Raw genomic sequence first — 46782 nt, 5'->3', positions numbered from 1 at the left:
AGCCTCACAGGGCCCTGAGCCGTCCGGTCCCTACGGATCTCGAAGTCCATTGCATCCCCTGAACTGGGGTGTTGCAACGACCACTAGAACCCAAGGTCGTGTGATCGGGCCCGGCCCTTCGGCATGCGCCGTATGACCGTAACCTCTCCGCGACCGAAACCTCTCCGCGACCGTAACCCCTCCGCGACCGTAACCTCTCCGCGGAGTGTCGCGTTGTGCCCGTTTACACCCGATACATCAAGATATGCGCGAAATCATCATTTCGCGTCCGTCCGTGTCGGTTCGGCGGAGAGGGGTTCCAGGATGAGCAGCGCAGCGGGGTCGCCACATGGATTCGTGGCCGTACGGGGGCGCGGCTACCGTCCCGAACAGGTCGACGCGTACGCCCGCGCCCTCTCCCGCGACCGCGACGCAGCCTGGGAGCGCGCCGCCCGTCTCACCGTGCTCGCCAAGGAGATGGAGGCGGAGGCGGTGGCGCTGCGGGAGACCGTGGCGCAGCTCGCTCCGCAGACGTACGAGGCGCTCGGCGAGCGTGCGCGGCGGCTCTTCCAGTTCGGGGAGGAAGAGGCCGCGGCCGTGCGGGAGGGGGCGCGGCAGGAGGTGCAACGCCTTGTGGAGGAGGCACGGGCGCGCGCGGACAGCGTGCGCGGGGCCGCACAGGCGCACGCCGACACCGTGCGCGCCGAGGCGGACGAATGTGCCCGGCAGCTCCTGCTCGCGGCCCGCGCCGAGGCCGACGAGATCCGGATCGGCGCCCGGCGCGAGGTGAAGGAGCGCCGCGGTGAGGCGCTGGCCGGGCTGCGCGAGATGCGGCAGCGCACCACCGGGATGCTCGCCGAGCAGGCCAAGGAGCACGCCGAGCGGTGGGCCGAGGCCGAGCGGGAGGCGCAGGAGCGGGTGGCCGCGCTGGACGCCCGTCATGCCGAGCGGGTGACGCGGGCCGAGTCCGCCTTGTCCGAGGCGAAGCAGGCGTTCGCCGAGGCGGAGGAGTCGGCTCGGCGGCGGCAGGAGGAGGCGCGGGCGCGGGCCGCGGAGGTGGTGGAGGAGGCGCGGGCGCGGGAGGAGCGGATCGCTCGGGAGACGGAGCGGGTGTTGCGGGAGCACGGCGAGCGGTGGGACGACGTACGGGCGCACATGGATCACGTGCGGAACAGTCTGGCGACACTTACGGGACGGGCCGCGCTGGAGTGAGGGTGCTTGTCCGTCCGACTGGGGACGGACAAGCGGGGCCGGGCGTCCGCCCGAGGTATGGCTCCTGTGGTCCCACGAGCGGACGTCAAGTACTGGGCCCGCGCCCTAACGTCCTCTGCATGAACAGACCACGCCACTTATCCACAGCCACTGCCACTGCCACTGCCACAGCCACGGCCGCCGTGCTCGCGCTCACCTTGACCCTGACCCTGCCGATCGTCGGCGCGGGCACCGCAGCCGCAGTGCCCGCAGCCGCAACCGCCTCCGTCGCCGTTGACGCCCCGGTCCAACTGCCCCGCCCCACCGGCCCGTACGCGGTCGGCCGCGGCACGCTCCATCTCGTCGACGCCGACCGCGAGGACCCCTGGGTGCCGTCCGCCGGCCCGCGGCAGCTGATGGTGTCGATGTACTACCCGGCTCGGTCCGCAACGAGCGGGCCCACAGCCCCGTACATGACCGACGAGGAGGCGCGCCTGCTGCTGCGCCTGAGAGCACCGGACGCCACCGTCGCGCCCGAGGTGATCAGCGGCGTCCGTACCTGGGCCCACACCGACGCGCGTCCGGCGCGCGGCGCGTTCCCGCTTGTGGTGCTCTCGCCCGGCTTCACCTTCCCGCGCGCCACCCTCACCGGCCTCGCCGAGGACCTGACCAGTCGTGGGTACGTCGTCGCGCTGGTCGACCATCCGTATGAGAACGCCGGTACGACCCTGCCCGACGGGCAGACCCTGCCCTGCGCCATCTGCGACGAGCCTCCCGCGGGCGGCATCGCGGAGGTCGCCCGGAGCCGGGCCGTGGACGTCTCCTTCGTGCTCGACCGGCTGACCGGCCGTCACCCCGCCTGGCGGTACGCCCGCATGATCGATCCGAAGCGGATCGGCATGGCCGGGCACTCGATCGGCGGCAACGCCGCCGCCGCGACGATGGGCGCCGACGCGCGCGTGCGGGCCGGCGCGAACATGGACGGTACGTTCTTCGTCCCCCTCCCCGACCTCGACGGCCGTCCCTTCCTGATGTTCGGGGCCCAGGCCAGGACCCTCGACACGACCTGGGATGAGGCCTGGGCCCACCTGGACGGCTGGAAGCGCTGGCTGACGGTCGCCGGAGCCGACCACGGCTCCTTCACCGACGTGCCGCTCCTCGCGGAGCTGGCCGGCATCCCCGATTCCAGCCAGCTCCCCTTCGAGCGCGAGCAAGCCCTCACGCGCGCGTACATCGCGGCTTTCTTCGACCGGCACCTGAAGGGGATCGCACAGCCACTGCTCGACGGGCCGTCAGCGGCGAACCCCGAGGTCTCCGTCCGACTGCCCTGACACCTCCCTGCCCTGACACCTCCCTGCCCTGACTCCTCCCAGGTATTGACCGGTCTTGACCCGTAGGTCACTCCTTGAGGACCGGGAACCTGCGCGGCGCCAGGAACAGCAGCACCAGGAACGCCACCGCCGCCGCGCACCCCGCCCCCAGGTACACCGTGTGCACCGCGTCCGCGATCGCCCGACGGGTCGCCTCGGGCGCGGTGCCCGCGTCCAGGGCGCGTGTCATCGAGTCGAGGTCGCTCGCGCCGCCGAGCCGTGCGGCCAGGACGCCGTTCGCGACCGCGCCGAAGAGCGCCGCGCCGATCGTCTGGCCGGTCTGCCGGCAGAACAGGACGGACGCGGTGGTCGTGCCGCGTTCCGCCCAGCCGACCGTCGACTGGACGCCGACGAGCAGCGGGAGTTGGAACAACCCCAGCGCACAGCCCAGCAACAGCATCAGCAACGTCGGCTGCCAGGCCTGGCCCGGATACGGCAGCAACGGGAACGCCAACAGGATCAGGGTCGCCGTTCCGATGCCCAGCATCGCCGTGTTGCGGAAGCCGATGCGCCGGTACACGTGCTGGCTGAGCGCCGCCGACACGGGCCAGCTCAGCGTCCATACGGAGAGCACGAATCCGGCGGCGACCGGCGCCAGGCCGAGCACCGACTGGGCGTACGTCGGCAGGAACACCGTCGGCGCCACCATCAGCAGCCCCAGCGCGCCGAGGGCGAGGTTGACCGCGGCGATCGTACGGCGGCGCCACACCCACCCGGGGATGATCGGCTCGGCGGCCCTCCGCTCCACCAGCACCACGACTGCCACCAGCCCAAGTCCCGTACCGAACAAGGCGATCGACGGGCCCGACAGCCACGGCCACGCGACCCCGCCCTGTACCAGGGCCGTGAGCAGGACGCCGCCGCACGCGAACACCGCCAGCGCGCCCGCCCAGTCGACACGCGTACGCGTGCCGGTCGTTCTCTCGTCCTTGGGTACGACATCCTGCCCCGGCTCATGCAGGTGCCGGACGATCAGCCACAGCGCGACAGCGCCGATCGGCAGGTTGACCAGGAAGATCCAGCGCCAGTCCGCGTACGCCGCCAGCACCCCGCCCACGCCCGGTCCCGCGACCGCCGACACCGCCCACACCGTGGACAGCTTGGCCTGGATCTTCGGGCGTTCCTTGAGGGGGTAGAGGTCGGCGGCGAGGGTCTGCACCGTGCCCTGCAACGCCCCGCCGCCCAGGCCCTGCACGATCCGGAAGGCGATCAGCGCGCCCATGTTCCACGCCAGGGCGCACAGCAGGGAGCCGAGGAGGAAGAGGACCGCGCCCGCGATCAGCACGGGCTTGCGGCCGAAGGTGTCGGAGAGCTTGCCGTAGACGGGGAGGGTGACGGTCACGGCGAGCAGATAGCCGGAGAACAGCCACGAGAAGACGGAGAAGCCGCCGAGGTCGCCGACGATCTGCGGCACGGCCGTGGAGACGATGGTGGAATCGAGCGCCGCCAGCGCCATCGCGAGCATCAGTGCGGCGACGACGGCGCCGCGCCGGTCCGGTCCGGTTCGCTGTGCGGCCTCCTGTATCGCGGGTCTCGTGTCTCCCACCCAGATTCCTTCCCATTGCACCTATCTGCCGACCGACAGCTTCGCATCCGCCATGTACCTGGCGGGAGTACGCGGGACTGCTTGACCCTCACGCTGCGGGAGGGTGGAGCCTGAGTGGGCCGGAGGGTGGAGCGGACCCCGAGAACGGCTCCACCCGCCGGTGGACTGCCCCTAGGGGTACCTCCGTACTACGGCTCGGGGAGGGTTCGTACCGCCGGAGGACGAGACGGGCCGACGTGGTCCTTAATCTGGCTTTATGCCGCTGGGAGGCGGTCGGGGGCGGTTCACCGCACCCACGGGGGTGGGGTTTTCCTCAGTAGAAGACTGCGCTGAGCACCAGCGCGCCGGGCCCCCTCCTTCGGCCAGACTCATCGACGTAGCACTCCACACGACTTCGCAATTCAACGCGACTTACCTGCTGACCGACATAGGAGACATACCGTGACATCGGCTGTGACCATTCCCAGGCACGGGGGCACTGGAGGGCGTACGGCCGTTGCCGCGCGGGCGCGGCAGGTCGTGAAGGCGTACGGGTCCGGGGAGACCCGTGTCGTCGCCCTCGACCACGTCGACGTGGACATCGCCCGCGGTCAGTTCACCGCGATCATGGGCCCTTCGGGGTCCGGCAAGTCCACGCTGATGCACTGCCTCGCCGGTCTCGACGTCGTGTCGTCCGGGCAGATCTTTCTGGACGACACCGAGATCACCGGCCTCAAGGACAAGAAGCTCACGCAGCTGCGCCGGGACCGGATCGGGTTCATCTTCCAGGCGTACAACCTGCTGCCGACGCTGAACGCGATAGAGAACATCACACTTCCCATGGACATCGCCGGCCGCAAGCCCGACAAGGCGTGGCTGGACATGGTCGTCGAGACCGTCGGGCTCGCCGACCGGCTCAAGCACCGGCCGACGCAGCTCTCCGGCGGCCAGCAGCAGCGAGTCGCCGTGGCGCGGGCCCTGGCCGCCCGCCCCGAGATCATCTTCGGCGACGAGCCGACCGGAAACCTCGACTCGCGCGCGGGCGCCGAAGTCCTGGGCTTCCTGCGCCGCTCGGTCGACGACCTGGGCCAGACCATCGTGATCGTCACGCACGACCCGGTGGCCGCGTCGTACGCGGACCGTGTGCTGTACCTCGCCGACGGCCGGATCGTCGACGAGATGTACAAGCCGACCGCCGAGGCCGTCCTGGACCGCATGAAGGACTTCGACGCCCGGGGGCGCACGTCATGACCGTCGTGAAGACCTCGATGCGCAACTTCTTCGCGCACAAGGGACGCATGGCCCTGTCCGCGGTCGCGGTGCTGCTGTCGGTGGCGTTCGTGTGCGGCACGCTCGTGTTCACCGACACGATGAACACGACGTTCGACAAGCTCTTCGCGACGACCGCGTCCGACGTGACGGTCGCCCCGAAGGAGGCCAAGAGCGAGGACACCCCGCAGAACGGCAAGCCCGAGTCGCTGCCCGCGTCCACGGTGGCCCAGGTGGAGAAGGCGCAGGGCGTCAAGTCCGCCGAGGGCGCGGTCGGTTCGTCGGCCGTCACCGTCGTCAACAGTGACAACGACAACATGGGCTCCAGCAACGGCGCCCCGACGATCGCGGGCAACTGGACGAAGAACGACGAGCGTTCGATGGAGATCACCTCCGGTCACGCCCCGCGCGGACCCACCGAGGTGATGGTCGACGCCGACACCGCCGACAAGCACCACCTCAAGATGGGCGACGAACTGCGCACGATCTCCGTCGCCGGTGACTTCAAGGCGCGGATCGTCGGCATCGCCACCTTCAAGGTGACCAACCCCGGTGCCGCGATCGTCTTCTTCGACACCCCGACCGCGCAGCGCGAACTCCTCGGCGCCACCGGCCGGTTCACCCAGATCTACGTCAACGCCGAGGCGGGCCTGTCCGACACCCAGCTCAAGCAGAACGTCGCCCAGGCCCTGGACGGCACGTACAAGCTCCAGACGGCCAAGGAGAACGCCGACGAGAACCGCCAGGACGTCGGCGAGTTCATGAACGTCATCAAGTACGCCATGCTCGGCTTCGCCGGGATCGCGTTCCTGGTGGGCATCTTCCTGATCATCAACACCTTCTCGATGCTGGTCGCCCAGCGCACCCGGGAGATCGGCCTGATGCGGGCCATCGGCTCGTCCCGCAAGCAGGTCAACCGCTCGGTGCTGGTCGAGGCGCTGCTGCTCGGCTTCGTCGGCTCCGTCCTGGGCGTGGGCGCGGGCGTCGGCATCGCGATCGGCCTGATGAAGCTCATGTCGGCCGCCGGGATGAACCTCTCGACGGACGACCTGACCGTGAAGGCGGCCACCCCGATAGCCGGGCTCGTCCTGGGCGTCGTGGTCACCGTCCTCGCCGCCTATCTCCCGGCCCGCCGGGCCGGCAAGGTCTCCCCGATGGCCGCACTGCGCGACGCCGGTATGCCGGCCGATGTCAGGGCGGGCCGGGTGCGCGGCCTGATCGGCCTGGTCCTTACCGGCGCCGGTGTCTTCGCCCTGTTCACGGCGGCCTCCGCCGACAAGGCGAGCGACGGCTCGCTGATACTCGGCGCCGGCGTGGTGCTGTCGCTGATCGGGTTCGTCGTCATCGGTCCGGTGCTGGCCGGCGGGGTCGTCCGGGTGATCAGTTCCGTCCTGCTGCGGCCCTTCGGCTCGGTGGGCCGCCTGGCCGAGCGCAACGCCCTGCGCAACCCGCGCCGCACCGGTGCCACCGGCGCGGCCCTGATGATCGGCCTGGCCCTGGTGGCCTGCCTCTCGGTGGTCGGCTCCTCGATGGTCGCCTCGGCCACCAGCGAGCTGGACAAGTCGGTCGGCGCGGACTTCATCGTCCAGGGCAACCAGCGGATCGTGCCGCAGGCCGAGAAGGCGATGGAGCAGTCCCCCGGCCTGGCCCACGTCACCAGCTACAAGGAACTCGAGGCCACACTGACCTCGCCCGACGGCAAGACCGACGACTCCGGCGTCACCGCCGCGGACCCGTCGTACGCCGAGGACCTGCGCCGCGCGACCACGGCGGGCACCCTGACGGCCGCCTACGGCAAGGACGCCATGTCGGTCGGCTCGGACTACGCCAAGGCGCACGGCGTACGGATCGGCGACACCATCAGCGTCGCCTTCAAGGGCGGCGAGACGGCGAAGCTGAAGGTCGCGGCCATCACGAGCGACGACAGCGCCCTCGACCAGGGCGCCCGCTACATCAGCACCGAGACGATGCGGAAGTACGTCCCGGCCGACCAGATCCCGCCGAACACGATCATGTTCGCCAAGGCGAAGGAAGGCCAGACGGAGCAGGCGTACGCGGCGCTGAAGAAGTCGCTGGACAACTACCCGCAGTACCAGGTCCGCGACCAGACCGACTACAAGCAGGAACTGAAGGACCAGATAGGCCAGCTCCTGAACATGGTCTACGGCCTGCTCGCCCTGGCGATCATCGTGGCGGTCCTGGGTGTGGTGAACACCCTGGCCCTGTCGGTGGTCGAGCGGACGCGGGAGATCGGCCTGATGCGGGCCATCGGCCTCTCGCGGCGCCAGCTGCGGCGGATGATCCGCATGGAGTCGATAGTGATCGCCCTCTTCGGCGCCCTGCTCGGCCTCGGCCTGGGCATGGGCTGGGGCGCGACGGCCCAGAAGCTGCTCGCCCTGGAGGGTCTGAACGTCCTCGACATCCCCTGGCCGACGATCATCGGCGTGTTCATCGGCTCGGCGTTCGTGGGCCTGTTCGCCGCCCTGATCCCGGCGTTCCGGGCGGGCCGGATGAACGTCCTGAACGCGATCGCGACCGAATAGCCACCACCGAGAGCGGGGGAGGGCCCGGCGCCGAGAAGTCAGGGGGGACTTCTCGGCGCCGGGTGCGTTGGTGTCTTTTCGAGCCCAGCTTCTTGGCCGACCGAGTCGGGCGGTGGGTGGGCATAGGCCCGGGGGTCCAGGGGGCGGAGCCCCCTGGTACGCCCACACGAACCCCGAGCACCAGACAACGGGAGGGTTATCCACAGCCCCGCCGCCCAACCCGACGGCGTCGTACCCTGGAGACCCCCCGGCCCGTAACACGAGTCGGGCGATTCGCGTTGCCCGCCCCCTGAAGAACCCTGACGAACTCTGACGAAAGCCGCCCCCGAATGAGCCTGCACGGTCTGCTCGACGCCGTAGTCAAGGACCCCGCCCTCGCGGAAGCGATCACCGCGGCCGTCGACGGCAACCGCATGCACGTCGACCTGGTCGGCCCGCCCGCGGCCCGCCCCTTCGCGGTCGCCGCCCTGGCCCGCGAGGCCGGCCGCCCCGTGCTGGCGGTGACGGCGACGGGACGGGAGGCGGAGGACCTGGCCGCGGCCCTGCGCTCGCTGCTCCCGCCGGAGGGCGTCGTGGAGTACCCGTCCTGGGAGACCCTCCCGCACGAGCGCCTCAGCCCCCGCAGCGACACCGTCGGCCGCCGTCTCGCCGTACTGCGCCGCCTCGCCCACCCCAGCGCCGACGACCCCGAGACCGGCCCGGTCTCCGTCGTCGTCTCCCCCGTCAGGTCCGTCCTCCAGCCGCAGGTCAAGGGCCTCGGCGACCTGGAGCCGGTGGCCCTGAAGTCGGGCGGGACCGCCGACCTGAACGCCGTGGTCGACGCCCTCGCCGCCGCCGCGTACGCGCGCGTGGAGCTCGTCGAGAAGCGAGGCGAGTTCGCCGTACGCGGCGGCATCCTCGACGTCTTCCCGCCCACCGAGGAACACCCCCTGCGCGTCGAGTTCTGGGGCGACGACGTGGAGGAGATCCGCTACTTCAAGGTCGCCGACCAGCGCTCCCTGGAGGTCGCCGAGCACGGCCTGTGGGCCCCGCCCTGCCGCGAACTGCTGCTGACCGACGACGTGCGGGCACGCGCGCGTGCCCTCGCCGAGCAGCACCCCGAACTCGGCGAGCTGCTCGGAAAGATCGCCGAGGGCATCGCCGTGGAGGGCATGGAGTCGCTCGCGCCGGTCCTGGTCGACGAGATGGAGCTGCTCCTCGACGTGCTGCCCAAGGGCTCCATGGCCGTCGTATGCGATCCGGAGCGGGTACGCACGCGTGCGGCGGATCTCGTGGCCACCAGCCAGGAGTTCCTCCAGGCCTCCTGGGCGGCCACCGCCGGGGGCGGCGAGGCGCCGATCGACGTCGGCGCGGCCTCCCTGTGGGCCATCGCGGACGTCCGGGACCGGGCGCGCGAGCTGGACATGATGTGGTGGTCGGTGTCGCCGTTCGCGGCAGACCTCGAACTGGACGCACTGGACGCGGACACGCTCAAGCTGGGCATGCACGCCCCGGAGACCTACCGGGGCGACACGGCCAAGGCCTTGGCCGACACCAAGGGCTGGCTCGCCGACGGCTGGCGCACGGTGTTCGTGACCGAGGCCCACGGCCCGGCGGCCCGTACGGTCGAGGTGCTGGGTACGGAGGGCGTCGCGGCCCGCCTGGAGACGGACCTCGGGAAGATCTCCCCGTCGGTCGTGCACGTGGCGTGCGGGTCCATCGACTACGGCTTCGTCGATCCGGTACTGAGGCTCGCCGTCCTGACGGAGACCGACCTCACCGGCCAGAAGGCGGCCGGCAAGGACGGCGCCCGGATGCCGGCCCGCCGCCGCAAGACCATCGACCCGCTGACCCTGGAGGCGGGCGACTACATCGTCCACGAGCACCACGGCGTGGGCCGCTACATCGAGATGGTGCAGCGGACCGTGCAGAGCGCGACCCGCGAGTACCTGGTGGTGGAGTACGCCCCCGCCAAGCGCGGCCAGCCCGGCGACCGCCTGTACATCCCCACCGACCAGCTGGAGCTGATCACCAAGTACGTCGGCGGTGAGGCCCCCACCCTGCACCGCCTGGGCGGCGCCGACTGGACGAAGACCAAGGCGCGCGCGAAGAAGGCCGTCAAGGAGATCGCGGCGGACCTGATCAAGCTGTACAGCGCGCGCATGGCGGCGCCCGGGTACACCTTCGGCGCCGACACGCCCTGGCAGCGCGAGCTGGAGGACGCCTTCCCGTACGTGGAGACGCCCGACCAGCTCACCACCATCGCCGAGGTCAAGGAGGACATGGAGAAGTCGGTCCCGATGGACCGCCTGATCTGCGGCGACGTCGGCTACGGCAAAACGGAGATCGCGGTCCGGGCCGCCTTCAAGGCCGTACAGGACGGCAAGCAGGTGGCGGTGCTCGTGCCCACCACGCTGCTGGTGCAGCAGCACTTCGGGACGTTCTCCGAGCGCTACTCGCAGTTCCCGGTCAACGTACGGGCGCTGTCCCGCTTCCAGACCGACACGGAGGCGAAGGCGGTGCTGGAGGGCCTGCGCGACGCCTCGGTCGACGTCGTCATCGGCACCCACCGGCTGTTCTCCTCGGAGACCAAGTTCAAGGACCTGGGCCTGGTCATCGTCGACGAGGAGCAGCGCTTCGGCGTCGAACACAAGGAGCAGCTGAAGAAGCTCCGCGCGAACGTCGACGTCCTGACGATGTCCGCCACCCCGATCCCGCGCACCCTGGAGATGGCGGTCACCGGCATCCGCGAGATGTCGACGATCACCACGCCCCCGGAGGAGCGCCACCCGGTACTCACCTTCGTCGGCCCGTACGAGGAGAAGCAGATCGGCGCGGCCGTCCGCCGCGAACTGCTGCGCGAGGGCCAGGTCTTCTACATCCACAACCGGGTGGAGTCGATCGACCGGGCGGCCTCGCGCCTGCGCGAGATCGTTCCCGAGGCGCGGATCGCCATCGCCCACGGCCAGATGTCGGAGCAGGCCCTGGAGCAGGTGGTCGTCGACTTCTGGGAGAAGAAGTTCGACGTCCTCGTCTCCACGACGATCGTCGAGTCCGGCATCGACATCTCCAACGCGAACACGCTGATCGTGGAGCGCGGCGACAACTTCGGCCTCTCCCAGCTGCACCAGCTGCGCGGCCGGGTCGGCCGAGGCCGCGAGCGCGGCTACGCCTACTTCCTCTACCCGCCGGAGAAGCCCCTCACGGAAACCGCCCACGAGCGCCTGGCGACCATCGCCCAGCACACGGAGATGGGCGCGGGCATGTACGTCGCGATGAAGGACCTGGAGATCCGCGGAGCCGGAAATCTCCTGGGCGGCGAGCAGTCCGGCCACATCGCGGGCGTCGGCTTCGACCTGTACGTCCGTATGGTCGGCGAGGCGGTCGCGGACTATCGGGCCTCCCTGGAGGGCGGCGTGGAGGAGGAGCCGCCGCTGGAGGTCAAGATCGAGCTCCCGGTCGACGCGCACGTCCCGCACGACTACGCCCCCGGCGAGCGGTTGCGCCTCCAGGCCTACCGGTCGATCGCCTCGGTGAACTCCGAGGCGGACGTCAAGGCCGTACGCGAGGAACTCGTCGACCGCTACGGCAAGTTGCCCGAACCGGTGGAGAACCTGCTGCTGGTGGCGGGCCTGCGGATGCTGGCACGCGCGTGTGGCGTCGGCGAGATCGTCCTCCAGGGCAACAACATCCGCTTCGCGCCGGTGGAGTTGCGCGAGTCCCAGGAGCTGCGGCTCAAGCGGCTGTACCCGGGGAGCGTCATCAAGCCGGCGGCCCACCAGGTGCTGGTACCGCGCCCGAAGACCGCGAAGGTGGGCGGGAAGCCGTTGGTCGGGCGGGAACTGCTCGGGTGGGTCGGGGAGTTCCTGGCGTCGATCTTGGGGTCGTGACGGTCGTGACGCCTCGACAGCTGTGAAGCCGCCCGCAGGAGGTGGATCTCCGCGGACGGCCTCCGCTTCAAGGGAGTTCAGCGAGGCGGCTGTTCGGGCCTGTCGCGATCCATGCCGATCTGGCCTTCGATCCGCTGCTGCGCCTCGTCGACCTGGCTCTCGTACTTGTTGCCCGTCTTCTCGTTGACTTTTCGTTCCGCGGTGTCGGACATGTCCTTGCCCTTGTTGCCCTTCACCTGGTTCTTGAACTTGTCGAGGATGCCCATCCAGAGCTCCTTCCGGAGGCGACTCAAAATCGACGATACGCCCGACTAGCGGCCTATGCCCATTTAGTGCCGGTATGGTCTGGACCTCTCGGCCGCTACCTTGGGACCAGGGAAAACCGCCCGCACCGAGGCGGAACCGGGCAGGCAAGGGGAGGGACGCATCATGATGCGTCTGAGGGGCGGGGCGACGCCCGCCGTCATGACCGGGCTGGCAGCGTGTGCCGCCATGGCGCTCGTCGCCGGGTGCAAGGGCATCGAAGCCGGTGGCTCCGCACCGGAAAGCGGCGCGGCGGCACCGGCAGCGGACGGCCATGCCGTCAGCCCGCTGAAGAACCCGGACGGCACGAAGCCGGGCCTCGCCCCCGTGACGAGCGAGACCGACGAGGCCGCGGCCCGCAAACTCATCGAGACGGTGCGGACGAAGGGACGCGGCCCCAAGACGGGCTACGACCGGGACGAGTTCGGCTACGCGTGGATGGACACGGCCGACGGGGTCCCGCTGGCACGCAACGGCTGCGACACCCGCAACGACCTCCTCAAGCGCGACGGCCGGAGCCTGCGCTTCCGCTCCGGTTCCGACTGCGTGGTCATCGCCATGACCCTGCACGACCCGTACACCGGCACGACCATCGAGTGGCGCAAGCAGAAGGCCACCGAGGTGCAGATCGACCACATGGTGCCGCTCTCCTACAGCTGGCAGATGGGCTCCTCACGCTGGTCGGAGGACAAACGCGAGCAACTGGCCAACGACCCGCTCAACCTGATCCCGGCCGAGGGCCGCGCCAACTCGTCCAAGGGCGACTCCGGCCCCGCGTCCTGGCTCCCCCCGAGCAAGCAGATCCGGTGCGCCTACGCGGTCCGCTTCGCCCAGGTCGCCCTCAAGTACGCACTGCCGGTGACCGCACCCGACCGGCAGATGATGCTGAAGCAGTGCGGGGGGTGAGACAGGGGAAAGGGCCTGCTCACCTCAGGCCGGGAAGACGTCTCAACTCGCTGACCCGCAGGAGGCGGGCGAGGAGGAGATACGCCGGCAGCATCGTGGCCGTTCCCGCCGTGAGAGCGAGCGCGGTGGACCAGGCGCCGGTGTCCGTCGAGGCGGCACAGGCGCGGGCGGCGGCCCAGCCCAGTGCCGCGGCGAGACCGGCGGCGCACACCAGTTTCACGTAGGTGCGGCGCAGCCCGCCGTCGTCGAGGCTGCCACCGACTTTTCCGCGCAGCAGCCGTGCCGTCAGGGCGAGTCCGGCGACGTAGGACAGCGCGTAGCCGCCGGCCATGCCGGTCACGGCCCAGCGGGCGGGCAGCAGGACATGGCAGACCGTGGCCAGGGCGATGTTCACCGCGCCGATCCAGCAGGCCATGAAGAACGGCGTACGGGTGTCCTCGAAGGTGTAGAACCCGCGCAGCAGCAGATACTGCGCGGAAAACGGGATGAGGCCGAGCCCGAACGCCTGCAGCATCTGCCCGAGCGGCTCGGCGGAGTCGGCGTCGGCGGCTCCGTGCGCGAACATCAGCTCGGCGATCTGCGGACCGAGCGCGACGAAGAGAAAAGCGGTGGGCACGACGACGACACCGCTGATCCGCAGGGCCCGCGCGAGGTCCGCCCGCAGATCCGCGACACGGCCCTCCGCCACCGCCCTGCTCATGCGGGGCAGCAGCGCGGTCACCAGCGAGACGGTGACGATGGACTGCGGCAGCATCCAGATGGTCTGGGCGTAGGTGTAGGCGGTGTAGCCGGCGCCCGCCTTCGGCAGCTCCTGGTCGGCGGCGTTGGCGTAGTTGGTGACGACCGTCAGGGCGACCTGGTTGGCCAGTACGAACAACAGCGTCCACTTGGCCGCGTGGACGCCCGAGCCCAGGCCGGTGCCGCGCCAGTCGAACCGCGGCCGGAGCCGGAACCCGGCGGCCCGGGCGAACGGGATCAGGGTCAGTGCCTGTAGGGCGATTCCGGCGGTGGTCCCGATGCCGAGCAGCCGCACCTGCTGCGAGGTGATGTCCCCGATCTCCTCCGGCACGGTCATCAGCCCCAGATAGGCGGCGAACATGCCGATCAATACGACGTTGTTGAGGACCGGCGTCCACATCATCGCCCCGAACTTCTCCCGGGCGTTGAGGACTTGGCCGAGGATTCCGAACAGGCCGTAGAAGAAGATCTGCGGCAGCAGGAACCGTGCGAACACCACGGTCAGTTCGAACGCCTCGTGGTTGCCTGGGGTGTCGCGCATGTACAGGCCCACGATCTGCGGTGCCGCCCACACTGCCAGCGCGGTCCCGGCGCCGAGCACGGTGAGGACGAGGGTCACCAGCCGCTGCTCGTAGGCCCGTCCACCGTCGGAGTGCGTGGCGCGAGCCCGTACCAGCTGCGGTACCAGGACGGCGTTGAGCGCTCCGCCGATCAGCAGGGTGTACAGGCTGGTCGGCACGGTGTTCGCCGTGTTGTACGTGCTGGCCAGCAGGCCCGTGCCGAGCGCCGCGGCTTGCAACACCTGACGGATCAGCCCTGTCGCCCGCGACACCACTGTGCCCATGGCCATCAGCAGGGACGACCGGGCCAGGCCTTGCCGGCCGGCCTTCTCCCGCCGGGCAGCGTGCCGTCCCCCGGCCCGCGGACCCTGTGTGCTCGAGGGCGCGGCCTCGGCCGTGCCCTTCGTCCCCTCCACCATGCCGTCAACTTACGCTGCCGAGATCGCGAGCCCCAACTGGCCTTTGCTGTCGGGCCGTTGGCGACAGAAGGGAGCGAGAAAGGGGTTTCCCGCTCCCGACCCCACCCCTACCGTGACCACATGGAGCTGAAGATCTCGACCCTCGCCGAGCGTCCCGACATGTACGAGCGGGTCGTCGGGATGGCCGCCAGCTGGCCGGAGTTCGTGATCCAGGATCCCGTTGGCGACTCCCACTACGGGCGGATCGCCGCCGAACTGCCGCAGTACGTGCTGTTCGCCGAGGACGAGCGGGGAGAGGTGGTCGCGCAGGCGCACGGTGTGCCCTTCGCGCTCCATGCCGAAGGGCGGGGTGAACCGCCCGCGCGCGGCTGGGACGAGGTACTCGTATGGGCCTTCGCCGATCTGGAGCGGGGTGTTCGGGCCGATACCGTCAGCGCGATCGCCATCGCCGTCGCTCCCCATGTCCAGGGCCACGGCCTGTCCGCCCGGATGCTGTCGGCGATGCGCGACAACGCCCGGGCCCAGGGCTTCACCGAGGTCGTCGCTCCGGTTCGGCCCAGCGCCAAGCACCTGGAACCGCGCACGCCCATCGAGGAGTACGCCCACCGCGTACGCCCCGACGGCCTGCCCCACGACCCCTGGCTGCGGGTCCACGCCCGGGCCGGCGCCGCCATCGACTCCGTGGCACCGGCCTCCATGACCGTGTCCGGCTCGCTGGAGCAGTGGCGCCGCTGGACCGGGCTGCCCTTCGACACGGCGGGCGACATCGAGGTGCCCGGCGCGCTGGTGCCGGTGCGCTGCGAACCGGAGCGCGGGTACGCGGTGTATGTCGAGCCCAATGTGTGGATGCGGCATCCCCTGTAGGCGAAGCGATCAGCATGACAACGGTTCGGTACAACCGAGGACCGCTTGTCGGTGTCGGCCTATACGCTCGGACCGACCATCGCGCGACCAGGGATCAGGAGCAGCCATGCAAGGCCACGGCTACACGCAGCCGGTGAAGCAGGCCCCTCCGACCGGGGTGCTGGTCTTCCTGCGCGTGTTCTTCGTGGTGCTCTCGGTGCTCAGCTTCGGCCTGCTGACGTGGACGATGCTGCTGCGCCTGGCCATCGTGACCCGTAGGACGCTCGACTGGACACTGTTCGTCGCGGTGCTGGTGGCGGAGATCCTCGGCCTCTACCTGATCGGCACCGAGTCCGGCGAGGAGATCCACACCACGGGCGGCTGGATGGGCCTCACCCTGCTCCTGGGCAGCCTCGTGGGCGCGATCTCGTACTACCTCGCCGCGGACATACGCCACTTCCACCAGCTCCGCTTCGCCGCTGCCTACGGCCCGCAGCAACACCCGGCACCGGCACCGGCCTCGGCACCGGCGGCGTACGGCTACCCGCAGCCGCAGGGGCAGCCGCGGCCGCAGCCCCACCCGCATCCCAGCCCCCAATCGCCGTACTCCGCCGCCACAACCGTGCCGCAGCCCCCGCCCCCGATGCCCGGTAACCCGGTGCCGCCAGTGCCCCCGGTGGCCCACACTCCCGTACCGCAGCCGCCGCCCGTGCCCACCTCGCCGCCCCGGCGCCCCGCGCCCGCCCGCATCGACCAGGTGCGTGCCGAGCTCGACGAGCTCAGTGACTACCTGCGCAAGCACGACGGCCACCACGAGGGCGGAAGGTGACCGTGGCGGCAGGACGTGTCGTCGCCGGCCGCTATGAACTGTCCACGCTCATCGGACAGGGCGGCATGGGCCAGGTCTGGACGGCTTACGACCAGCGGCTCGACCGGCGTGTGGCGGTGAAACTGCTGCGCCCCGACAAGGTGGCGGGCCAGGAGGCGGACGAGCTGCGCCGCCGCTTCGTGCGCGAGTGCCGGGTCACCGCGCAGGTCGACCACCCCGGCCTGGTCACGGTGCACGACGCGGGCAGTGCGGGCGAGGAGCTGTTCCTCGTCATGCAGTACATCGACGGCGCCGACCTCGCGGGCCACCTTGCCGAACACGACCCGTACCCGTGGCAGTGGGCGGTCGCGGTCGCCGCGCAACTGTGCGCCGTGCTGAGCGCCGTGCACGCCGTGCCGATCGTCCACCGCGACCTCAAGCCGCGCAACGTGATGGTGAAGCAGGACGGTACGGTCACCGTCCTCGACCTCGGCGTCGCGTCCGTGATGGACGCGGACACCACCCGCCTCACCCACACCGGCACCCCCATCGGCTCCCCCGCCTACATGGCCCCGGAGCAGGCGATGGGCGGCGCGGTCGGCCCGTACACCGACCTGTACGCACTCGGCGTAGTACTGCACGAACTCCTCAGCGGCGACGTGCCGTTCGCGGGCTCGACGGCCCTCGGTGTGCTGCACCGGCACCTGTACGAGGCACCGGTGCCCGTGCGCCACATCCGCCCCGAGGTACCCGAGCCCCTCGAAGCGCTCGTCCTGCGCCTGCTCGCCAAGGACCCGCAGCACCGCCCGGCCTCCGCACAGGACGTGTACGAAGACCTGGCGCTGCTCCTGCCCGCGCGCGGGATACCCACCGGGGCGCCCCTCGACCCCACGCGCCCCTTCCTGCGCCCGCACGCACCCTGGCCGGACCGCGCCCGCACGCCCGCGCCCCAGCCCGCCCCCGCCACGCCGGTCACCGAAAAACCCGATGTCGCCGGCGCCGTCGACGAGGTCAAGCGCCTGCTCGGCGAGGGCCGCATCACCCAGGCCGTCGACATCCTCGGCGCGATCCTGCCCGCCGCCGCCGAACAGCACGGCGAGCACTCCCCGGTCGTACGCACCCTGCGCAAGCAGTACGCGGCCACGCTCATGGACGACGGCCAGTACCGGCGCGCGCTGCCCGAACTGCGCCGCCTCGCCGACGAACGCGCCGCCGAGGCCGGCCAGTCCGACCCCACGTCGCTCCGCTTCCGCTACGAGAGCGCCCAGTGTCTCGAGCAGCTCGGCGAACCGGCGGCGGCACTCGCCGAGTACCGCGCGCTGCTGCCGTACTACGAGAACCAGTACGTGGCCGGCGACCCCGAGCTCGCCCACGACGTCCGCCGTCGCATCGGCCACCTGCTCCTCGCCCTCGGCGACCGCGCCGCCGCCCACGACACACTGGCCCGGCTGCTGCACGACGCGGAACGGCTGCACGGTCCCGGACACCCGTTCGCGGCGGAGATCCGCCGGACGTTGCAGTGGCTGGGGCAGGTGCGCGGCTAGAAGCGCGGCTGGCCGATCTCCCCGGCAACATGTGGTACGCCCCGCGGCAGGCGCGGCGGTGCCGGAAGTCCTGGTGAATCGTTGGTCCAATGGGTTGGCCAGAGCTGTCCCACTGCCTACCATCGATCATCGCAAGAACTTTGTGCACCGTCGCACAATCTCCTCGGGAGGTTTCCTTGCACCGCCGCCGTCGCACCGCGCTCCTCCTCTCCGCCGTGATCGCCGCGGCCCCCCTTCTCTCCGCCTGCGGAAACGATGCGCATCCCGGCGCGGCGGCCGTCGTCGACGGCCGGCGGATCACCGTCGCCCAGCTGGAAACGCGGGTGAAAGAGGTGCGCGAGGCGCAGCGGGCGGCGGTGCCGGACGAGTCGCAGTACGCGCAGGCCATCGCCCAGACCGGCACGCTCACCCGGGACACCCTGCACAGCATGGTCCTCGACCAGGTGCTGCACCGTGCCGCCCAGGACGCGGGCGTGACCGTCAGCCGCAAGGAGACCCAGACGATGCGCGCCGGCCTGGAACAGCAGACCGGCGGCGCCAAGGCACTGGAGACGGCCTGGCTCCAGGAGTACGGCATCGCACCGGAGCGCCTCGATGACAACCTCCGCCTCCAGCTGGAGGCCCAGAAGCTCGCCGCCAAGATCGGCACCGAGACGGGCGATCCCGCTTTCTGGAGCGTCCTGTCCAAGGCGTCCAAGGAATTGAACGTCGACCTCAACCCGCGCTACGGCTCCTGGGACGTCCAGAAGAGCAGCCGCGTCGACGCGAAGACGCCGTGGCTGCGAGAAGTCACGGCGACGGCGACGCCACAGACGGCGTAAGGCGGCATGAGGGGGCGTACGTCGACGTAGGCGTAGGTCGGCGTAGGTCGGCCAACGGTACGGTCGGCGCAGTCGATCACCCTGTGGATAACTCGCGGCGCTGTCGGTGCCGTGCGTTAGCTTCGAATCGTGAACGCAACCAGCCCCGAAGCCGCCACCGGCCGCATCGTCCTGCTCACCACCAGCCACCGCGTCGCCCCCGGCCTGCTGTCCTGGCCCGCCTGGCAGGCGCTGCACGCCGCCGACCGTGTGCTGTGCGCGGACGGAGCGCACCCGCAGTTGCCGTATCTGCGTGAGGCCGGAATAGCGGTCGACGAGGCGTCCCCGACCGCCGAGGAACTGGTCGACGCGTGCGCCGGCGGCAGGACGGTCGTGGTGGTGGCGACCGGTGAGGGGGAGCCCGCCCTCACCGACGGCCTGGCCCGCCTCGCGGGCTCCGGCCGCATCTCGATGCCCGACCTGGAGCTGCTCCCCGCCTCCTACGACCTCCCGGGCGCCCGCCTCCTCGACCTCGTCCAGGTCATGGACCGCATCCGCGCCGAGTGCCCGTGGTCGTCCCAGCAGACCCACAGGGGCCTGGCGAAGTACGGCATCGAGGAGGCGTACGAACTGGTCGAGGCCATCGAGGACGGCGACCGCGAAGAACTGCGCGAGGAGCTCGGAGATGTCCTCCTCCAGGTGGTCTTCCACGCGCGTATAGCGGAGGAGGACCCGGACACCCCCTTCTCCATCGACGACGTGGCCGCCGGCATCGTCACCAAGCTCATCCACCGCCACCCGCACGTCTTCGGCGACGAGACGGCCACGACCCCCGAAGACGTCAAGGAGCACTGGCTGCGCACGAAGGCGGTGGAGAAGCAGCGGGAATCGCTGACGGACGGCATACCGCTGGGCCAGCCGGGCCTCGCACTGGCGGCGAAGCTGGCGTCACGGGTCCGCACGGCCGGGCTCGACGTGCCGCTGCCGACCGGGGAGGGCGTCGGGTACGAGCTGCTGGCCCAGGCGGTCCGGGCGGAGGCGGCCGGGGTGGACCCGGAGGCGGCACTGCGCGTCGCCGCGCGGGCATACCGTGACGCCGTACGGGCCGCTGAGGGCTTGAAGGCTTAGTACGGTTGCTCTCGGCGGCTTGGGGCGAGGCAGGGGGCTGGCGTGGGGCAGGAATGGGAGTGGCTGGTACGGGAGTTACTGGCGCTGCCGGACGCGGAGCGGCGCTCCTTGGTCCCGGGGTACTCGCGGAACGCTGATTCGCTGAGCGCCCACGTGCGCGCCGTCCACACGACGTCGCCCGGCGCTTACGAGATGCTCGTCTCCAGGCTGGCGAGGTTGCGCGGTGCTCGGCTCGATGTCGCCTCCACTATTCCGGGCGGCTCGACCGGTGACCAGGTCGCCCACGACCACGTCGACTTCCGGGATTCCACCTTCCACGACCAGGTCGTCGGGGTTCAGCACAACGTGCAGCACAACGTGCAGAACAACCACTACGGCACCGTCCCCGCCCCGGCGGACTGGCGGCCGGTCCTTCACGTGGGGCCCTTGGAGTTCGGCGTGCGTCCCACCCGGCACGTGCCCGGGCTGCCCGACGTGCCGCCGTATGTGCCGCGCGACTGCGACGACGACCTGCGGGCCCGGCTCGCCCACAACGGCCTGGTGCTGATCCTGGGGGAGCCGTACGCCGGCAAGTCGTACACCGCGTGGCAGGGCGTGCGGTCGCTGGAGGGCCACCGGCTGTACGCGCCGGATGCCGGTGAGGACCTGCGTGCCCTGCTCGCCGCGCTGCGCGGGAAGCCCGGCCGGTACGTCGTCTGGCTGGACGAGCTGACCGATCATCTCGGCGCGGGCGGTCTGGACCCGCGGCTGCTGGGACGGCTCACCAGCCTCGGCGTCGTCGTGCTCGGCACGATGAGCCCCGAGGAGTACTACCGGCGGCGTGCCGGGACGGCCCCCGGCGACCGGGTCGTCGCCGCGGCCCGCACGGTGGAGGTGGCGCGCGAGTGGAGCGAGGCCGAGCTGAATCGGCTGGCGGGGCACGACGACCCGCGCGCCTACCCGGCGTACATGTGGAGTGGCAGAGAGGGCGCGGCCTCGTACTTCGCGATCGGGCACCTTTTGTTCGACGAGTGGCGGCGCGTGGGGACCCAACTGGACCATCCACGCGGCCAGTCGCTGGTGCGTGCCGCGGTCGACCTCGCCCGGTGCGGGATCACGGCAGCGGTACCGGTCGAGCTGCTCAGGACGGTCCAGGAGCAGTACGGGGCGCAGGAGAGGGAGTCGTTCGAGGACGCGCTCGCCTGGGCGACGGCGCCGCTGTTCGGAGTCTCGGGACTGCTGGTGCAGGGCGAGGAGGAGGGCACCTGGCGTGCGTACGGGGCTCTGGTCGCGGAGGCGTTGAGATCGGGCGGCGATCTGGAGCCGGTGCCGGACGAGGTGTGGTGGACGCTGCTGGACGCGGCCCGGGAGGACGGCTCCCCGCTCGGCTTCACCGCCGTACTCGATGCCGCCCGCACGGCGTTGCAGACCCGGATCGAGGCGGGGGATCCGGCGGTGGCGCTCGGATTCGCCGTGCGCACCGAGGGCGAGGAACGCGAGGGGTGGCTGCGGCGGGCCGCCGACGGGGGCCACCCGTGGGCGGCCGTGGAACTGGCGCTGGTCCTGCTGGACCGTACGGACGAGGAGGGTGCGCTGCCGTATCTGGAGGCGGCGGCGGCGAGCGGGAGCAGGACGGCCGCGCGCCATCTCGGCCGGCTCCACCGCCAAGCCGCCGAGCGATGGCTGACCCGCGCGGCCGAGGCCGGCGACGAGCGGGCCGCAGGGACCCTCGGCGAACTCTTCGCGGGCGTTCCCGGCCGTGAGAACGACGCCATGCGATGGCATCTGAAGGCGTATCGGCGCGGAGAGGCGTCTTCCGCGGTCGCCATCGGAAGGCTGCTGCAACTCGACGGCAGTAAGAACGAGGCCGAGAGGTTTTACAGGCGTGCCGCCGACGCCGGTGACGCACAGGGCGCGTACCGCCTGGGGATCCTGCTCTCCCAGAAGGGGCCCGAGCATCATGCGGAGGCGGAGGCACTGCTCCGGACCGCTGCCGACGCCGGGCAGGTCCACGCGCTGATCGCGCTCGGCATGCTCAAGGAACTGCAACGCGACCTCGTCGCGGCGCTGGCGCTGTTCCGTGAGGGGGAGAAGCGAGGCGACCCGGGCGCGGAGTTCTACGCCGCCGTGGTCAGCAGTTCGCCGGTGTCCGAGGAGATGTTGCGCATCGCGGAGGAACGCGGCCTCTACTGGGCGTTCAAGCGGCGAGAGACCGCCGATCGGGACACCCCCGACTCCGCCGTATAACGTCAGGGCGTGACCGACCAGCCCACCCCCACGAACCCCGCACCGGAGCTCTTCACCTGGGAGTTCGCCACCAACCCCTACCCCGCCTACGCCTGGCTGCGCGAAAACGCCCCCGTCCACCGCGCCAAACTCCCCAGCGGCGTGGAGGCCTGGCTGGTCACCCGCTACGCGGACGCCAAACAAGCCCTCGCCGACCCGCGGCTGTCCAAGAACCCCGCCCATCACGACGAGCCCGCGCACGCCAAGGGCAAGACCGGCATCCCCGGCGAGCGCAAGGCCGAGTTGATGACCCATCTGCTCAACATCGATCCGCCGGACCACACGAGACTGCGGCGGCTCGTCTCCAAGGCGTTCACCCCGAGGCGGGTCGCCGAGTTCGCACCGCGCGTCCAGGAGCTCACCGACCACCTCATCGACCAGTTCGCCGAGACGGGAAGCGCCGATCTCATCCATGAGTTCGCCTTCCCTCTCCCCATCTACGCGATCTGCGACCTGCTCGGCGTCCCCCGCGAGGACCAGGACGACTTCCGGGACTGGGCGGGGATGATGATCCGTCACGGGGGAGGTCCGCGGGGCGGTGTCGCGCGGTCGGTGAAGAAGATGCGCGGCTATCTCGCCGAGCTCATCCACCGCAAGCGCGAGGCGCTGCCGCAGACCGCCGCGCCCGGCGAGGACCTCATCTCCGGGCTCATCCGCGCCTCCGACCACGGTGAGCACCTCACCGAGAACGAGGCCGCCGCCATGGCCTTCATCCTGCTGTTCGCCGGTTTTGAGACGACCGTAAATCTCATCGGCAACGGCACCTACGCCCTGCTCACCCACCCCGGGCAACGGGCCCGCCTCCAGGACTCCCTGGCCGCCGGGGACACCGGCCTCCTCGCCACCGGCGTCGAGGAACTCCTCCGCTACGACGGCCCCGTCGAGCTCGCCACCTGGCGCTTCGCCACCCGGCCGGTCACCCTCGGCGGGCAGGACATCGCACCCGGCGACCCCGTCCTCGTCGTCCTCGCCGCCGCGGACCGGGATCCGGAGCGGTTCGCCGATCCGGATGTGCTCGATCTCTCCCGCGGCGACAACCAGCACCTCGGGTACGGGCACGGCATCCACTACTGCCTCGGCGCCCCGCTCGCCCGTCTGGAGGCGCAGACCGCCCTCGCCACGCTGCTCACGCGCCTTCCCGACCTGCAACTCGGAGGGGATTCAGCCGATTTGCGCTGGCGCGGAGGGCTCATCATGCGCGGACTGCGTACGCTGCCCGTCGCGTTCACGCCCCGTGGTCGACTGCTCCCACCTGCGTAAAGGTGACATGCCTTCACGTCTGTGATCTTCACGTGATCTGTGCGGCATTAACTTGTGACAAGTAATCGTGTGCCTATACGTTCACGGATCAGCGCGACACCTAGCCGCACACCCGTCGCGCCGGTCACAGTTGTCTCGGGAAAGGCCTCCGTATGCTCTCCGGGAACGGTCGTCACCGTCGCCCCCGCCAGGCTCCGGCTCTGCTCGTCGCGGCCGGAGTGACCGGCTCCGCCATCGCGATCCCGCTCCTCGGCGCCACCGGCGCGAGCGCGGCCAGCGGCACCACATGGGACCAGGTCGCGAACTGCGAGACCGGCGGATCCTGGAGCGCGAACAAGGGCGACGGGTACTACGGCGGGCTCCACCTGGCCCAGGAGGACTGGGAGAAGTACGGCGGCCTCGACTACGCCTCGAGCGCCGACCAGGCCAGCCGCTCCCAGCAGATAGCCGTCGCCGAGAAGGTCCTCGCCGACAAGGGTGTCGGCTACTGGCGGACCTGCGGGCTGCTCAACGGGCTCGACAAGGACTCCGGTTCGGCCGATGTCGACACGGGGCTGGCGGATGGCTCGAGTTCGGGTAATTCATCCAGTTCGTCTGGTTCATCTGGTCCATCCGACTCGTCTGGCTTGTCCGATTCATCGGAATCGTCGTCGAATTCCTCCGCGGACGCTTCCACGCCACCCGCGTCACCCTCTCCGTCCGACGACCCGTCGGACCCGTCGAACGCGAAGGACAATTCGACCAAGTCCGACGCATCCGGTGATTCCGACCCGGGCTCCAGTGACTCACAGGACTCCGACAGCTCCTCCACGGGTGCGGCCGGACAGGACGGCTCCGACAACTCCTGGCAAGAGGGCGGCCTTTCGAGTCTGGTGGACACCGGAGCCCTCACCGCCGGCCGGCATCGCGGAGGCAGTGCCGATGAAGGCGCGGCCGACACCGACACCTCCACGGGCCGTCACGCGGCTCCCGGCGACTCGTACACCGTCCGTTCCGGAGACACTCTCGCGTCCATCGCCGACTCCCTTGGCGTCCAGGGCGGATGGCGTGCCCTCTACGAGACGAACAAAAAGGCGATCGGTGCCGACCCGGGGCATATCGTCGCCGGTCAGACGCTCGAAGTCGGTGCTGAACAGGGCAAAAGGTAGCGGGAGTTCGCGTCACACTTCGCCACTGAATGTCCGGTTTGGTGAAAGTGTGGGATGAGTCTCAGAAGCCCTGATCGTCTTTGAAATTCCGCCGATCGCGTGTCTACGGTCAGGACCGCTCGTCACCACGAGCCCCGGTAGCCGCAACGCCGAATCCTGCCAGCGGCCGCACGGGAACAGTCGTCGCTGAACAGCGCCGAAGGCAGGAGCGGGGGACCCAAGGTAGGCGCCGGGACCAGGACTTGAGGCAACTCGAGACCGGAACCGGCTAGGGGTGAAGTCGCGCACCGAACGGTGTGCGGCCGGGCAACTCAACCGGCCCGAACCCGACAGCTCACCTCGCAGGCGTCGGTGAGGGGATCTCTCCATGCTGTTTTCCGGCAAGGGCAAGCACCGCCGTCCGAGCAAGACCACTCGCGCCATCGCCATCGCCGGTGTCACCGGCGCGGCCGTCGCCGCCCCGCTGATGGCCTCCGGCACCGCCTCCGCCGCCACCGCCTCCGAGTGGGACACCGTCGCCCAGTGCGAGTCCGGCGGCAACTGGTCCATCAACACCGGCAACGGCTACTACGGCGGTCTTCAGTTCTCCGCCTCCACCTGGGCCGCGTACGGCGGCACGCAGTACGCCTCCACGGCCAACCTGGCCTCCAAGGCGCAGCAGATAGCCGTCGCCGAGAAGGTCCTCGCCGCCCAGGGCAAGGGTGCCTGGCCGCACTGCGGCACGGGTCTGTCGAGCGGCGGCTACAACGGTGGCAGCGCCGACTCCTCGTCGAGCGGCTCCAGCAACTCCTCGCAGAGCCAGAGCCAGGGCACCGACACCAGCAGCCGCTCCACCACCGAGCAGCCGGCCTCCCGCTCCGCCGAGCGCCCGGCCGCCAAGAAGACCGTCACCACCCCGACCGGCAAGAAGGTCAAGAAGGGCGACGGCGAGTACAAGGTCGTCAAGGGCGACACCCTCAGCTCGATCGCCGAGGAGCACGACGTCGCCGGCGGCTGGCAGAAGGTGTTCAAGCTGAACAAGGACATCGTCGACCAGGCCGACCTGATCTTCCCGGGCCAGCAGCTGCACCTGAAGTGACACGCGGCTCGTAGCCGTCCCCACGGGCTCCCCGCTCCGGTGCGTCATCCCCCGTACGCACCGGGGCGGGGCTTTTTTGAGTCCTCTTTGAGTCCTCATCCTTTGTTCCGTCTCTTTGTTCCGTTCGGAAACAATTTACTCTCGGTTCTGTCCATGAGGTGGTCGACGGACCGGCCGATGGCCCGGAGGCGGTTAGGCTCGGTCTCGCAGAGCCGACCGCGGCCCCCGTTCGCTACGGGCCTCGTGGCCCTGCTGACCCGCGTCACATCCAAGAAGGAGATGCTCGTGCCGTCCATCGACGTCGTCGTAGCCCGGGAAATCCTGGACTCCCGAGGCAACCCCACGGTCGAGGTCGAGGTCGGCCTCGACGACGGCAGCACCGGTCGTGCCGCCGTCCCGTCCGGCGCCTCCACGGGCGCCTTCGAGGCCATCGAGCTCCGTGACGGCGACCCCAACCGCTACCAGGGCAAGGGTGTCGAGAAGGCCGTCCTGGCCGTCATCGAGCAGATCGGCCCGGAGCTGGTCGGCTACGACGCCACCGAGCAGCGCCTGATCGACCAGGCCATGTTCGACCTGGACGCCACCGACAACAAGGGCTCGCTCGGCGCCAACGCCATCCTCGGCGTCTCGCTCGCCGTCGCCCACGCCGCCTCCGAGGCCAGCGACCTCCCGCTCTTCCGGTACCTGGGCGGCCCGAACGCGCACCTGCTGCCGGTGCCGATGATGAACATCCTCAACGGCGGCTCGCACGCCGACTCCAACGTGGACATCCAGGAGTTCATGATCGCCCCGATCGGCGCGGAGACCTTCTCCGAGGCGCTGCGCTGGGGCACCGAGGTCTACCACACCCTCAAGAAGGTGCTGAAGACCAAGGGCCTGTCCACCGGCCTCGGCGACGAGGGCGGCTTCGCCCCGAACCTCGGCTCCAACCGCGAGGCCCTCGACCTCATCCTCGAGGCCGTCAAGCAGGCCGGTTACGTCCCCGGCGAGCAGATCGCCCTCGCGCTCGACGTGGCCGCCTCCGAGTTCTACAAGGACGGCGTCTACTCCTTCGAGGGCAAGGAGCGCTCCGCCGCCGAGATGACGGAGTACTACGAGGAGCTCGCCGCGGCCTACCCGCTCGTCTCCATCGAGGACCCGCTGTTCGAGGACGACTGGGCCGGCTGGAAGATCCTCACGGACAAGCTCGGCGACAAGGTGCAGATCGTCGGCGACGACCTGTTCGTCACCAACCCGGAGCGCCTGGCCCGCGGTATCGACGAGGGTGCCGCCAACGCCCTGCTGGTCAAGGTCAACCAGATCGGCTCGCTGACCGAGACCCTGGACGCCGTCGAGCTCGCCCAGCGCTCCGGCTTCAAGTGCATGATGTCCCACCGCTCCGGCGAGACCGAGGACGTCACGATCGCCGACCTGGCCGTCGCCACCAACTGCGGCCAGATCAAGACCGGCGCCCCGGCCCGCTCCGAGCGCGTCGCCAAGTACAACCAGCTGCTGCGCATCGAGGAGATCCTCGACGACGCGGCGGTGTACGCCGGTCGCAGCGCGTTCCCTCGCTTCAAGGGCTGACCCAAGCGGGGCTCAACCCTGGGTAAGCCTTAGCCAGTCGTACGTACGTCCCCGTACCCGGTCCCGTACCGTGTCCGGGGACGTACGCGCGTATGACGGGTGTGAAGGGGAGGCGGGAGCCGATGGCCGTGAAGGACCGCGACCGTTTCTCCACCACGACCAGGATCAAGCTGCTCGGCGAGCAGACGGCCGCCCGCGTCTACCGCTCCCAGACCAAGCGGCAGGCGCGCCGCTCCCGGCTGACCGGCCGCGCCGCGCTGCTCGCCCTCGTCCTGTGCACGCTGATCGTGGCGCTCGCCTATCCCATGAGGCAGTACGTCTCCCAGCGCGCCGAGGTCGACGATCTCCAACGGCAGCAGGATCAGGCCCGGCAGCGGGTCGAGCAACTGCGCGACGTCAAGGCACGCTGGCAGGACGACGCGTACGCGGAGCAGCAGATCCGGGAGCGGCTGCACTACGTCATGCCGGGCGAGACGGGGTACATCGTCATCGACCCGGACGCGGCCAAGCAGTCGCGCGCCGAGCTGGGGGCGGCCGACCGCCCCTGGTACGCCAACGTCTGGGACGGGGTCGACAAGTCCGACGCCGCCGACCAGTGAACCGACAGATACCTCAGATACCTCAGAGAGACTTCCCTAAAGGCATGCACACGCCCCCGCCGCCCACCCCGCGCACCGAGCCCACCGACGCGGACGTCGAGGCCTTCAAGCAGCAGCTCGGGCGTCCGCCCCGCGGGCTGCGCGCCATCGCGCACCGCTGCCCGTGCGGCCACCCGGACGTGGTGGAGACGGCCCCCCGCCTTCCCGACGGCACGCCCTTCCCGACGCTGTACTACCTGACGTGCCCGAAGGCCTCCTCGGCGATCGGCACCCTGGAGGCCAACGGCGTGATGAAGGAGATGACGGCCCGCCTGGAGAGCGACCCGGAGCTCGCCGCCGCCTACCGCGCCGCGCACGAGGACTACATCCGGCGCCGCGACGAGATCGAGGAGCTGAAGGGCTTCCCGAGCGCGGGCGGCATGCCGGACCGGGTGAAGTGCCTGCACGTGCTGGTGGCCCACTCGCTGGCGGCCGGACCGGGCGTGAACCCGCTCGGCGACGAGGCACTGGAGATGCTGCCCGAGTGGTGGCGCAAGGGAGCGTGCGTGACGCTCGTGCGGGAGGACGCGAAGTGACCCGAGTCGCCGCCATCGACTGCGGTACGAATTCGATCCGGCTGCTGGTCGCCGACGTGGACGGTGAGAGCGGCGAACTGGTCGACCTGGACCGCCGTATGACCATCGTGCGGCTCGGCCAGGGCGTCGACCGCACCGGACGGCTCGCCCCCGAGGCGCTGGAGCGCACCTTCGCCGCCTGCCGGGAGTACGCGGCGGTCATCAAGGAGCACGGCGCCGAGCGGCTGCGCTTCGTGGCGACCTCCGCCTCCCGGGACGCGGAGAACCGGGACGAGTTCATACGCGGGGTGCTGGACATCCTGGGGGTGGAGCCGGAGGTCGTCACCGGCGACCAGGAGGCGGAGTTCTCCTTCATCGGCGCCACGAAGGAACTGGCGGGCAGCGACCACCTCGACAAGCCCTACCTCGTGGTGGACATCGGTGGCGGTTCGACCGAGTTCGTCGTCGGCGAGGACCAGGTGCGGGCGGCGCGCTCGGTCGACATCGGCTGTGTGCGGATGACCGAGCGGCACCTGGTCGTGGACGGCGCCGTCACCGATCCGCCGACGCCCCCTCAGATCGCGGCGATGCGGGCCGACATCGAGGCGGCCCTGGACCTCGCCGAGCGGACGGTCCCGCTGCGCGAGGCGCGCACGCTGGTGGGTCTGGCCGGCTCGGTGACGACCGTGTCGGCGATCGCGCAGGACCTGCCCGAGTACGACTCGACGGTCATCCACCACTCCCGGGTCCCGCACGACAAGGTCCGCGAGATCACGGACTGGCTTCTGCGCTCCACCCACGCCGAGCGCGCGGCCGTCCCCTCCATGCATCCGGGGCGCGTCGACGTGATCGGCGCGGGCGCCCTGGTCCTGCTGTCGATCATGGAACGGATCGGCGCGGAGGAGGTCGTGGTGAGCGAGCACGACATCCTCGACGGGATCGCTTTCTCGCTCGCGTGAGAGGCGATTCCCCCTTGTGAGCGCGTCAGAGGGGCCTTGCGGTGGCCTTGCGGGCCCCTCCTTGACGTGCCGCCGGAAAAGTTCGTGAAGTTCTTCACAAGGAAATCGGCACGGTCGTGGCGGGAATCCGGTCCGGTTGACCCTTCTGGGGGCCCGATAGGCCCTTGAACGTGTTCAGAAGGGGTGGGCGAGGGTGTTCCCGGAGGGTGTTGGGGGAGGCCCGCCGGGGTGGCTCACAGGGGGTCAGAAAGGCCGGAGAGGCAGCTCAGGCGGCATTGACAACGGCTCGCCCGGTACACAGGTTCCTTCTCGGCGCAATGACCTGGATCACGCGAACGGCGGAGGATAGCACAGACCCCGAGGAAGCTTGTGAAGGGGCGCACGAGCTACCCCCCTGAAGCGGGTGGATACTCGATGGCATGAGCACCACGGAGCGTCCCAGGATCCTCGTAGTAGGCGGTGGGTACGTAGGCCTGTACGCAGCTCGGCGCATTCTCAAGAAGATGCGCTACGGCGAGGCGACCGTCACGGTCGTCGACCCCCGGTCGTACATGACCTACCAGCCCTTCCTTCCCGAAACCGCCGCCGGCAGCATCTCCCCGCGCCACGTCGTCGTCCCGTTGCGACGCGTGCTGCCCAAGGCGGAGGTCCTCACCGGCCGGGTCACCACCATCGACCAGGACCGCAAGGTCGCCTCGATCGCCCCGCTGGTCGGCGAGGCGTACGAGCTGCCCTTCGACTACCTGGTGATCGCGCTCGGCGCGGTCTCCCGCACCTTCCCGATCCCCGGCCTCGCCGAGCAGGGCATCGGTATGAAGGGCATCGAGGAGGCCATCGGCCTGCGCAACCACGTCCTCGAGCAGCTGGACAAGGCCGACTCCACGACCGACGAGGAGATCCGCCGCAAGGCGCTCACCTTCGTCTTCGTCGGCGGCGGCTTCGCGGGTGCGGAGACCATCGGCGAGGTCGAGGACATGGCCCGCGACGCGGCGAAGTACTACAACAACGTGTCCCGCGAGGACATGCGGTTCATCCTCGTCGACGCGGCCGACAAGATCCTCCCCGAGGTCGGCCCCAAGCTCGGCCAGTACGGCAAGGAGCACCTGGAGGGCCGCGGGGTCGAGGTGTACCTCTCCACCTCCATGGACTCCTGCGTCGACGGCCACGTGGTGCTGAAGAACGGCCTGGAGGTCGACTCCAACACCATCGTGTGGACGGCGGGCGTCAAACCGAACCCGGCCCTGTCGCGCTACGGCATTCCCCTCGGCCCCCGCGGTCACGTCGACTGCGAGCCCACGCTCCAGGTCAAGGGCACGGACCACATCTGGGCCGCCGGTGACAACGCCCAGGTGCCCGACCTCATCGGCCGCAAGGCGGGCAACGAGAACGCCTGGTGCCCGCCGAACGCGCAGCACGCCCTGCGGCAGGCGCGGGTCCTCGGCGACAACGTGATCTCCGGTCTGCGGGGCTTCCCGCAGAAGGACTACGCGCACGCCAACAAGGGCGCGGTGGCCGGCCTCGGCCTCCACAAGGGCGTGGCGATGATCGTCATGGGCAAGGTGAAGATCAAGCTCAAGGGCCGGCTGGCGTGGTACATGCACCGCGGCTACCACGGCATGGCGATGCCGACGTGGAACCGCAAGATCCGCGTCTTCGCCGACTGGACGCTCGCGATGTTCCTCAAGCGCGAGGTCGTCGCGCTGGGCGCCCTGGAGACTCCGCGCGAGGAGTTCTACGAGGCCGCCAAGCCGGCGCCGGTCGCCGCGAGCAAGGCCGAGGACAAGTCCAAGGCCGCGGAGAAGCCGAAGGCCGAGCAGGCCAAGGCCTCCTGACGCCCGGTCACTGAACGCCCCGAAGGGGCCGCCCGCCATCCGTGGTGCGGGCGGCCCCTTCGGCGTTCCCGGGGTCTGCCGGGCCACTGGCCGAAACACCGTGCCCCTTACACACATTTTGCCCAGCTGTAACGCGCACGGGGGACTGCGGCCCGGCCCCGCAGGTGTTTACGTGGTGATGGACATTTCAGGATTGCCCTCACGGAGGTGTACACCATGGCGGACGCCGCGCTGCGGCTGAAGAGCCTCGTCGAACAATTGCTGGGAGCCCCCCTCCCCGTGCGCATCCGTGCTTGGGACGGTTCGCAGGCGGGGCCGCCGGGCGCACCGACCCTCGTCGTACGCAACCGCCGAGCCGTACGCCGACTGCTGTGGAAGCCCGGCGAACTGGGCCTGGCCCGTGCCTGGGTCGCCGGTGACCTGGACATCGAGGGCGACCTCTACGCCACCCTCGACCTGGTGTCGGGCCTCATCTGGGAGCGCGGAGAGGACGCGAGGAGCCTCGCCCAGGCCCTGCGCGACCCCGACGTCCGCGCCGCCGCCCGCGGGCTCATCGCCCTCGCCGGCCCTCCGCTGCCCCCGGCCCCGCCCCGGGAGGAGGTCCGCAGACCCCGCCGCCACCTGCACACCAAGCACAGCGACAAGCGCGCCATCAGCCACCACTACGACGTCGGCAACGACTTCTACGAGCTCGTCCTCGGCCCGAGCATGGTGTACTCCTGCGCCTACTGGCCGGCCCCCGAGACGGCGGGCGGCACCCTCGAAACCGCCCAGCGCGACAAGCTCGAACTCATCTCCCGCAAGCTCGCCCTCAAGCCCGGACAGCGGCTGCTCGACGTCGGCTGCGGCTGGGGTTCCATGGCCATCCACGCCGCCCGCGAGCACGGCGTGAGCGTCGTCGGCATCACCCTCTCCCACGAGCAGGCCGCGTACGCCCGTAAGCGCATCGCCGACGAGGGACTGACCGACAAGGTCGAGATCCGCGTACAGGACTACCGGGACGTCACCGACGGACCGTTCGACGCGATCTCCTCCATCGGCATGGCCGAACACGTCGGCGCCGACCGCTACCTGGAGTACGCCGAGAACCTCCTGCGGCTCCTCAAGCCCGGCGGGCGGCTGCTCAACCACCAGATCGCCCGCCGCCCGCAGCGCGACGAATCCTCCTACAACGTCGACGAGTTCATCGATTCCTATGTCTTTCCCGACGGCGAACTCGCCCCCATCGGCACCACCGTCACCCAACTCGAACGCGCCGGGTTCGAGGTGCGCGACGTCGAGTCGATCCGCGAGCACTACGCCCTCACCCTGCGCCGCTGGGTCGCCAACCTGGAGGCCGGCTGGGCGCGTGCCGTCCAGTTGACCAGCCCGGGCCGGGCCCGCGTGTGGCGGTTGTACATGGCCGCCTCCGCGCTCGCCTTCGAGCACAACCGCATCGGCGTCAACCAGGTCCTCGCCGTCAGGACCCCCCTGTCCGGCGACTCGGGGCTGCCCCTGCGGTCCCGTAACTGGAACTGAGCGACACAAAGAGAAGCGACACAAAGAGAAGCGACTCAAAGAGAAGGGCCCCGCTCCTTGTTGCAGGAGCGGGGCCAACTGCCGTCCGGCTACTCCGACTTGATCGCCGACAGCATGTTCAGCCGCGCCGCCCGCCGGGCCGGCCACAGCGCGGCCAGGACGCCCACCGTCGCCGCCATCAGCAGGAACACGGCCATTCGGGCCCACGGCAGGACCAGTTCGTAGGTCGCCATCTTGGTGCTGAGCAGCTCACCGGCCGCCCAGCCGAAGAACACGCCGAGGCCGATGCCCAGCACGCCGCCGAAGAGGCAGATGACCAGGGACTCCAGACGGACCATCCGCTTGATGCCCTTGCGGTCCAGGCCGATCGCGCGCAGCATGCCGATCTCCTGGGAGCGCTCGAAGACCGACATGGCCAGGGTGTTGATGACGCCGAGGACCGCGACGAGCACCGCCATCGCCAACAGGCCGTAGACCATGTTCAGCACCAGCGTGAACGTCTTCGCGACCTCGTTGGAGAGGTCCTCCTTGCCCTCGACCTTGATGGCCGGGTTGGAGCCGAGAGCCTTCTCGATCCGGTCCTTCGTCGCGCTCGACGCCCCGTCGGACGTCTTCACCATGATCGCCGTGTCGCCCGGGTCCGTCTGGTGCGGGGAGAGGGTGGCGTTGTCCACGAGGATCCCCCCGACCATCTCGTTGCCCTCGTAGACCCCGGCGACCGTCAGTTTCTGCTTCTTGCCGTCCTCGTAGTGGACGGTGAAGTTCGAACCCGCCTTCCAGCCGTACGCCTTGGCGATGTCGGCCTCCACGACCGCCTGCGCGCCGCCCACCTTGAAGGAGCCCTCGTCGACCTTCAGGTTGGTCAGCTCGCCGATCGTGTTGCCCGTGACGCCGGTGAGGTACAAGCTCTCGCCGTCGATGCGCGAGGGGGCCTGGCGCATCGGGCTGGTGGCGGTGACGTCGTCGAGCTGCTTCAGCTTCTTCTCGACGTCCGGCGACAACTCGTTGGTGTTCGCCATGGAGACCACGTAGTCCGCCTTGATCGCGGACGCCGCCCTCTTGTCGATCGACTTCTGCAGGCTGCCCGCCATCACCGTCATGCCGGTGATCAGGGTGAGGCCGATCATCAGCGCCGAGGCGGTGGCGGCCGTACGGCGGGGATTGCGCACCGAGTTCTGGCGGGCCAGCTTGCCGGAGACGCCGAACACGCGCAGCATCGGTGCCGCGGCCGCGATCAGCGGGCGGGACAGGAGCGGGGTGAGGATGAAGACGCCGATGATGAGGAGGGCCGCGCCGAGGCTCATGGGGGCCTGGCCGCCCTTGCTGGACATCGTCGTCGCCGCGAGGACGACCGCGATACCCGCCGCCGAGAACAGCGCGCCCAGCGTATTGCGCAGCACCAGCGACTTGGCCGTCGCCTCCGCGTGCACGCTGCTCATCGCCGCGACCGGCGGGATCTTCGCGGCCCGGCGGCCCGGCAGCCAGGCCGCCAGCATGGTGATGAGGATGCCGACGGCGAGGGCCGCGGCGACCGTGCTCGGCGTGATGATCAGCGGCCCGTCCGGGACGATGGCCGTGTCGAACGTGCCCATCAGGGCCCGCAGTCCCGCACCGATGCCGACGCCGGCGGCGAGGCCCGTCACCGCGGCGACCGTGCCGACCACGAACGCCTCGACGAGGACAGAGCGGGTGACCTGCCGGCGCGAGGCCCCTACGGCCCGCATCAGTGCCAGTTCCTTGGTGCGCTGGGCGACCAGCATGGTGAAGGTGTTGGCGATGATGAACGTCCCGACGAAGAGCGAGATGCCCGCGAAGGCCAGCAGGCCCTGCTTCAGCCCGGACATCTGCGAGGAGATCCTATGGGCCTGGTCGTCGGCGAGTTGTTTGCCGGTCGTGGTCTCGACGGCGTCCTTCGGCAGCGCCTTGTCCAGCTCGGCCTGTAGCGCGGCCTGGGTGACACCGGCCTTCGCCTTGACGGCGATCTCGTCGTACGTGCCCGTCTTGCCGAACAGCTTCTGCGCGGTCGCGGTGTCGAAGAGGGCGAGGCTGCCGCCGGCCGCGACATTGCCGTCGTCGGTGGTGAAGATGCCGACGATCCTGGGGTCGAGGACAGGGCCGTTCACCGAGAGCCGTACGGTGTCGCCGACCTCGTACCCGGCGCGCTCGGCGGTCTTGGAGTCGATGAGGACCTCGCCCGCGCCCTTGGGGGCGTGCCCGCTGACCAGCGGATACCGGGCGTCCTTGGTGCCCCAGTAGTTCCCGCCCCGCGACTGGAAGCCGCCGCCTATCAGCTTGCCGTCCTTGTCGGCGATCGCGGTGAAGCCGCTGACGACGCCGATGGCGGACGCGGCGCCGGGCACCTTGGTGCTCTCGTCGAGCAGCGCCTGCGTCAGCTCGGGGGTCTTGCCGACGGTGTTGCCCGTGTCCTCCTGGGGCTCGGGGTCGACGGCCACGTCGACCTGGCCGAAGCCCTTGGCCGAACTCTTCTGGTAGGCCTCGGAGATGGTGTTGGTGAAGACCAGGGTCCCCGACACGAAGGCCACGCCGAGCATCACGGCGAGCACGGTCATCAGGAGCCGGGCCTTGTGCGCGAACACGTTGCGCAAGGCGGTACGGAACATGGGTTGTCTACGTCCAGACGTACGAGGTTGAGTGAGCGTCAGCTCGTGCGGCCCTTGCTGTCGAACTGCTTCATTCGATCCAGGACCGAGTCGGCCGTCGGCCCGTACACCTCGTCCACGATCCGACCGTCCGCCAGGAACACCACCCGGTCCGCGTACGCCGCCGCCACCGGATCATGGGTCACCATCACCACCGTCTGCCCCAGCTCCCGTACGGAGTTGCGCAGGAAGCCGAGGATCTCGGCGCCCGAGCGGGAGTCGAGGTTTCCGGTCGGCTCGTCGCCGAAGACGATGTCGGGCCGGGAGGCCAGGGCGCGGGCGACGGCGACGCGCTGCTGCTGGCCGCCGGACAGCTGGGAGGGGCGGTGGCTGAGGCGGTCGGCCAGGCCCACCATCCGGATCACCGACTCCAGCCACTGCTTGTCCGGCTTGCGGCCCGCGATGTCCATCGGGAGCGTGATGTTCTCCAGGGCGTTCAGTGTCGGCAGTAGGTTGAAGGCCTGGAAGATGAAGCCGATCTTGTCCCGGCGCAGCTTGGTCAGCTGCTTGTCCTTCAGGGACCCCAGCTCGGTGTCGCCGATGCGCACGGAACCCGACGAGAAGGTGTCCAGGCCCGCCACGCAGTGCATCAGCGTGGACTTTCCGGATCCGGAGGGGCCCATGATCGCGGTGAACTCGGCCTGCCGGAAGTCGACGGAGACCTGGTCGAGGGCGACCACCTGGGTCTCGCCCTGTCCGTAGATCTTGGAGAGATCCGTGGCACGCGCGGCCACTTTGGTGGCCCGGCCGGCGATGGATGCGGTGGTCACGAGAAGGCACTCCTGTCGGGACGACGGTTGTGGGGACGTGTTCCATCGTGGTCGCCGATGAGGGCCGTGTAGTCACCCGCTGTTCTGGTTCCGAAGGCAGACTCGAGTCGCACCACACGCCGTCGTGTCATACCTGGGGATGACGGGTACCCCTGACAGCGGTCCCCGGCAGCCGTCCTGACGGCCCCTCCGCGGGAGCGCTTACGTCAAGAACAGGTGGAGCCCCCTCGTTTGGGCGGTGAAATTCCGTCATTCCGCATGCGGGGCCGGGGTCGGCGCGTAAGGCTATTGGCAAGTGCGGATGGCCTGTTCCGTGGGCTGATGCTCCCTCAGACGTCAATAAAATAAGACAACATCGGTCCACCCGTCCGTAGTTCGAGGGATGCACCCCGATAGGCTCGGCACCTCGATGCGGAGCCATGGCCTGCCCGGATGGTGGAATGCAGACACGGCGAGCTTAAACCTCGCTGCCCCTTCGCGGGCGTGCCGGTTCAAGTCCGGCTCCGGGCACTCACAACGCCTCTTCGAGCCGCTGCTCGCGGCTCGGTTGCCTGCATCCTCCATTGAAGACTTCACCGAACGACCGTTGGGACGGGCGTTGACACCGCGTGGTCGCGGACGCAGACTCATGCCCTGAAGCGAGTGAACTTAATTTCACCAGACGAACCTGCGACCATGAGTGGCGAGTGAACAGTGGTCAGTGGCCAGTGAACAGTGGTCAGTGGCGAGTGGTCAGTGAAGTCCACCGAAGGGAACGACCGATGCGCACCACCGTCGGCATCATCGGAGCCGGCCCCGCCGGGCTCCTCCTGGCCCGGCTGCTCCACAACGCGGGCATCGCCTCGGTCGTCCTGGAAAGCCGCGACCGGGCCTACGTCGAGCACCGGCAGCGGGCCGGAATCCTGGAGCAGGGGACGGTGGACGTGCTGCGCGCGGCCGGCGCCGGGGAGCGCATGGACCGCGAGGGGCTGCGCCACGACGGCATCGAGCTGCGGTTCGCCAGGCAGCGCCACCGCGTCGACTTCCCGGCCCTCACCGGCGGCCGGTCGGTGAGGGTCTACGCCCAGACGGAGGTGTGCAAGGACCTCATCGCCCTCCAGCTCAAGGAGGGCGGCCCGCTGCTGTTCGAGGCGGAGGCGCTGGCCGTCGAGGACGCCGCCACCGACCGCCCGCGCGTCCGCTTCCGCCACGAGGGCCGCGAGGACGTCCTGGAGTGCGACTACGTCGTCGGCTGCGACGGCTTCTGGGGCGTGGCCCGGACGGCGGTCCCCGCCTCGGTGTCCCAGACCTTCGAACGGACGTACCCCTTCGGCTGGCTCGGCATCCTCGCCGACGTGCCGCCCTCGCACGACGAGCTGGTCTACGCCCGCCACGACCGTGGCTTCGCCCTGCTGTCCATGCGCTCCCCGTCCGTCTCCCGCCTCTACCTCCAGGTGCCGGAGGGCACGGACGAGCAGGCGTGGAGCGACGAGGCGATCTGGTCGGAGCTGGAGCGCCGCTTCGAGACCGCCGACGACTGGAGCCTGGAGCGCGGCCCCATCACCCAGAAGTCGGTCACCCCGATGCGCTCCTACGTCCACGAGCCCATGCGGCACGGCCGCCTCTTCCTCGCCGGGGACGCGGCCCACATCGTGCCGCCCACGGGAGCCAAGGGGCTCAACCTGGCCGTCGGGGACGTCGTGACCTTCGCGAGGGCACTGACGTACGAGAAGGAGAGCGGTTCCGCCCAGTTGCTCGACGCCTACTCGCAGACCTGCCTGCGCCGCGTCTGGCAGGCCGAGCGGTTCTCCTACGACATGACGACCCTCCTGCACCGGGCCCCCGACGCGCCCCCCTTCGAGGACCGCCTCCAGCTGGCCCGGCTGGAGCGGCTCGCCTCCTCCCGGGCCGCCGAGACCGACCTGGCTGAGGGGTACACGGGGTTTCCGTTCGGGTGAGGCCGCCGTGGCTGGGAATCAAAGGGCCGCGTAGCGTGTTGCGCACCACGACGAGGGAAAGATCCTCCCCAAGCAGTAGGGTCAATCCTTTGCCTACCTATTACTCTTGAGCCAAGGCCTACGCAGACGGCCATGGAGGAGTGAAATGAGGAGCAGCAACCCGGTCTTCTCGCGACGGGGGTTCAGCCGCGACAACGGCTACGCGGGCTTCAACACCGCGCCGCAGGCCGGGGGCGCAGCTGTGGGAACGCAGCAGGCCAACCCGTACGCGCAGGGCAACCCGTATGCCCAGCCGCAGGCCGGCAACCCGTACGCGCAGAACCCCTACGCGCAGCAGGACCTCCAGCAGGGCGCCCCGCCGCAGGCCCCGGCCACCACCGGCCGGATGACCATCGACGACGTCGTCCTGCGCACCGGCACCACCCTCGGCGTCCTGGTCGTCACGGCCGCGCTCGCCTGGGCACTGCTGCCCATCGACGACGCGAACATCGGCCGGTCGTACGGCATCGGCATCGGCGCCGCGCTGATCGGCATGGTCCTGGCGTTCGTCCAGTCCTTCAAGCGCAAGGCATCGCCCGCGCTGATCCTGACGTACGCCGCGTTCGAGGGCGTCTTCCTCGGTGTCCTGTCCAACATCGTCGACAACCGGATCGCCGACGGCGCTGCCATGCAGGCGGTGATCGGCACCATGGCCGTCTTCGCCGGTGTGCTGGTGGCGTACAAGGCAGGCTGGATCCGCGTCAACCGCCGGTTCTACGGCTTCGTGATGGCGGCCGCGCTCGGCTTCATCATGCTGATGATGGTGAACCTGCTGTTCGCGGTGTTCGGCGGCGGTGACGGCCTCGGCTTCCGCAGCGGCCCGATGGGCGTCGTCTTCGGCGTCATCGGCATCCTGCTCGGCGCGGCCTTCCTGGCCCTCGACTTCAAGCAGGTCGAGGACGGCATCGCGTACGGCGCACCGCGCGAGGAGGCGTGGCTGGCGGCCTTCGGCCTGACGCTGACCCTGGTGTGGATCTACATGGAGTTCCTGAGGATCATCGCGATCCTCAACAGCAGCGACTGACGCTGACGCGCATCGCGTGTGAAACGCGTGCGTGAGAAGGGCCCCGGGTTCCGACCCGGGGCCCTTCTGCGTCTCTTCGTCGTCGAGACAGTGCGCGCCTAGAAGAACTTGCGCGCGGCCCTCCTCAGGTCGTACTCGTGAATGATCGCCTTCGCGTGGCCGTACGCGAGGTTGTGTTCGTGGCGGAGCCAGCTGACCTTCTCCTCGAAGCGGAAGAGGGCTGGGCCTTCGTCGACGGTACGCAGCCAGTCGGACACTTCACGACCGGTGCAGTGGGGGATGCGGGCGAGCAGGTTGCGATGGGTCTCCTCGGAGAGGACGTGGGACATCGGCGCCTCCGGACGCAAAGGGGATGTAAGCCGGTCCTTCAGGTCACCGTGCCTGAGCGTTCGCCTGTTGGCAACAGTCGCGGAGAGACGCGTACGCCGCGTACGCTCGCGGCGTGGTGGATACGACGCGTCTGACCCGAGCGGTGGATCACTTTGCGGATCGGCTTCGGGCTGCTCCGCAGAGTCGGTTGCAAAGGGGGGCTGCGGCGGAAGCGCTGGGTCTGGCGAGGGAGTTGGCGCGTCGGGCTCAGGTGCTGGAAGGGGTTGAGCCTCGGGTGATGCCTGATGCGGGGATGTTTGCTGCGGCGGATCAGATCACCGTTGCTGTGCATGATTTGGCGCTCGTTCTTGAGAGCGAGGCTGAGGTTGACGATGCGGTGCGGTTGGTGGGGGATGCGCAGAAGCAGGCGGGGGTCTGAGGTGCGTTGGCGGGTGCGGGTCCGTTGTGGCTGGGCGCGCAGTTCCCCGCGCCCCTGGCGGCGTCGATCCTCCCCGGCGTTTTCAGGTCAGAGGGACGCTATGACCCTGTCCGCCAGGATGTAGACGTTCTCCTCGCCGCAGGCGAAGGTCAGGGTGTATGCGCCCGAGATGCCCGAGCCGCCCAGCAGGATCGGAGTCTTGCCCGTTCGCAGTGCCGCTGCCAGGCGTTCCGCTGTTTCGCGGTGGCCCGGGGTCATGCACAGGGTGGTGCCGTCGGCGAAGACGTAGACGTCGAGGGTGCCGAGGGGGCCGGGGCGGACGTCGGTGAGCGCGACCTGGGTGGCGGCCAGCTCCTCGAGTGTGGCCACCGTGCGCTCGTGGTCGTTCGCGACCGGTGACGGGAGCGGAACGAAGTCCGGGTGGGAGGGGTGGCGGCGGCGGGCCGCGGCCAGTTCCGGGGAGTCCGCAGCGAACTCGTCGGCGTCCGCGCCGGGCTCGGCCACCGGCTCCAGGCCCACGAAATCGGCCTGGCGGGGCAGGAAGAGCTCGCTGTCCGGCAGGCCGAGCAGCGAGGGCGCGTCAGAGGCGTCACGGGACTCCTGGGCGGCCCAGAACGCCCGCGCCTCGGCGAGCTCACGCTCGCGTTCCTCGGCGAGTGCCTCGGCCACGGCTGCCCGTATCGCGTCGACATCGGAGGAGCGGCGGGCGCTGGGCACGCGAGACCGCGCGGCGGCGTTGCCCTTGGCGAGCTCGGTGTGCAGTGCGGCGACCTGCCGGCGCAGCACCATGAGGATGCGCAGGACGGCGACGCCCACGGCGCCCGTGGCGGCCGTGGTGACCAACAAGGCGATCGGCATGGCGCTCACTGACGTACTCCCGGTTTCAAAGTCGACCCCCGACTTCCTACATCAGCTTGAAGGGCGGACTATCCAGCTGTCAGTGCGTAACGTCACGAAACGGACAGGATTGTGGGCCCGAAGTTTGCTGCCTTAGTGGGTCTGACCTGCGCACCTCCCCCCTTCGAGGGAGATAGGTCACATCCTGGGGGAGATTGGATCACAAATCGGCCCAGAACCCTGGTGATTACTGGGTTCCGGGCCGAAGTATCACGCGGTGTTTCCGCGTGGTTACGAGGAGTTGGTCAGCTCAGGCGCTCGATGACCATCGCCATGCCCTGGCCGCCGCCGACGCACATCGTCTCCAGGCCGAACTGCTTGTCGTGGAACTGGAGGGAGTTGATGAGCGTGCCGGTGATGCGGGCGCCGGTCATGCCGAAGGGGTGGCCAACGGCGATGGCGCCGCCGTTGACGTTCAGCCGGTCGAGGTCGATGCCGAGCTCGCGGTAGGAGGGGATCACCTGGGCGGCGAACGCCTCGTTGATCTCGACCAGGTCGATGTCGTCGATGCCCAGGCCGGCCCGGCGCAGCGCCTGCCGGCTCGCCTCGACCGGGCCGAGACCCATGATCTCGGGGGAGAGGGCGGAGACGCCGGTGGAGACGATGCGGGCGAGGGGCGTGAGGCCGAGCTCGGCGGCCTTCGTGTCGGACATGATCACGACCGCGGCGGCGCCGTCGTTCAGCGGGCAGCAATTGCCGGCCGTGACGAGCCCGTCCGGGCGGAAGACCGGCTTGAGGCCCTGGACGCCCTCCATGGTGACGCCGGCGCGGGGGCCGTCGTCCTTGCCGACGACCGTGCCGTCCGGGGTCGTGACCGGGGTGATCTCGCGCTCCCAGAAGCCGTTCTTGATGGCTTCCTCGGCGAGGTTCTGGGAGCGGACGCCGAACTCGTCCATGTCCTGGCGGGTGATGCCCTTCGCGCGGGCGAGGTTCTCGGCGGTCTGGCCCATCGCGATGTACGGGTCGGGGACGAGGCCGTCCTCGCGCGGGTCGTGCCAGCTGGAGCCCTCGCTCTGGGCCACGGCGACGGTGCGGGCCTCGGCGTCGGCGAAGAGGGGGTTGTGCGTGTCCGGGAGGCCGTCGGAGCTGCCCTTGCCGAAACGGGACACCATCTCGACGCCGGCCGAGATGAAGACGTCGCCCTCGCCGGCCTTGATGGCGTGCAGGGCCATGCGGGAGGTCTGGAGGGAGGAGCTGCAGTAGCGGGTGATGGTGCAGCCGGGGAGGTGGTCCATCCCCATCTGTACGGCGACGACGCGGCCGAGGTTGTGGCCCTGCTCGCCGCCGGGCAGGCCGCAGCCGAGCATCAGGTCGTCGATGTCCTGGGGGTCGAGCTCCGGGACCTTGGCGAGCGCCGCCTGGATGATCGTGGCGGTCAGATCGTCCGGGCGCAGGTCTTTGAGGGAGCCCTTGCCGGCGCGGCCGATGGGGGAGCGGGCGGTCGAGACGATCACGGCTTCGGGCATGACGACTCCATTGGCGTACGGGTGTGTACAGGGCCTTTGTTGTGCAGGGCTCTTTGGGAAGTTACCCGTACGTATGGTCTCGGTCACGTGTATGGCGGTGTGACCCTGACCGCAGTTTTCTAAGCGCTTGCTTTTCTCTGTGTCGGCCGCTGCTCAGGGACTCTGCGTGACAGGGGCCGGCTCCGACACCGGCACCCTGCGACGCCGGCGCCGCTTGAGCAAGGCCCACGGACCCTTCGGACCCCTGGGCCCCGTCGGCATCGCGGCCGTGACCTCCGTGCCGGCCTCCGACGCCGCCTCCGCCGCAGCTCGGGCCACCGGCAGGAAGCCCTCGCGGCGGGAGACGTCCGGGCGCTCCTCCTCCGCCGGCCACAGGCCCAGCGCGGCACACACCGTCGGCAGTACCGCCATCGCCGCCGTCGCGTAGCCCTCCGCCGAGGGGTGGTAGTTGTCCGGGCCGAACAGCTCCCGGGGGTTCGCCGCGAACTCCGGGCCCAGCAGGTCGCCCAGCGACACCGTCCGGCCGCCCTGCTCGACGGCCCCGATCGTCTGCGCGGCCGCCAGCTGCCGCGAGGCACGGCGGGCCAGCCAGCGCAGGGGCTGCTGTACCGGTTCGATCGTGCCGAGGTCGGGACAGGTGCCGACGACGACCTCCGCACCCGCCGTACGCAGACGTCGTACCGCCGCCGACAGATGACGTACCGAACGGGTCGGCGGCATCCGGTGGGTCACGTCGTTCGCGCCGATCATGATCACGCAGATGTCGGGGACCCGGGCCGGGTCCGCCAGGGTCAGGGCCACCTGCCGGTCCAGGTCGTCGGACTGGGCCCCGGGGAGGGCGACGTTACGGAGTTCCACCGGGCGTTCCGCCACCGCCGCCAGGCCCGATGCCAGTAACGCGCCCGGTGTCTGGCCGGCCCGGTGGACGCCCTGGCCGGCGGCGGTGGAGTCGCCCAGGACGGTGAGGCGCAGGGGTGGTTCGTGGGGAGTGGTGTAGGTGTGGCCGTACCGGCCCTCGGCGTGCGGGACATGCGGTGTTGTCCCGTTGCCCACCTGGCGCTTGGCCAGCTGCACCTCGGCCAGCAGCAGACCGACGGCCGCCGCGCTCACCAGACCGACCCCGCCACCGCCGTACGCGGCGCCGGCCGCGATCCGCCTGGCCACCCTCGCCCTCGACATCCTCGTCATGCGTCGCCGTCACCTCCTCGAAGCCCTACATCCACTCCTTGCCCCATACAGACCGTCGCCCAATCCCAACGGGGAGTGAACGACCGTCATGGGTCTCAGAGAGGCCATAGGCTGGCGGAACCATCACGACCACTTCTTTTGCGGCATCCGGAGACAACGGTGCAATTCCACGACTCGATGATCAGTCTCGTCGGCAACACCCCGCTGGTGAGGCTCAACAGCGTGACCAAGGGCATCAGGGCCACCGTCCTGGCCAAGGTGGAGTACTTCAACCCGGGCGGTTCCGTGAAGGACCGCATCGCCCTGCGCATGATCGAGGCGGCCGAGGAGAGCGGGGCGCTACAGCCGGGGGGCACGATCGTCGAGCCGACCAGCGGCAACACCGGCGTCGGGCTGGCGATCGTGGCTCAGCAGAAGGGGTACAAGTGCATCTTCGTGTGCCCCGACAAGGTGAGCACCGACAAGATCAATGTGCTGCGGGCGTACGGGGCCGAGGTGGTCGTCTGCCCCACCGCCGTCGACCCCGAGCACCCCGACTCCTACTACAACGTCTCCGACCGGCTGGTGCGCGAGACGCCCGGGGCCTGGAAGCCCGACCAGTACTCCAACCCGAACAACCCGCTCTCCCACTACCACTCGACCGGGCCTGAGTTGTGGGAGCAGACGGAGGGGAAGATCACCCACTTCGTGACGGGCGTGGGGACCGGCGGCACCATCTCCGGGACCGGCCGGTACCTGAAGGACGCCAGCGACGGCAGGGTGCGGGTGATCGGCGCCGACCCCGAGGGCTCCGTCTACTCCGGCGGCTCCGGGCGGCCGTATCTCGTCGAGGGGGTCGGCGAGGACTTCTGGCCGACCGCCTACGACCGGACCGTCGCCGACGAGATCGTGGCGGTGTCCGACAAGGACTCCTTCCAGATGACCCGCCGGCTGGCCAAGGAGGAGGGGCTGCTGGTGGGCGGCTCCTGCGGCATGGCCGTCGTCGCGGCGCTGAAGGTCGCCGAGCGGCTTGGGCCCGATGACGTCGTGGTCGTCCTCCTTCCCGACAGCGGGCGCGGCTACCTCAGCAAGATCTTCAACGACGAGTGGATGGCCGACTACGGCTTCCTGGAGGACGAGGGCCCCAGCGCCCGCGTCGCCGACGTCCTCGACGACAAGGTGCACGGCGCCATGCCCTCCCTCGTCCACATGCACCCGGACGAGACCGTCGGCGAGGCCATCGAGGTGCTGCGCGAGTACGGCGTCTCGCAGATGCCGATCGTCAAGCCGGGCGCCGGTCACCCGGACGTGATGGCCGCCGAGGTCGTCGGATCCGTGGTCGAACGCGAACTGCTCAACGCCCTCTTCGCGCAGCGGGCCTCGCTCGACGACCCGCTGGAGAAGCACATGTCGCCGCCCCTGCCGCAGGTCGGCTCCGGCGAGCCGGTCGGGGACCTGATGACCGTGCTGGGCGCGGCGGACGCGGCGATCGTCCTCGTCGAGGGGAAGCCGACCGGTGTCATCAGCCGGCAGGATCTGCTGGCTTTCCTTGCCAAGGGCGGGAAGTAGCGCCGAACGTGCGGTGAACGGCCCGTGGCCACGGTGAACTTGCGGTCACTCGCCGAGGTCGGCGACTTCGCAGAAGTGGTACGAGCGCGTCACGTCCACGCAGCACACGCTTAACACGGGTCCGGCACATTAGTGGTTGTCGGCAGGGCGGGAGCGGCTCCCCGCCCCAGCCGACGCCGAACGGCGCCAAGGACCTCCGGAGCGGCTCCCGGACCTCCATGGACGCCACGGACGCGTAAGCCCGGCCCTGACCCGGCCCGCGTCCTTCGCGGGGACCGCCGTCGTCCCGCCCCCCTTTACCGGGGGTGCGGCGGTCCCCGCGAATAACCTTTTCCCGGGTTTTTCCGGGGGTCCTCCGGGGTTCTTCTCCAGCCCACCGAGGCCCAACTTCCCAGCAGTGCGAGCCGCTCCGCCGTCTCCGAGCCCGGCTCCGGCGTATAGACCACGATCGTGTGCTCCGGTTCCGCCGGGACCGCCAGCGTCTCGTACGGCAGGGTCAGCAGGCCCGCCATCGGGTGCCGGACGCGCTTCACCTGATTCTTGCGAGGATGCCCCGGCGTTCACGCCGGGGAGGAATCGCCTCTCGAGCCGGTGACGCGGAGCGTCACCGCGTCCCATGGCCGGGCACGGAGTGCCCGCATTGCTGTCCGGCGGAGCCGGGGAATTCGCACGCGCGTGCTGGATGGTCGCGGGGGTGGGTGAATGTGTGCGAAGTCCGCCCGGGTGTGCGATGCGCTGCCTACGTTTGGGGCCGTGAAGCTGGTCGTGCAAATGAAGCTGTTGCCGTCGCCGGAGCAGGCGGCGGCGCTGGAGGCGACCCTGCGCGCCTGCAACCGGGCCGCCGATCACGCCTCCCGGACTGCCTACGCGACGGGCGTGAAGGACCGCAACGGCCTGCAGAAACTGGTCTACGCGGACATCAAGGCCACGTTCGGGCTGTCGGCACAGCCCGCGGTGCGGGTGGTGAAGAAGGTCGTGGACGCTTACTACGCGCTCGCGGCGAGCCTGAAGCCGGGCGGCTGGGCGGTCCGGGGTCGAGGCGGTACCGCAAGGCCGTCGGCTCGCCAGTCACCTTCCGGCTCGACGCGGCGCAGCCGTTCGACGACCGGTGCCTGTCCTGGCAGACGGACGCGCGCACGGTGTCGATCTGGACGGTGGAGGGGCGGATGCGTGGCATCCGCTACACCGGCTCGCCGGACCAGCTCAAGACGCTGGCCGGGTACCGCAAGGGCGAGTCCGACCTGGTCCAGCGGGACGGGAAGTGGTTCTTGATCGCGACCTGCGACATTCCCGATCCCGAGGTGTACGAGCCGGCCGACTGGATCGGTGTGGACCGCGGCGTCGTCAACCTCGCCACCACCAGCGACGGCACCAACTACCAGGGCCGTCGGCTGAACCGTTACCGGCGCTGGCAGGCCCGCAAACGCGCCGAACTCCAGGCAAAGCAGAGCCGTTCGGCCACCCGTCGCCTGGCCCGCCGGGCGAAGAGGGAGCAGCGTCATGCCACCCACGTGAACCACCGGATCAGCAAGGAGATTGTGTCCGTCGCGCAACGCACCGGTCGCGGGGTCGCCGTCGAGCAGCTCGACGGGATCCGGGAGCGGGTACGGCTTCGTCGCGACCAGCGGGGCACCTTGTCTTCCTGGCCGTTCCACCAGCTCGCTCTCGACTGCGCTCGAGCGGGAGGGACCCCCACGGCCTGCCGACCACGTCGCCGGGGTCAACGTGCGCAACCGTGCGCGCTCGGCGTGGGTGTTCGTCACCGCACCCGTCCCCGCATCAGCCTGAACAGGCCGGAACGTGGGGAGATGCGACCCGTGACCGTCCTGTCGTAGGGGGCAGTCGGGAGCGCGACAAGGTGTGAACGACCGAGTACACGAGCTCGGCCGTTCACGGCCGAGAAGGTGACGCCGTACATGCACGCCTTGACC

The 46782-nt window shown here is 70.0% G+C and carries 35 protein-coding genes, 1 tRNA gene, 2 pseudogenes and 1 riboswitch (1 of these 39 cut by a window edge); of the genes and pseudogenes, 27 read left to right on the top strand and 11 right to left on the bottom strand.

Annotation, left to right across the window (positions count from 1 at the left end):
* Positions 1-303 precede the first annotated feature (303 nt).
* Both AB0I77_RS35220 and AB0I77_RS35215 read left to right on the top strand, forming a co-directional pair.
* Complete coding sequence (locus AB0I77_RS35220; RefSeq protein WP_363286837.1) at positions 304-1191, top strand: cellulose-binding protein; 888 nt, start codon at positions 304-306, stop codon at positions 1189-1191.
* 119 nt (positions 1192-1310) lie between these two features.
* Positions 1311-2501 carry an alpha/beta hydrolase gene (locus tag AB0I77_RS35215; RefSeq protein WP_363286836.1) on the top strand — a complete coding sequence of 397 codons (1191 nt, stop codon included), beginning with the start codon at positions 1311-1313 and terminating at the stop codon, positions 2499-2501.
* A gap of 67 nt (positions 2502-2568) precedes the next feature.
* Here the strand turns inward: AB0I77_RS35215 and AB0I77_RS35210 are convergent, their stop codons facing one another.
* Positions 2569-4086, bottom strand: a complete 1518-nt coding sequence (locus tag AB0I77_RS35210; protein ID WP_363286835.1) for an MFS transporter — start codon at positions 4084-4086, stop codon at positions 2569-2571.
* A 441-nt stretch (positions 4087-4527) separates the two neighbouring features.
* Here AB0I77_RS35210 and AB0I77_RS35205 point away from each other — a divergent pair, with 441 nt between their 5' ends.
* The 3 genes from AB0I77_RS35205 to mfd all read left to right on the top strand — a co-directional run bounded on the left by AB0I77_RS35205 (position 4528) and on the right by mfd (position 11746).
* Positions 4528-5316 (top strand): ABC transporter ATP-binding protein, encoded by a 789-nt coding sequence (locus AB0I77_RS35205; protein ID WP_363286834.1) that lies wholly within the window; start codon positions 4528-4530, stop codon positions 5314-5316.
* On the top strand, positions 5313-7877 hold the full coding sequence (locus AB0I77_RS35200; protein ID WP_363286833.1) for an FtsX-like permease family protein: 2565 nt from the start codon (positions 5313-5315) through the stop codon (positions 7875-7877). Before AB0I77_RS35205 ends, AB0I77_RS35200 begins: the two co-directional genes overlap by 4 nt.
* 329 nt (positions 7878-8206) lie before the next feature.
* Positions 8207-11746, top strand: coding sequence for a transcription-repair coupling factor (gene mfd / locus AB0I77_RS35195; RefSeq protein WP_363286832.1), 3540 nt, complete (start codon positions 8207-8209; stop codon positions 11744-11746).
* A 77-nt stretch (positions 11747-11823) separates the two neighbouring features.
* On the opposite strand, the gene AB0I77_RS35190 is transcribed toward mfd, so the two are convergent.
* Complete coding sequence (locus AB0I77_RS35190; RefSeq protein WP_363286831.1) at positions 11824-12012, bottom strand: antitoxin; 189 nt, start codon at positions 12010-12012, stop codon at positions 11824-11826.
* Between the two features lie 163 nt (positions 12013-12175).
* On the opposite strand from AB0I77_RS35190, the gene AB0I77_RS35185 reads away from it, so the two are divergent.
* Complete coding sequence (locus tag AB0I77_RS35185; protein WP_363286830.1) at positions 12176-12955, top strand: HNH endonuclease family protein; 780 nt, start codon at positions 12176-12178, stop codon at positions 12953-12955.
* Positions 12956-12974: 19 nt separating this feature from the next.
* Here the strand turns inward: AB0I77_RS35185 and murJ are convergent, their stop codons facing one another.
* Entirely contained in the window at positions 12975-14672 is a 1698-nt protein-coding gene (gene murJ / locus AB0I77_RS35180; RefSeq protein ID WP_363286829.1) for a murein biosynthesis integral membrane protein MurJ, read from the bottom strand.
* A 120-nt stretch (positions 14673-14792) separates the two neighbouring features.
* On the opposite strand from murJ, the gene AB0I77_RS35175 reads away from it, so the two are divergent.
* From AB0I77_RS35175 to AB0I77_RS35105, 15 genes are all read left to right on the top strand, one after another.
* Complete coding sequence (locus AB0I77_RS35175; RefSeq protein WP_363286828.1) at positions 14793-15536, top strand: N-acetyltransferase; 744 nt, start codon at positions 14793-14795, stop codon at positions 15534-15536.
* A gap of 106 nt (positions 15537-15642) precedes the next feature.
* Entirely contained in the window at positions 15643-16344 is a 702-nt protein-coding gene (locus AB0I77_RS35170; protein WP_363286827.1) for a hypothetical protein, read from the top strand.
* Positions 16345-16382: 38 nt separating this feature from the next.
* Positions 16383-17867, top strand: coding sequence for a protein kinase (locus tag AB0I77_RS35165; protein WP_363286850.1), 1485 nt, complete (start codon positions 16383-16385; stop codon positions 17865-17867).
* Positions 17868-18043: 176 nt separating this feature from the next.
* On the top strand, positions 18044-18688 hold the full coding sequence (locus AB0I77_RS35160) for a SurA N-terminal domain-containing protein (RefSeq protein ID WP_363286826.1): 645 nt from the start codon (positions 18044-18046) through the stop codon (positions 18686-18688).
* Between the two features lie 129 nt (positions 18689-18817).
* On the top strand, positions 18818-19795 hold the full coding sequence (locus tag AB0I77_RS35155) for a nucleoside triphosphate pyrophosphohydrolase (protein WP_363286825.1): 978 nt from the start codon (positions 18818-18820) through the stop codon (positions 19793-19795).
* Between the two features lie 42 nt (positions 19796-19837).
* On the top strand, positions 19838-22021 hold the full coding sequence (locus tag AB0I77_RS35150) for a hypothetical protein (protein ID WP_363286824.1): 2184 nt from the start codon (positions 19838-19840) through the stop codon (positions 22019-22021).
* Positions 22022-22030: 9 nt separating this feature from the next.
* Positions 22031-23320, top strand: a complete 1290-nt coding sequence (locus tag AB0I77_RS35145; RefSeq protein WP_363286823.1) for a cytochrome P450 — start codon at positions 22031-22033, stop codon at positions 23318-23320.
* A 152-nt stretch (positions 23321-23472) separates the two neighbouring features.
* Entirely contained in the window at positions 23473-24468 is a 996-nt protein-coding gene (locus tag AB0I77_RS35140; RefSeq protein ID WP_363286821.1) for a transglycosylase family protein, read from the top strand.
* A gap of 184 nt (positions 24469-24652) precedes the next feature.
* A riboswitch (cyclic di-AMP (ydaO/yuaA leader) is annotated at positions 24653-24831 on the top strand.
* 4 nt (positions 24832-24835) lie between these two features.
* Positions 24836-25546, top strand: coding sequence for a transglycosylase family protein (locus AB0I77_RS35135; RefSeq protein ID WP_363286820.1), 711 nt, complete (start codon positions 24836-24838; stop codon positions 25544-25546).
* A 279-nt stretch (positions 25547-25825) separates the two neighbouring features.
* Entirely contained in the window at positions 25826-27112 is a 1287-nt protein-coding gene (gene eno / locus AB0I77_RS35130) for a phosphopyruvate hydratase (protein WP_363286849.1), read from the top strand.
* Positions 27113-27234: 122 nt separating this feature from the next.
* Positions 27235-27711, top strand: a complete 477-nt coding sequence (locus tag AB0I77_RS35125) for a septum formation initiator family protein (RefSeq protein WP_363286819.1) — start codon at positions 27235-27237, stop codon at positions 27709-27711.
* Positions 27712-27755: 44 nt separating this feature from the next.
* Positions 27756-28286: a DUF501 domain-containing protein gene (locus AB0I77_RS35120; RefSeq protein ID WP_363286818.1), complete on the top strand. Its 531-nt coding sequence runs from the start codon at positions 27756-27758 to the stop codon at positions 28284-28286.
* A complete protein-coding gene (locus AB0I77_RS35115) occupies positions 28283-29224 on the top strand; it encodes a Ppx/GppA phosphatase family protein (protein ID WP_363286817.1) in 942 nt (313 codons plus the stop codon). The genes AB0I77_RS35120 and AB0I77_RS35115 overlap by 4 nt, the downstream gene beginning before the upstream one ends.
* 419 nt (positions 29225-29643) lie before the next feature.
* Complete coding sequence (locus tag AB0I77_RS35110; protein ID WP_363286816.1) at positions 29644-31056, top strand: NAD(P)/FAD-dependent oxidoreductase; 1413 nt, start codon at positions 29644-29646, stop codon at positions 31054-31056.
* Positions 31057-31272: 216 nt separating this feature from the next.
* Positions 31273-32574 (top strand): cyclopropane-fatty-acyl-phospholipid synthase family protein, encoded by a 1302-nt coding sequence (locus tag AB0I77_RS35105; RefSeq protein WP_363286815.1) that lies wholly within the window; start codon positions 31273-31275, stop codon positions 32572-32574.
* An 89-nt stretch (positions 32575-32663) separates the two neighbouring features.
* Here AB0I77_RS35105 and AB0I77_RS35100 read toward each other — a convergent pair whose 3' ends face one another.
* Positions 32664-35195 (bottom strand): FtsX-like permease family protein, encoded by a 2532-nt coding sequence (locus tag AB0I77_RS35100; protein WP_363286814.1) that lies wholly within the window; start codon positions 35193-35195, stop codon positions 32664-32666.
* A gap of 38 nt (positions 35196-35233) precedes the next feature.
* Positions 35234-36004, bottom strand: a complete 771-nt coding sequence (locus tag AB0I77_RS35095) for an ABC transporter ATP-binding protein (protein WP_363286813.1) — start codon at positions 36002-36004, stop codon at positions 35234-35236.
* Positions 36005-36430: 426 nt separating this feature from the next.
* Between AB0I77_RS35095 and AB0I77_RS35090 the strand changes: the two genes are divergently transcribed.
* The 3 genes from AB0I77_RS35090 to AB0I77_RS35080 all read left to right on the top strand — a co-directional run bounded on the left by AB0I77_RS35090 (position 36431) and on the right by AB0I77_RS35080 (position 39004).
* Positions 36431-36514, top strand: a tRNA-Leu gene (locus AB0I77_RS35090).
* A 251-nt stretch (positions 36515-36765) separates the two neighbouring features.
* Positions 36766-37941, top strand: a complete 1176-nt coding sequence (locus tag AB0I77_RS35085) for a 4-hydroxybenzoate 3-monooxygenase (RefSeq protein ID WP_363286811.1) — start codon at positions 36766-36768, stop codon at positions 37939-37941.
* 145 nt (positions 37942-38086) lie between these two features.
* Positions 38087-39004, top strand: coding sequence for a Bax inhibitor-1/YccA family protein (locus AB0I77_RS35080; RefSeq protein ID WP_363286810.1), 918 nt, complete (start codon positions 38087-38089; stop codon positions 39002-39004).
* 98 nt (positions 39005-39102) lie between these two features.
* Here the strand turns inward: AB0I77_RS35080 and AB0I77_RS35075 are convergent, their stop codons facing one another.
* On the bottom strand, positions 39103-39333 hold the full coding sequence (locus tag AB0I77_RS35075; RefSeq protein WP_301981605.1) for a DUF4287 domain-containing protein: 231 nt from the start codon (positions 39331-39333) through the stop codon (positions 39103-39105).
* 113 nt (positions 39334-39446) lie between these two features.
* Between AB0I77_RS35075 and AB0I77_RS35070 the strand changes: the two genes are divergently transcribed.
* The gene (locus tag AB0I77_RS35070) at positions 39447-39752 is read left to right on the top strand and encodes a hypothetical protein (RefSeq protein ID WP_363286809.1); all 306 of its coding nucleotides are present in this window, start codon (positions 39447-39449) and stop codon (positions 39750-39752) included.
* 87 nt (positions 39753-39839) lie between these two features.
* On the opposite strand, the gene AB0I77_RS35065 is transcribed toward AB0I77_RS35070, so the two are convergent.
* From AB0I77_RS35065 to AB0I77_RS35055, 3 genes are all read right to left on the bottom strand, one after another.
* Positions 39840-40610 carry a hypothetical protein gene (locus AB0I77_RS35065; protein ID WP_363286848.1) on the bottom strand — a complete coding sequence of 257 codons (771 nt, stop codon included), beginning with the start codon at positions 40608-40610 and terminating at the stop codon, positions 39840-39842.
* Between the two features lie 284 nt (positions 40611-40894).
* A complete protein-coding gene (locus AB0I77_RS35060; RefSeq protein WP_363286808.1) occupies positions 40895-42115 on the bottom strand; it encodes an acetyl-CoA C-acetyltransferase in 1221 nt (406 codons plus the stop codon).
* Between the two features lie 153 nt (positions 42116-42268).
* Positions 42269-43303, bottom strand: a complete 1035-nt coding sequence (locus tag AB0I77_RS35055; RefSeq protein ID WP_363286807.1) for an SGNH/GDSL hydrolase family protein — start codon at positions 43301-43303, stop codon at positions 42269-42271.
* Between the two features lie 159 nt (positions 43304-43462).
* Between AB0I77_RS35055 and AB0I77_RS35050 the strand changes: the two genes are divergently transcribed.
* The gene (locus tag AB0I77_RS35050) at positions 43463-44851 is read left to right on the top strand and encodes a cystathionine beta-synthase (protein ID WP_363286806.1); all 1389 of its coding nucleotides are present in this window, start codon (positions 43463-43465) and stop codon (positions 44849-44851) included.
* 296 nt (positions 44852-45147) lie between these two features.
* Here AB0I77_RS35050 and AB0I77_RS35045 read toward each other — a convergent pair.
* Positions 45148-45390: pseudogene (locus AB0I77_RS35045) on the bottom strand (hypothetical protein); the annotation flags it as partial.
* A 627-nt stretch (positions 45391-46017) separates the two neighbouring features.
* Here AB0I77_RS35045 and AB0I77_RS35040 point away from each other — a divergent pair.
* Entirely contained in the window at positions 46018-46686 is a 669-nt protein-coding gene (locus AB0I77_RS35040; protein ID WP_363286805.1) for a transposase, read from the top strand.
* A gap of 71 nt (positions 46687-46757) precedes the next feature.
* Here the strand turns inward: AB0I77_RS35040 and AB0I77_RS35035 are convergent.
* Positions 46758-46782 (bottom strand): annotated as a pseudogene (locus AB0I77_RS35035) (helix-turn-helix domain-containing protein); its annotated part runs 617 nt beyond the window's last position; the annotation flags it as partial.

The sequence above is a fragment of the Streptomyces sp. NPDC050619 genome (assembly GCF_040654815.1).
Classification (GTDB): Bacteria; Actinomycetota; Actinomycetes; order Streptomycetales; family Streptomycetaceae; genus Streptomyces.
Note: the sequence above shows the minus strand (reverse complement) of the source record. Positions and strands in the feature narration are given on the sequence as shown.

Bases quoted from the DNA above. Each gene is read 5' to 3' on its own strand.
- AB0I77_RS35220 (WP_363286837.1), top strand. From the start codon at position 304: ATGAGCAGCGCAGCGGGGTCGCCACATGGATTCGTGGCCGTACGGGGG.
- AB0I77_RS35215 (WP_363286836.1), top strand. From the start codon at position 1,311: ATGAACAGACCACGCCACTTATCCACAGCCACTGCCACTGCCACTGCC.
- AB0I77_RS35200 (WP_363286833.1), top strand. From the start codon at position 5,313: ATGACCGTCGTGAAGACCTCGATGCGCAACTTCTTCGCGCACAAGGGA.
- mfd (WP_363286832.1), top strand. From the start codon at position 8,207: ATGAGCCTGCACGGTCTGCTCGACGCCGTAGTCAAGGACCCCGCCCTC.
- AB0I77_RS35190 (WP_363286831.1), bottom strand. From the start codon at position 12,012: ATGGGCATCCTCGACAAGTTCAAGAACCAGGTGAAGGGCAACAAGGGC.
- AB0I77_RS35185 (WP_363286830.1), top strand. From the start codon at position 12,176: ATGATGCGTCTGAGGGGCGGGGCGACGCCCGCCGTCATGACCGGGCTG.
- murJ (WP_363286829.1), bottom strand. From the start codon at position 14,672: ATGGTGGAGGGGACGAAGGGCACGGCCGAGGCCGCGCCCTCGAGCACA.
- AB0I77_RS35175 (WP_363286828.1), top strand. From the start codon at position 14,793: ATGGAGCTGAAGATCTCGACCCTCGCCGAGCGTCCCGACATGTACGAG.
- AB0I77_RS35170 (WP_363286827.1), top strand. From the start codon at position 15,643: ATGCAAGGCCACGGCTACACGCAGCCGGTGAAGCAGGCCCCTCCGACC.
- AB0I77_RS35140 (WP_363286821.1), top strand. From the start codon at position 23,473: ATGCTCTCCGGGAACGGTCGTCACCGTCGCCCCCGCCAGGCTCCGGCT.
- AB0I77_RS35135 (WP_363286820.1), top strand. From the start codon at position 24,836: ATGCTGTTTTCCGGCAAGGGCAAGCACCGCCGTCCGAGCAAGACCACT.
- eno (WP_363286849.1), top strand. From the start codon at position 25,826: ATGCTCGTGCCGTCCATCGACGTCGTCGTAGCCCGGGAAATCCTGGAC.
- AB0I77_RS35125 (WP_363286819.1), top strand. From the start codon at position 27,235: ATGGCCGTGAAGGACCGCGACCGTTTCTCCACCACGACCAGGATCAAG.
- AB0I77_RS35120 (WP_363286818.1), top strand. From the start codon at position 27,756: ATGCACACGCCCCCGCCGCCCACCCCGCGCACCGAGCCCACCGACGCG.
- AB0I77_RS35110 (WP_363286816.1), top strand. From the start codon at position 29,644: ATGAGCACCACGGAGCGTCCCAGGATCCTCGTAGTAGGCGGTGGGTAC.
- AB0I77_RS35105 (WP_363286815.1), top strand. From the start codon at position 31,273: ATGGCGGACGCCGCGCTGCGGCTGAAGAGCCTCGTCGAACAATTGCTG.
- AB0I77_RS35100 (WP_363286814.1), bottom strand. From the start codon at position 35,195: ATGTTCCGTACCGCCTTGCGCAACGTGTTCGCGCACAAGGCCCGGCTC.
- AB0I77_RS35085 (WP_363286811.1), top strand. From the start codon at position 36,766: ATGCGCACCACCGTCGGCATCATCGGAGCCGGCCCCGCCGGGCTCCTC.
- AB0I77_RS35080 (WP_363286810.1), top strand. From the start codon at position 38,087: ATGAGGAGCAGCAACCCGGTCTTCTCGCGACGGGGGTTCAGCCGCGAC.
- AB0I77_RS35075 (WP_301981605.1), bottom strand. From the start codon at position 39,333: ATGTCCCACGTCCTCTCCGAGGAGACCCATCGCAACCTGCTCGCCCGC.
- AB0I77_RS35065 (WP_363286848.1), bottom strand. From the start codon at position 40,610: ATGCCGATCGCCTTGTTGGTCACCACGGCCGCCACGGGCGCCGTGGGC.
- AB0I77_RS35060 (WP_363286808.1), bottom strand. From the start codon at position 42,115: ATGCCCGAAGCCGTGATCGTCTCGACCGCCCGCTCCCCCATCGGCCGC.
- AB0I77_RS35055 (WP_363286807.1), bottom strand. From the start codon at position 43,303: ATGACGAGGATGTCGAGGGCGAGGGTGGCCAGGCGGATCGCGGCCGGC.
- AB0I77_RS35040 (WP_363286805.1), top strand. From the start codon at position 46,018: ATGCGTGGCATCCGCTACACCGGCTCGCCGGACCAGCTCAAGACGCTG.